The sequence below is a fragment of the Agrobacterium sp. ST15.13.013 genome (genome assembly GCF_027956525.1).
Classification (GTDB): Bacteria; Pseudomonadota; Alphaproteobacteria; order Rhizobiales; family Rhizobiaceae; genus Agrobacterium; species Agrobacterium salinitolerans.
On record NZ_JAQKGP010000006.1, the window covers coordinates 173,015 to 228,938 of the forward strand.

Sequence of the window (55,924 nt, forward strand, 5' to 3'; positions counted from 1 at the left end):
CGGCAAGCGTGGCGGCCGCCGCAACCGTGCGGAAGACGAGGCACTCGACGCCGCGGACGGCGAGGAAGGCGAAAGCGAAGAGGTTTCCGCCGAAGCATCAGTGAATGAAGAACCGACCGCCGCCGAAGTGGTGGAAGGTGTGGTTGCCGACGTCGTTGAGGTTGAAGCACCGAAAAAGCCGCGCCGCACCCGCAAGGCGAAAGTAAAGACTGAAACCGAAGAAGCACCGAAGGCAGAAGCCGTTGAAACGGTAGAGCCGGTGATCGTCAAGGAAACCGTTGTCGACGTCGCCATCGAAGAAGCAGGTGAAGCCTCGGCCGATCTCGCTCCGGAAGCGGAAGCAACGGCGAACGAAGAAAAGGTCCGCGCGAACCGAGGCAGTAATGTCTCGCATTCGGAGCCGGTGGTGACCTCTTCCGGCTCACCCGCAACGCCTGAAGGCGATGAACCAAAGCCGCGCAAGGGCGGCTGGTGGCAGCGCAAAGGCTTCTTCTGAGAGAAGCCACATCTTGGATAAAAGACGCCCGTAACGATGTTGCGGGCGTTTTCTTTTATCGGTGCAAAGAACTTTTTTCGAACCGCTCACAATTCCTGCGGCAGGCGCGGGATGAGGAATGGGAAAGGTCAGCCCGTCAAACGGACCGCGTCAACCCGCCATCAACGCGGATATTCTGACCGGTAATATATCCCGCCCCCTCAGAGGCAAGGAATGCCACGGTAGCGGCGATTTCCTCGCTCTTGCCGTAACGCTGCATTGGCACGCTCTCTCGGCGCTCCTCCGTTGCCGGCAGGCTGTCGATCCAGCCGGGCAGCACATTGTTCATGCGCACATTGTCGGCCGCATAGGTATCGGCGAAAATCTTGGTATAGGAGGCAAGGCCGGCGCGGAACACGGCGGATGTCGGGAACATGCTGCTCGGTTCGAAAGCCCAGGCAGTCGAAATGTTGACGATGGCGCCCGCTTTCTGTTTCACCATGATGGGGGCGACGATCCGTGTCGGGCGGATGACGTTCATCAGATAGACATCGAGACCCGTATGCCATTGCTCATCGGTGATATCGAGGATGGAGGCGCGCGGACCATGGCCGGCGCTGTTGACCAGCACATCGATGCGGCCGAATTTTTCGAGCGTCAAATCCGTTAGCCGCTGGAGATCGTCATTGGACTGGTTGGAGCCGGTGGCGCCGATGCCGCCCAGTTCCTGCGCCAGCGCCTCTCCCTTGCCGGAAGAGGACAGGATCGCGAGTTTGTAGCCATCCGCGGCCAGACGTTTCGCCACGGCAGCTCCCATGCCGCTGCCGCCTGCCGTTACAATCGCTACCTTCTCCGCCGACATCGCTTTTCTCCTTGTCCAATTCTAGGGGTGCCCCGCACCATATTGGCCCATCTATAACGGGTTTCAAAGGCGAGTTCGAACCAGAAAGCCTTGCAGCGGCATGCAGAAAAACTGATGCTGAAAAAGTCAGCCTAGCCATTTCCCCCTGCCGGATGGACTTCCCGGCTGTCGGCTGGCGCTTCCTCCCGTTCCTCCAGGCCGTAGTCGCGGATCACCTGCGCGATACGCAGCCGGTAATCGGAAAAAACGCCGGACCGGCCAAGCGACTGCGCGGCGCGATGCGGCAGGGTGTTGCGCCACGCCCTCACCGCCTCCTCATCCCGGAAGAAGGACAGAGAGAGCATCTTGTCCGGATTGCCGATACTTTGAAACCGCTCGACGGACAGAAAACCGTCGACGGTCTCCAGTTCAGCTCGCAGGCCTGCCGCTATGTCGAGATAATGCTGCTTCTCGCCTTCAGCCGGCCAGACCTCGAAAATAACGGCAATCATTGTCCGCCTCCGGCGTGCGGAGCGGAGGCGAGACGCAGGAAAAGCCGGTCCTCTCTGCGAATGAACTGTTCGCGGCGGGCGAATTCGTAGTTTTCCCGCCCCGCGGGATCGGCGGCGAGCCGTGCCCTGTAGGCTTCGTAGGCGGCCAGATTTTCGATGTTGTAGACACCGTAGGCAATGGTGCTCGATCCCTCCTTCGGCGCATAATAACCGATCAGATCGGCCCCGCAGCGCGGTATCGCCTCACCCCATGTGCGGGCATATCGCTCAAAAGCATCGACCTTGAAAGGATCGATCTCGTAGCGGATGAAACAGGTCAGCATCGTTTGTCTCCTCGTATTTTGCCTCTCTCTTTTACGCCATTGCTTTGCTTTAATGCTTCGGCTAGCATCGAAGCATGAAAGACGGCCCCCTGATCGCCAATGTCGCCGCGCTGATCGGCGACCCTGCCCGCGCCAACATCCTGACGGCGCTGATGGACGGACGTGCGCTCACCGCAAGCGAGCTTGCCGAAGCCGCCGGCGTGACCCTGCAGACCGCCAGCGGTCATCTGTCGAAGCTCTCCGAGGCGCAACTCTTGAAAGCGGAAAAACAGGGACGTCACCGCTATTTCCGTCTTTCCGACGAGGATGTGGCGCATGTTCTGGAAGCATTGATGGGTCTTGCCCAGCGCACGGGCGCAGTCCGCGTCCGCACGGGACCGAAGGACAAGGCGCTGCGGGAAGCGCGCATCTGCTACGATCATCTGGCCGGGGAAAGCGGCGTGGCGCTGCTAGCCGCCATCACCGCAAAGGGGCTCGTGACGTTAGGTGATGATCCTGCCTTAACGGAGAGCGGACGCGAGTTCTTCTCAAGCTTCGGCATAGACCTTTCACCGCTCGAGAAGGCCCGTCGCCCGGTCTGCCTGCATTGCCTGGACTGGAGTGAGCGCCGCCATCATCTCGGCGGTGGGCTCGGCGCATCGCTGCTTGAAGCCATGCAGCAACGGGACTGGCTGCGGCGCGGAAACGGAAGGGTACTGACCTTCACGACAAAGGGCGAAAAGGCTTTCAACAGCACCTTCAGCTGCACGCCCACCTGAGCACCACGAACGGATGATCCCGGCTTATTTCAACCAGCCGGCAATACGTCCAACGGCCTCGGCAATGTCAGATACGGAACCCGCATAGGAAATGCGCAGCGCCCTGTGGCCTTCCTCTGGATCAAAATCCATGCCTGGAGTCGTCGCCACATCGATTTCCGCCAGCATGCGCCTGGCGAAATCCATACTGTCGTTGGAAAAGCGGCTGGTATCGACATAGGCGTAAAAAGCGCCATCCATCGGGGACGCCAGCGGCAGGCCTATCTCCGGCAGGCGCGCCATCAGGAAATCGCGGTTGGTGCGATAGCTTTCCCGGTAGACATCCAGTTCCTCCGCCGCCGAAAAGGCTGCCGTCGCCGCAAGCTGCGACAGTTCAGGCGCGGAAATATAAAGGCTCTGGGCCAGACATTCGACGGGACGGACCAGATTCTCGGGCAGCACCATCCAACCGATGCGCCAGCCCGTCATGCAATAATATTTGGAGAAGGAGTTGATGATCACGGCATTGTCGGTGATTTCGAGCGCGCTCGTCTCTTCCCCGACAAAGGTGAGGCCGTGATAGATCTCGTCGGAAATGAAAGCCATGTCGCGGCTTTCGCAATAGCTGGCCAGCCGCTTCAAAGCCTCGCGGCCGGTCACCGTGCCGGTCGGATTGGCCGGACTTGCCAGAAGCACGCCCTTCAGCTTGCAGCCGGCCTTTGTCTCCGCCCGCTCCAGACTTGCCGGCGTCAGCGTATAACCCGTTTCGGCCGTGACCGGCACTTCCACGACGTTGAGGCCGAGAGCTTTCAAAATATTGCGATAGGCAGGATAGCCGGGCCTTGCGATAGCGACATAATCGCCCGCATCGAAAAGGCTGAGAAAAGCGAGATTGAAGGCCGCAGATGAGCCAGTGGTCACGGCGATGCGGGCGGGATCGATGGCGACCTGGTGGCGAAGGCGGTAATGACCGGCGATCGCTTCCCGCAACTCACGCAGGCCGAGCGCATCGGTATAACCGATCCGCCCATGCTTCAGCGCAGCCTCAGCCGCCGCAAGCGAGGCTTTCGGTGCAGGATGGGAGGGCTGACCGACCGCCATGGAAATGACGGGGCGGCCCGCCTGCCTGCGCCTGTTCGCTTCCGCCAGAATGTCCATGGCGTGAAAGGGTTCGACGGCGCTCCGCTTCGAGATCGTTATCAAGGGCATGCTCTTTCCTGAACCGTATTTCAGAGACTTGCCGCAGAATCACAATCTTCACAATCATGCGATCATAATGCGGACAAGTATTTTTGCCGTATGGCATTTGGCTTAAAGTAAGGTAATTGCCTTCATAAGATTTCAAGAGGCTCCGGCCGCACAGAATGAGGACCGATATGGCGCATTTTCTCCGTTCCACCCTTCTTGCCAGCGTGACGGCCCTTTCGACGGTATTCGCCTCCCTGCCCGCCCATGCGCTCGACGAGCAGCAGAAGAAGGAAATGGGCGAGTTCATCAAGCAATATCTGATCGAGAACCCGGAAATCATGCTCGAGGTTCAGGATGCGCTTGAGCGCAAACAATATGCGGCGCGCAACGCCAAGGCGGCGGAGGCCGTTGCCGACAACAAGAAGACCATCTTCGAATCAAAATACGATCTGGCGCTCGGCAACCCGGATGGCGATGTGACGCTGGTCGAGTTCTTCGACTATAATTGCGGTTACTGCAAACGCGCCATGGGCGATATGGACGCGATTTTGGAGGGCGACAAGAAGGTGCGCGTCGTCCTCAAGGAATTCCCGATCCTCGGACCGGAATCGGTTGCGGCCCACCGAGTCTCCAACGCTGTGAAGCTGCTTGCTCCGGCCAAATACGCAGAATTCCAGCGCACCCTGCTTGGTGGTCGCGGACGGGCGAATGAGGACAGCGCCATGGAAGTCGCGACCTCGCTCGGCCTCAAGGAAGCAGACATCCGCAAGTCGATGGCGGAAAACCCGAATGATGCGCAGGTGCAGGAAACCTACAAGCTGGCCAACAGCCTCGGCATCACCGGAACGCCGTCCTATATCGTCGGCGACGAGGCGGTTTTCGGTGCGGTCGGCGCCGACCCTCTGAAGGAAAAAATCGCCAATATGCGCAGCTGTGGAAAAGCCACCTGCTCCTGATTGCTAAAAAAGCCACTGCATTCCCTGTGAGATGCCTGCCCAGCGGCCGGTTTAGGGCTTGCGGGGGCTTTTCCTTGACGGCTGCGCAGTCTATAGGTGTCGCTGATTTTCTTATGGAAACGTGAATGAGCAACATCATCATCGTCATCAACGGCCCCAATCTCAACATGCTGGGAAAAAGGGAACCGGGTATCTATGGTGGCAAGACGCTGAAGGACATCGAAAATGATTGCCTTCAAGCCGGTGCCGATCTCGGTTTCGCAGTGGAATTCCGCCAGTCGAACCACGAAGGCGTGCTGGTGGACTGGTTGCAGGAGGCGGGTGAGCGGGCGGCTGGCGTCGTCATCAATCCCGGCGCCTACAGCCACACATCCATCGCGTTGCATGACGCCATTCGCGCGATTTCCACGCCCGTCGTGGAAGTGCACATTTCCAACATCCACGCCCGCGAAGAGTTCCGTCACAAATCGATGGTATCACCCGCGGCTAAGGGCATGGTCTGCGGTTTCGGACCATATGGATACATCATGGCGCTTCACGCGCTGAAAAACATCACGGCATAAAAAGAAACAAAGAATAGGGTTTGTCATGTCTGAAAAGAAACAGGGTATCGACAAGGAACTGATCCGCGAACTCGCGAATATCCTCAACGATACCGACCTTTCGGAAATCGAAGTGGAGCAGGACGACCTGCGCATCCGCGTTTCCCGCGCCGCTCCCGCCGCCACGGTCTATGCCGCAGCGCCTGCTCCTTATGCGCCCGCACCGGCGGCAGCCCCCCTTGCTGCGCCGGCCGCAGCCGCGCCGGCAGCCTCTGCGTCCTCCGCAGCACCTGCCCGAAACCCGGCCAACACCGTGTCCTCGCCGATGGTCGGCACGGTCTATCTTTCGCCTGCCCCGGGCGCACGTCCCTTCATCGAAGTGGGTGCAACGGTCAAGGAAGGCCAGACCATCCTCATCGTCGAAGCCATGAAGACCATGAACCAGATTCCGGCTCCCAAGTCCGGCAAGGTCGTGGAAATCATCGTCAACGACGCTCAGCCCGTGGAGTATGGCGAAGCCCTCGTGGTCATCGAATAAAGGCGGTTCAGCATGGTTTCGAAGATCCTCATAGCCAACCGCGGCGAGATTGCACTACGTGTCCTGCGCGCCGCCAAGGAGCTTGGCATTCCGACGGTGGCCGTGCATTCCACGGCCGACGCGGATGCCATGCATGTGCGCCTTGCCGACGAGAGCGTCTGCATCGGCCCGCCGCCTTCGCGTGACAGCTACCTCAACATCCACCAGATCGTTGCGGCCTGCGAAATCACCGGGGCGGACGCCGTTCATCCCGGTTACGGCTTCCTGTCGGAAAATGCAAAGTTCGCCGATATTCTCGACGCGCACGGCATCACCTTCATCGGACCGACCGCCGAACATATCCGCATCATGGGCGACAAGATCACCGCCAAGCAGACGGCGATGGAGCTTGGTATTCCCGTTGTTCCCGGCTCCGACGGCGAAGTGAAGCCTGAAAACGCGCTTGAGATCGCCCGCGAAATCGGCTTTCCCGTCCTCATCAAGGCGACGGCGGGCGGCGGCGGTCGCGGCATGAAGGTGGCGAAGACCGAAGCCGATCTGGAAGAGGCCGTTGCGACGGCCCGCTCCGAAGCGGCGGCAGCCTTCGGCAACGACGCGGTCTACATGGAAAAATACCTCGGCAAGCCGCGCCATATCGAAGTGCAGGTGTTCGGCGATGGCGAAGGCAATGCCGTTCACCTTGGCGAACGCGATTGCTCGTTGCAGCGCCGTCACCAGAAGGTGCTGGAAGAAGCCAATTCGCCGGCTCTGACCGTCGAACAGCGCATGAAGATCGGCGAAATTTGCGCGAGCGCCATGCGCAAGCTGAAATATCGCGGCGCCGGCACCATCGAGTTCCTGTATGAAAACGGCGAGTTCTATTTCATCGAAATGAATACCCGTCTGCAGGTGGAGCATCCGGTAACGGAAGCGATTACCGGCATGGATCTCGTGCAGGAACAGATCAGGGTCGCTTCAGGCCAGGGCCTGTCGGTCACGCAGGCGGATATCGAATTCCATGGCCACGCCATCGAATGCCGAATCAATGCCGAAGACCCGCGCACCTTCGTTCCCTCGCCGGGCACGCTGACCTATTTCCACACGCCGGGCGGTCTTGGTGTGCGCGTCGATTCCGGTGCATATCAGGGCTACAAGATCCCGCCCTATTACGACAGCATGATCGGCAAGCTCATCGTTCACGGCCGCGACCGTGACGAGTGCATTCGCCGCCTGCGTCGCGCGCTGGATGAGTTCGTCGTTGACGGCATCAAGACAACACTGCCGCTTTTCCAGGATCTTCTCCAGAACGAAGATATTCTGAACGGCGATTACGATATTCACTGGCTGGAAAAATATCTGGCCGGTGACGCGTCTCACTAAGACGATATGGCTGGGCGGCGCAGCAGAAATAACGACATAACGGTCGATATTCTGCTGCGCGCCTATTCAGCCGGCCTGTTTCCCATGGCCGATTCGGCCGATGATCCGGAACTGTTCTGGGTCGAGCCGGAAATTCGCGGCATCATTCCCCTCAATAGTTTTCACGTTTCCAAAAGCCTCGCCAAAGCGATGCGCAGGAAGCCGTTCGAGATTCGCTTTAACACCGCTTTCGAAGCGGTGATGGCTGGATGCGCGGCGGAAGCGCCGGACAGACCGAGCACCTGGATCAACGCCGTCATCCGCAGGCTCTATAGCGAGTTGCACCAGATCGGCCACGCCCATAGTGTCGAAGCGTGGGAAGGCGAGGAACTTGTCGGCGGGCTTTACGGCGTCTCGCTGGGCGCCGCCTTCTTCGGCGAGAGCATGTTTTCCCGCCGCACCAATGCATCGAAGATTTGCCTCGTGCATCTGGTGGAGCGCTTGCGACAGCAGGGTTTCACCCTGCTCGACACGCAATTTACGACAGAGCACCTCAAGACGTTCGGCGCGATTGACGTACCGAAGCAGGATTATACGAAAATGCTCGACCTTGCCGTCAACCGGCCCAGTCTGCAATTTTGAAGACTTTACGTAAGGTTATTTGCTTGCCGTAGAGGGAGCAGGAACGTCAGAATCCTGCTTGCAGCCCGTCAGCCACACGTCGTAGATCGGGTGTTCCACAGCGTTGAGGCCGGGACTGTCGGCGAACATCCAGCCCGTGAAAATTCGCTTGATCTTGCGGTCGAGCGTGATTTCATCGACCTCGACAAAAGCGTCGATCTTCTGGGCTTCCGTCTGGTCGCGGGAATAACAGACTTTCGGCGTCACCTGAAGCGCGCCGAACTGCACGGTCTCATCGATATAGACATCGAAAGACGTGATGCGGCCGGTGATCTTGTCGATGCCGGAAAACACCGCCACACGGTTTTCGAGACGGGCGGCGGAGACGGGTGATACGAGGAGAACAGCAGAGACCGCTGCAAACAGCGAGACTGTCAGCGCACGCAAAGAACGATCCCGCGTGATTTTCCTCATACGATATGTCTCCAAATATTTGCCTGTGTCGAACCGCCGACCGGATCAACGCCTAAGGGCGGAATGTGGCAAAAACCGGTGAGGGCGGATACAAGCGCGGTGTTTTGCACAACACCGCGCATCACAAGATGCTTAGTTGCCGGGGGTCCAGGCGTCGTAGTCGCCGGTTACGCGCGGGCGCTCGCCGGCCACAGCCAGCGACCCCTGCGGGCGATAGGCATTGGACGAACCGGTGAGGTTGGGCTGGTGCGGCTTTTGCCAGTCACGCGCAACGTAGCTTTCCTGACTCGGCGGCACGTCGGTGCGGTAATGCATCCAGCCATGCCAGCCGGGCGGAATGGCCGAGGCCTCAGCATAACCATTGTAGATCACCCAGCGGCGCGGCATGCCCCAGGATGTGGTGCCGCCTTCGTAATAGGTATTGCCCAACTCGTCCTGTCCTACCTTCTTGCCGAAACGCCAGGTGTGAAACCGCGTTCCGATCGTCTGGCCATTCCACCAGGTGAAGATTTGCGTCAGGAGAGTCTTCATTCTACGTTCCTCGGGCTTGAATGCGCCGCAGCGATTTTCCGTGCACGGCACAAGACATGCTTATGCCGCCCCTCACGGCAATTGTCCAGCATTTCGAGATATATCCGCGCTATTTCAGCTTCATCCTGAAGCCCAGATGCCGCTTCTCGAAACCGAGCCGCTCGTAAAAGCGATGCGCGTCTAGCCGGGCCATGTTGGAGGTGAGCTGCGCGGCTTTCAGACCCTGTCGGCGGGCTTCTTCCAGGCAAAAATTGATCATCACCGCACCGATGCCGCGACCGCGCATATCGGCCCGCGTCTGCACTGCCTCGATCACCATGGACTTCGCCCCTCGCCCGACGAGCTTGGTGAGGATCGCCGTCTGGAAGGTGCCGACCACCTCGCCATCCAGTTCAGCGACATAAAGCGTTTCGCTGGGCGACGCCTCGATGGCCCGGAAGGCGGCGAGGTAATCGGGCTGCGCCGATTCGTCTGCCGTATCGCCGTGGCCACCGATCTCGTCGGCGGCAAATATGGCGGCAAGCGCCGGCACATCGTTTTCGCTCGCCGTTCGAATTACAAGATTTTCCAAGGTCGCATTCATCGGGTCAGGCTCTTTTCCATAACGATGCCGGGCAGCCCCTCGATGCCAGCCATGCGCTCGATTCGGTCCACCTCGACAAATCCGACGCCTTCATAAAAGGCGATTGCGACAGTATTTTTAGGCTCGACTTCCAGCCGCATGATTTCCGCATCCGGAAAGCAGGTTTCAAGCTCCGCGAAGAGGTCGCGGCCGACACCCTGCCGCTGAAGATCGGGCGCCACGTAAAGCTGGTGCAGCAGGGCGGTCTTCGCCATTTTGGTGGACATCGAGCCATAGGCCATGCCGCCGATCCGCTTGCCGTCATCAGCCACCAGAAACTCGCCGCCCTTTTTCTCGACCCGGTCCTTCATGGCCTGCGGCGAATGCCATGCGGCAATCAGCTCGTTCACCTTGTCCGCGCCGTAGATCGCGTCATAGGTGGCGTGCCATGTCGTGGCCAGCAACGTGCGTAGGGGCTCGATATCTCGCAGACCTGCGGTGCGGATGAAAAACATGATTTGGCTCCGTCTCAGAATAGAAAAAGCCGGGCGTTGATCCCGGCAGCAAGATATGTCAGCCCCCAATCTCGACGTCATCCTCGGGCTTGTCCCGAGGATCCAATAACGTTTGATCTTGTGGGTCGTTAGATCCTCGGGACAAGCCCGAGGATGACGACGGAGAGGTCTACAGTCTCTCTCCACCTTTTTTGAGGCCACTCCGGCCCGCAGTTCCTATTCGTCCTCAATGCCAAGCTTGGCCTTGACCAGCGCCTGCACCGCCTGCGGGTTGGCCTTGCCGCCCGTCGCCTTCATGACCTGACCGACGAACCAGCCGGCGAGCGTTGGCTTCGCCTTGACCTTCTCGACCTGGTCCGGGTTGGCGGCGATGATTTCATCGACTGCCTTTTCGATGGCGCCGGTATCGGTCACCTGCTTCATGCCGCGGGCTTCGACGATCTCAGCCGGATTGCCGCCCTCGTTCCAGACGATCTCGAACAGGTCCTTGGCGATCTTGCCGGAAATGGTCTCGGCCTTGATGAGATCGATGATACCGCCGAGCTGTTCTGGCGAAACCGGGGTCGTCTCGATATCCTTGCCCGATTTGTTCAGTGCACCGAGCAGATCGTTGATGACCCAGTTGGCAGCGGCCTTCGCATCGCGACCGGCAGCAACCGCCTCGTAATAATCGGCAATTGCCTTTTCCGAAACGAGGATCGAGGCGTCATAGACCGACAGGCCGAGATCGGCCACGAAACGTGCCTTTTTGTCGTCAGGAAGCTCCGGCAGATCGACCTTCAGCGCCTCAACGAAAGCATCGTCGAATTCAAGCGGCAGAAGATCAGGGTCCGGGAAATAGCGATAATCATGCGCGTCTTCCTTGGAGCGCATGGACCGCGTCTCGCCCTTGCCGGGATCGAACAGGCGGGTTTCCTGATCGATCACGCCGCCATCTTCCAGAATGGCGATCTGGCGACGCGCCTCATATTCAATGGCCTGACCGACGAAGCGGATGGAGTTGACGTTCTTGATTTCGCAGCGCGTACCGAAACCTTCGCCCGGACGGCGCACGGAGACGTTGACGTCGGCGCGCATGGAGCCTTCATCCATGTTGCCGTCGCAGGTGCCGAGATAACGCACGATGGAGCGCAGCTTGGTGAGATAGGCCTTCGCCTCATCCGACGAGCGCATGTCCGGCTTGGAGACGATTTCCATCAGCGCCACGCCCGAACGGTTGAGGTCCACGAAGGACATGGTCGGGTGCTGGTCGTGCATGGACTTGCCGGCGTCCTGCTCCAGATGCAGGCGCTCGATGCCGATCTCGATGTCCTCGAAATTGCCCTGACGGTCTGGACCGAGCGAAATGGTGATGGTGCCTTCACCGACGATCGGGTCCTTGAACTGCGAAATCTGGTAGCCCTGCGGCAAATCCGGATAGAAGTAATTCTTGCGGTCGAAGATCGAACGGTTGTTGATCTTTGCCTTCAGGCCGAGACCGGTACGTACCGCCTGCTTGACGCACTCCTCGTTGATGACGGGCAGCATGCCGGGCATGGCGGCATCGACCAGCGACACGTTGGAGTTCGGCGCATTGCCGAAGGTGGTGGAGGCACCGGAGAACAGCTTGGAATTGGAGAGAACCTGCGCATGCACCTCCATGCCGATCACGATTTCCCAATCGCCGGTGGCGCCGGGAATGAAGCGTTTCGGGTCGGGGGTGCGCACGTCTACAAGGGTCATCTGAAGCTCACGATATACGGGTTCTTTGGCCTTGGTGGGTAGAACAAATGCAGCGCGGGCGCAAGACATGTTGCGCCCTCTCGCCACTGGCCTACGATTTTCGCCAATGCCGGACACGCCTTTTTTACGCTTGCCGGTTTCAAATCACGCTATGGACACGATGACCTTCTGCCTCATCGCCTATATCGGCTTCAATCTCTTCGTTTTCCTTGTCTATTGGTGGGACAAGGAAGCCGCAAGACAGGGCGGATGGCGTATCCGGGAAAGCACGCTGCTCCTGCTTGCTCTCGTCGGCGGCAGCCTGGGGGCCGTGTCGGCCCAACATCTGTTACGGCACAAAACACGCAAGGAGCCGTTCCGCAGTATCCTGCTGTCCATCGTGATATTGCAGAGTGGCCTTCTCGCATCGCTCGCCATCATGCCGGACTGGCCGGTGCGGTTGGCGGTTGCGCTGAAAACGCTGTTTCAGAACCCGGGTCCGTAAAGGCCACTCTCGATCTCGGCCAACTGTTTTTGCAGCCCCACCGATTGCACCTCGCGGTCCAGCTTCGGCGCATAAGAAACGGAAAGCCAGCGCACGCTATAGCCATGGTGGCGGAAAAAGGCGACTGCCGGTTCGTTCTGGGCATGTGTCTCAAGCCGGATGGTCTCGAAGCCCTTGTCCTCTATCAGTCTTTCAATATCTGCAAGCAGACGGCTGCCGACGCCCCTCCGTTGAAAATCGGGATCGATCCAGAAGTCGGAAATAACCTCGTCAAAATGCTCCCGCGCGGCCCACCCTGCAACCGAGCCTCCAAGTTCCGCGACGCGGATGGCAAGCCATGATGAGCGGGTGAAATTGGAAAAGGCGCTGGCCGCATTGTCGTAAAGCGTGGATGTGATTCCCAGCGCCGCGGTCGCCTGCCGCCACGCCCTGACGCCGATGGCCGCAAGGACTTCCGCTTCCCGCTCATGCGCATTGCGAATGACGATCAAACCGCGCCCTCCTTGGCCGTAAAAATTAAACCATTGCGAGTGTGATTCGGCCAGCGTGCTTTTGCTGGGCAAGCCACCGGCTTGACCCTGCTGGACTTGGCCGCTATCCAAAAGAAGCAAGAACGGAGTTTTTATGTTCGCTCAATCGGAGTCCCGGTAAAGGCCCTGCCCGCAAGTTTCTTGCGCGCCGGGCCAGATGAAACCGAGCCGGCTGTCTTAACGGCACCCGGGTTTGCTTTCACGCGTCCATGAGACGCCGACCGGACTTCCAAAAAATGGACATTTCCCGCGCCGAACAGCGCATTCTTCACCTGCTCGCCCAGGGCGGCAGAATTGAACTCGTTCGAGACGATGCCCGTAAAATCGAAAAAATCTCGCTCTTCACGCGCGAGGGCTGGATTTTCAGCGGCCTCGATCTCCTCACCTTCCGCAAGCTGAAACGGAAGAGAGCGATATCCTCCTCCGGCGGCAAGCCCTACCGCATCACCACGCGCGGGCTGGAGCTCGTGCGGGGTGAGTTGGACAATCGCTGAAAACAAAACGGGCGGCACTTGATGCCGCCCGTTCTTGTACAAAACTTGGTGGATGGATTCACCACCACTTGGCGGGGGTAAACTTGCCGGCAGCCTGCTCGATGGCATGGGCCGTCTTGAACAATGTTTCTTCCTCGAAAGGCTTGCCGATGAGTTGCAGGCCGAGCGGCAGGCCCTTGCCGTCGAGACCGGCAGGCACCGAGAGGCCCGGAAGGCCGGCCATGTTGACGGTGATGGTGAAAACGTCCTGCAGGTACATCTTCACCGGATCGGAGGCGAGTTCCTCGTCACCCACTGCGAAAGCAGAAGATGGGGTGATGGGCGCTAGGATCGCGTCAACGCCCTCATGGAAGACGTTTTCGAAGTCGCGCTTGATGAGCGTGCGGACCTTCTGCGCCTTCAGGTAATAGGCGTCGTAATAACCGGCCGACAGCACATAGGTGCCGACCATGATGCGGCGCTGCACTTCCTTGCCGAAACCGGCAGCGCGGCTTTTTTCGTACATGTCGGCAATGTCCTTGCCATCGACGCGCAGGCCGTAGCGGACACCGTCATAACGGGCAAGGTTGGACGAGGCTTCCGCCGGTGCGACGATGTAATAGGCGGGAAGCGCGTATTTGGTGTGCGGCAGCGAGATATCGACCACCTCGGCACCGGCATCACGCAGCCATTCCACGCCCTTGGCCCAGAGCTTTTCGATTTCGTCCGGCATGCCGTCAACACGGTATTCCCGGGGGATACCGATCTTCAGGCCCTTCAGCGATTGACCGATGGCCTTTTCGTAATCCGGCACAGGAAGGTCAACAGAAGTCGTGTCCTTGGCGTCAACGCTTGCCATGGTCTTGAGCAGGATTGCGGCGTCACGCACGTCACGGGCAATCGGTCCTGCCTGGTCGAGCGAGGAAGCATAAGCGACAATGCCGTAACGCGAGCAACGACCGTAAGTGGGCTTGATGCCGACGGTGCCGGTGAAGGCCGCTGGCTGGCGGATGGAGCCGCCGGTGTCGGTTGCGGTTGCGCCGGCGCACAGATGCGCGGCCACGGCTGCGGCGGAACCGCCAGAAGAGCCGCCGGGCACCAGCTTCTGCTCGGAGCCATTGGCGCGCCAGGGGTTGATGGCGGGGCCGTACCAGGAACTTTCGTTCGACGAGCCCATGGCGAATTCGTCCATGTTGAGCTTGCCGAGCATGACGGCGCCCTGATCCCAGAGGTTCTGGGTGACGGTGGATTCATACTTCGGCTTGAAGCCGTCGAGGATGTGCGAGCAGGCCTGCGTGTGAATGTCGCGCGTGGCAAAAAGGTCCTTCACGCCGAGCGGAATGCCTTCCAGTTCGCCCGCGGCACCGGAGGCGATACGGCCATCAGAGGCCTTTGCCATGTCGCGCGCCTTTTCCGGCGTCGTTGCCACATAGGTGTTCAGCGCGCCGTTGGCCGCATCGATGGCGGAGAGATAGGCGTCGGTCAGCTCTAGGGCGGAGAATTCTTTGCCTTTCAGCTTTGCGCGGGCTTCGGCAATGGTCAGGCTCGTCAGATCGGTCATGGTCGGCAACGGCTTTCGAAAATCTCGGAAAAATCAGGCGGCAAACGGCGGTCGGGTTATTCGACCACTTTCGGGACCATGAAGAAGTCCCGGTCGGTCGCGGGCGCATTGGCGACGATGTCTTCCGCCTTGTTGCCGTCGGTCACCACGTCGGCGCGCTTTTTCATCTCCACCGGGGTGACTGACGTCATCGGCTCGACGCCGTCGACATTCACTTCCGCAAGCTGCTCCACGAAACCGAGTATGCCGTTCAACTGGCCGAGCATATTCTGCGCTTCATCTTCGGTGACAGCGATACGGGCAAGGCGCGCAACGCGCTTTACGGTGGCGAGATCGACGGACATGGTTTTACTCCGGTAGGAATTTTCCTACCCGCTATAATCACCATGTCCGTCCTTCGCAACGGTAGAAAGCATGTCGTGTCGAACTGCAGAGCGGTTTTGCGGCAACGACATGCTCTCACGCAGCTTCAGAAGGACAGCGTATCGCCGGCCTTCGGCGTTTGGACACGCGCTTGCGCCCCTTCCATGCCGGCCACGAACTTTTCCGGTGTCTGGTCGATGATCGGGAAGGAACCGTAGTGGCAGGGAATGACATTGCCGAAATTGAAGAAGCGCTGGCAGGCGAGCGCCGCGACGGCTCCGCCCATGGTGAAGCGGTCACCGATTGGCACGAGGCCGATATCCGGCTGGTGCAGTTCGTTGATCAGTTTCATGTCGGAGAAGATGTCGGTATCACCCATGTGATAGACGGCCGGGCCGTCCTCGAAATGCAGCATCAGGCCATTGGCATTGCCGAGCGAATGGGACACGCCATCTTCGGTAATCTGGGCGGAGGAATGCAGTGCATTGGTGAAGGTGACGGAAAAGCCGTCGAAATGTACGGTCCCGCCGGTATTGCCCATATCGACCTTGGCGACGCCCTTGGCGGACAGCCAGGCGGCAAGATCGGCATTGGCCAGCACGGCCGCGCCCGTTTCGCGGGCAAGCTGCACGGTATCGCCGACATGGTCGCCATGGCCATGCGTGAGGAGAATATGGGTGATGCCTTCGGCCGCCGACTTCGCATCCTGCCCGGCAAAACCGGGATTGCCGGTGAAGAACGGATCGATGAGGATCTTCGCGCTGCCGTTTTCAAGGCGGAAGGCGGAATGGCCGAGCCAGGTGATTTTCATGGGAAGTTCTCCTTTGTATTGCCGGTATAGTATGACATAGGACGGCCTGAACAACCGCACTACCGATATTTCAGAGAGGCGACAATGGCCGCGGATAATGACGATTACGTGTATGACGAAGCGAGCGGCGAATGGCGACCCGCTTCCGAACTGGCTGCAGAAGCGGCGCGTGCGAATGAAGTACGCGATGCGGCGGGCAATGTGCTTGAAGATGGCGATTCCGTCACCCTGATCAAGGATTTGAAGGTCAAGGGCACCAGTACGGTCATCAAGCAGGGCACCGTCATCAAGTCGATCCGCCTGACCGACAATCCCGAAGAGATCGATTGCAGGCATGATGCGGTCAAGGGTCTGGTGCTGCGCACCGAATTCGTCCGGAAGCGGTAAGGACAGCGCGAGACATGGCGACACTCACCATCGAGGAACTGGCGCAGGTGCTTCAGCCCGGCCAGGCTATTGCCGGCCTAGACCTCGGTACGAAGACAATAGGGCTTGCCATGTCGGATCTGTCGCGGCGTTTCGCGACACCGCGTCCGGTGTTGAAGCGTGTAAAATTCACACAGGACGCCCAGGTGCTGCTGGCCTTCGCTGAAAAGGAAAAGGTCGCCGCCTTCATTATCGGCCTGCCGATGAACATGGACGGCTCCGCCGGACCCCGCGTGCAGGCAACCCGCGCCTTCGTGCGCACTATGGGAGAAAAAACCGACCTGCCCTTCATTTATTGGGATGAGCGGCTTTCAACCGTCGCCGCAGAACGCGCTTTGCTGGAAATGGATGTCTCTCGTGCCAAACGCGCCGAACGCATCGATTCAGCCGCCGCAAGCTTTATTCTTCAGGGCGCGCTGGACAGGCTTTCCGCACTCACCCGCGCCGCCGACTGACGGCCCTGCCACCAGGCAGCAATCTGCTTTCTTTTGCGAAATGCGAGAATTGCAAAAACGATCAGGCTGTCGACCGCGATGGCGCGCGCCACCAGCGGCGGCAGGCTTTCCGGCGGAAGACCGAGAATATTGCCGTAAATCTCGAACACAAGATCATGGGTCTGACGCGTCAGCATGTAGAAGCCGAAGCTCATGTCGTAATAGGAGAGCCAGTACCAGCTGCCCAGCAATGCGACGGGACCGGCCCATAGGATAAGAAACCACTTCATGCCGCCTGCCCCCGTACAAACATCGTATCGGGAAAGCCGGCAAGCACCGCCCAGCGCACCGCAGCCATCAGGCAGAGGTTCAGCGCCGGCGCGTCGATATCCAACGGCAGCATCACAAAAAACGTCATCATGACGCCTAAAGCTGTCCAGCGGCTCACTTGCGGCTCCCTTATGCGCAGTCATTGCGCATGGTTAACATTTCGTTAATCCACACTGGACCGGCAGCCAGGGCGAGGCAAATGAAAGCTGTTATTATGGTTAATGGCGGTCGGGCGAGTTGTGGAAAAGAATGTGTTCCTGTGAACGGACGGAAGCACCGGGCGGTTGCGCGCCCGGTGAAAACATGGCTGATTTTTCGTTAATTTCGGGCTTGCCTCGGCTGTTCCCATCAGCTCCGGCAACGCGTGTCAGCCGTAAACGCCGCGCACCAGTCTTTTGACGGCGGTGGTGATCTTGTCCCAGTCCCGGTCTGATTTGAGCGGCACGCCAGCGAACTGACCGCTGGTGGCAGCAGAAATGACGAGGTGCTGAATTGCGGCGAACAGGACAGCATTGACGGCGGCGGTATCCACACCCTTCGGCGCAGCGAGCGAGCCTCGCATGCGCTCCAGCCATTTGCCCAGCGACTTGGCGCGAGCTTCGGCCAGTTGACGCACCTGCGGTGACCCGTCAGACACTTCCCAGGCGATGATCTTGCAAACGAGAGGATCGCTGCGCAGCGCATCCATGAAATAAAGCGCCAGCTTTTCCATGAGATCGCCATAGGTCAGCAGAAACATGCCGCCAGTGTCTTCGGGAATGCGATCTTTTACCCAGGAACCGAGATCCTCGCCGATCGCCTCGATCAGACCATCAAGGCCGCCGAAATACCGATAGATGAGCTGCTTGTCGCAGCCGGCGCGGCGGGCAACGGCGTTGATGCCGAAGCCTTGAAACCCCTCTTCGGCAAGCAGCGACCGTGCCGCATTAAAAATCGCCTTCTCGGTCTGAGCGCGATCCTTGATGCGCTTTTCCGGTCTGTCGGCTGAAATCGCCTCTGCGGTCGCCAGCATGATTCCCTACCCGTTTTCTGAAAGGCCTCTTTCAACGGGTTAACAAAGCGTGTGCGGAAGAACAACGTGGCGGGATGGATGGTGAGAAGGTTCCTGTGGATGACGAGTCCGCCATACCGTTTTCGGCACAGGACAGGGACGCCTCCAGACATTCTTAGGAGGTATCACCATAGTCGGCCGGAAGATGACGTTCGATTTCCATCGAATCATGAAGAACGCGACCGACGCCCACCAAACCGGGTCGTAGTGCACGATAAAGTAACAAATGTCTCGGGGTTTTAACGAGACCTGTTTCGCTTTTTGCCCGCTCACGACTATAACGAAGGTGATAACAGCGCACGTCATCACCAAGTTCAGCGCGAATAGTCGTGCCGGCACGCAGGGGATCGCGAGCAACATCACGCAACGCAGTTGCTAGCAACTTTTCGTAGCGTTTTCTCGCTGCAACTCCAAATGTCGCGTGGGTCCATCCAAGGATTTCGATGATGTCCGATTGTGCGGCGTCGGACAGACGATATGTCGTCATCCGTCGTCGGACTTGCCGAGCTGCACTTCAGCCTCGCGCCCAAAAGCGGAAATGAAATCGTCAAGGTCATCATCCGAAACATCAGTATAACGTCCCTGGTCAAGGTCGGCGAATCCCTGTTGCGCCGCTACCTTCAAGGCCTCCACTCTGGCTGCCTCGAGGCGCTCCCGCCTCTCAATTAACCGCAAGCCTTCACGTAGCACTTCACTGGCGTTTTGATAGCGGCCGGATTTGACGAGCTCGTCTATAATCTCTTCGTGATGCTGTGTCAGGACGACGTTACGCGTTGGCATCGGAGACTCCACCGGACTTCATTTATGCCTATCCATACCATCGATTGGCATAATCTGCCAATCTCACTCCAGCGCCATCCCAAACCAGACACTACCCGGCGTTTCGTGGCTTTCGAGGCGTTTGAACCCACGGGTTTCCCAGAAGCGCATGCCCGCATGGTTGCGTTCGCTGGCGCCGAGGTGGATGCCGTAGACGTTGTTCTGTCTAGCCATATCGAGCCAGCGCGACAGAAGCCGGGTGCCGCCGCCCTTGCCCTGTGTACGCGGCAGGAGGTTCATGTGGATATGCGCCGGAAACGGATCGGTGAGCCAGGCGGGCGTGCGGCGCGGATGGTGGATGAACTGGGCGCGACGCTGGTCGGCGTCCCATGTCCGCTGGTCACCGCCGGGATCGGGGTAAAGGCTGCGCAGATGCGGCCACCATTCCCGCTCCAGCCGCTCTTCGTGCATCGCCGTATCGAGTGCGCCGACGATATAACCGCACACACCTTCCTCATCCTCCGCCACGAAAACGGCATCGGGCCAGAGATGCAGATAGGGCACGGAATAGATATGCCCGACCATGCGGCCATCCTTGTAAAGGGCGGCGGCGTCCTGCCCGGCATCGCCGGTGGCGAGGCTTATGGCGTAGAGCGCGTCTTCATCCTCGGCGCGGGCGGAACGGAAGGTCAGCATTGGCAGCCGCCTTCCCTTGCCGCGCATCGACGCGCGAGGACATCATGACAGATAAGAACACGCCTCACGCCATTGCTATTTTTCAAATCCGAGACCCCTCCCGCCGGGACTGCAAAACCTTCATCCGCATGCATCGGTCAAGATGCAGGCGGATAAAGAAGATCGATTATATAATTCGGATCGAAGCGGGAATCGAGCATGCCGTAAGTGTGCCGCCAGCCGCCAGCCAGGCGGGTCTCGAGGAAGGCATCGGCGATCTTGCCGGCGCCAAGGCGGCAAAGCTCGGCGGCAGCCGCCGCGAGTGCAAACTGCTCCACCAGCAGGCGGGCCGCACCCTCGTCACGCTCGGCAAGGGCGATCGCGGCGCGCAGCACGTCGGTGGTCTTCTTGCCGGCCGCTCCAAGATCGCGCTCCAGCGTCTGGAAGACGAGATCGAACAGGTCCTTGCCGCGCTGGAGAACCCGCAGCACATCCAGCGCCATGACGTTGCCGGAACCTTCCCAGATGGCGTTGACGGGCGCTTCGCGGTAGTGGCGGGCAATCGGCCGCTCTTCCACGTAACCATTGCCGCCAAGGCACTCCATGGCCTCATAGATAAGCGCCGGCGCGATCTTGCAGCACCAGTATTTCACGATGGGCGTCATCACCCGCGCATAGGCGGCCTCAGCCGGATTGTTACGGGCGGCGTCGAATGCCGTCGCCAGCCTGAAGGAGAGAGCAGTGGCCGCCGCCACATCCAGCGCCATGTCGGCGAGAACGCGCGTCATGATCGGTTGCGTGACCAGCATCTTGCCGAAAACAGAACGGCCGCGGGCATAGTGCACGGCTTCGGCAAGCGAGGCGCGCATCATGCCGGCCGATGCGAGCGCGCAGTCGAGCCGCGTCAGCGTCACCATGTCGAGAATGGTGCGAATACCACTGCCGGGATCGCCCAGCAGATAACCGAAGGCATCGGTGAATTCGACTTCGGCGGAGGCGTTGGAGCGGTTGCCGAGCTTGTCCTTCAGGCGCTGGAAATGCAGGCCGTTCTTCGAACCGTCTTCGAGATAACGCGGCACGAGGAAGCAGCCCATGCCGTCGCCCATCTGGGCGAGCATGACGAAACCGTCGCTCATCGGCGCAGAAAGGAACCATTTGTGACCGGACAGGCGATAGATTCCCTCGCCCACTCGCTCCGCCGTGGTGCGGTTGGCGCGCACATCCGTGCCGCCCTGCTTTTCCGTCATGCCCATGCCAATGGTGACGGCGGTTTTCTGCAGGGCCGGCTTCTGCGAGCTGTCATATTTGCGCGAGAGTATCTTCGGCGCCCATTCCTTCTGCACGCGCGGCGAGGCCATGATGGCGGCGACGGAAGCGCTGGTCATGGTCAGCGGGCAGAGATGCCCCGCCTCCAGCTGCGAGGTCAGATAGAATTTCGTGGCGCGGGCCTTGTGCTCATTGCCGCGCGTATCGGGAGAATTTTCCCAGACGCTGGAATGCAGGCCGGACGACATGGAACGGCGCATCAGCGCGTGCCAGGCGGGGTGGAATTCCACCTGATCCAGACGCTCGCCGCGCGGACCGTGTGTATGCAGCTGCGGCACGCCCTGATTGGCCATGCGCGCCAGTTCCTGCGCCTCATGCGACGTGACATAGCGGCCGAGCTGGTCGTACTCGTCCCTCAGATTGCGCGACAGGCCGGAGGTGAGGTCGACGATCAGCGGATCGGAACGATAGGCGTTGATACCGGACCAGAGGTTTGGCTGGTTCAGTTCGGCGAGCGTTTCTTCTATCCGGGAATTCTGGGTCATCCGCTGCTTCTAGCTGTTTTGTACTGGCGTTGCATAGTGGGGTGATATTGCATAATTCCACCCGCAGGAAGCGATTGGGACGATTAAACCGCCGCTATCAGCAATTTTCGGGAATGACCCTGATCTAGGTATCCGACCCGACGAATGCCAGACACGTTTCCGGCAAGACCGGCGGCAACGTCCGAAACAGCCCTGAGCGGCGGCGCGCAGAAATTGCGGCCACGACTGACGTGGCATGACAGATAAAGCATTCCCCAAAATCCGCAGCCAGATGTGGAACCCACGACGGGCTTTTTCGGTTGGCGACTTGATGAACGGCTGCACAGGGAGGGAACCATGGAGGCCAGCGCAAGAAAGCTTTTCGAGCGATATGAGCGATTTTTCAACAAGTCTCTTGAGGGTGACATGGATGTGGAGGAGATAGCCGAGCTCTACGCCTCCGACTTCATCGCCGCATCCCCCGCCGGGGTGATGACCGGAAAGAACGATGACCACTTAAAGCAGGTCATGATGAAGGGTTACGAGCGCTATCGGATGATCGGAACGAAGGAGATGCGGATACGCAATCTCCGTATCTCGCCCATCGATGAACATCATTGTGTGGCACATGTCGCCTGGACTGCGACCTTTGCCCGTAAGCGGCAACCGGATGTCGCAATCGATTTCGATGTTCACTACTTCGTCCAGAGGCTGGATGGAACACCGAAGGTTTTCGGTTGGGCGTCAGGCGACGAACAGGCTCTTTTGAAAAAACACGGCATCGTCTGATGTCTGTTCCTTCCGTCTTAGGACCCTTTGCCCTCGAGGATTGGGGAAACATCGCCATGTTTTCATTTCAGGAGTTGCGGGCGCTTGCCCCGCGACCATGCAGTCTCTATAGAGCGCAGGACCGAATTCCGCCGCACTCCTGAGGCGTGTTCACAGCGAAGGGGGGCGCGCGGATCAGCATTCGGGCGTTCCGGGCATTTTCACGGGAAAATGCAACGCCCGTCAGGAGGCAAACCGCATGGTCTTCTTCCCCCATCGCCATCTCCTCGGCATCAAGGGGCTTTCCCATCAGGATATCACCCTGCTTCTCGACAAGGCCGACGAGGCGGTAAAAATCAGCCGCCAGCGCGAGAAAAAGACCTCGACGCTTCGGGGCCTGACGCAGATCAACCTCTTCTTCGAAGCCTCGACGCGCACGCAATCCTCCTTCGAGCTGGCCGGAAAGCGCCTCGGCGCCGATGTGATGAACATGTCGGTCGGCAATTCCTCGGTAAAGAAGGGCGAAACGCTGATCGATACGGCGATGACGCTGAATGCGATGCGCCCGGATGTGCTGGTCGTGCGCCATTCGTCGGCCGGTGCGGCCGCGCTTCTCGCGCAAAAGGTCGCCTGCTCCGTGGTCAATGCCGGAGACGGCCAGCATGAGCACCCGACACAGGCCTTGCTCGACGCGCTGACCATTCGCCGCGCCAAGGGCGAGCTTTCGGGAATTACCGTCGCAATCTGCGGTGATGTGCTGCATTCGCGCGTTGCCCGCTCCAACATCATCCTGCTCAACCAGATGGGTGCGCGGGTGCGCGTCGTCGCTCCCGCCACGCTTCTTCCCTCCGGTATTCGCGACATGAGCGTGGAGGTTTTCCACGACATGAAGGAAGGATTGAAGGACGCCGATGTGGTGATGATGCTGCGCCTTCAGCGTGAGCGTATGTCCGGCTCCTTCGTGCCTTCGGTGCGCGAATATTTCCATTATTACGGTCTCGACGCCGAAAAGCTGAAGGCGGCGAAGGAAGATGCGCTGGTCATGCATCCCGGCCCGATGAACCGTGGCGTGGAAATCGCCTCCGACGTGGCAGACGGTCCGCAGAGCGTCATCGAAAGCCAGGTGGAAATGGGGGTTGCCGTGCGCATGGCCGTCATGGAAACCCTGCTTCTCTCGCAAAACCAGGGTGAGCGCGTATGAGTGCCGTTACCGTTCTCAAGAACCTCCGCATCGTCGATCCTTCCCGCAATCTCGACGAGACCGGCAGCATCGTCATCGGCGCCGATGGCACCATTCTGGCGGCTGGCAAGGACGCACATAATCAGGGCGCTCCGGAAGGGGCGACGGTTCGCGACTACAAGGGTATGCTGGCCGTTCCCGGTTTGGTGGATGCCCGCGTCTTTGTCGGCGAACCCGGCGCCGAGCACCGCGAAACCATCGAATCCGCCTCACGCGCGGCAGCGGCCGGCGGCGTCACCAGCATCATCATGATGCCGGATACCGATCCTGTGATCGATGACATCGCGCTTGTCGAATATGTGAAGAAGACGGCGCGCGACAAGGCAATCGTCAATGTCCATCCCGCAGCCGCTTTGACCAAGGGCCTGCGGGGCGAGGAAATGACCGAGTTCGGCATGTTGAAGGAAGCCGGTGCGGTGGCCTTCACCAATGGCCGCAAGGCGCTTTCCGACACGCTGGTGCTGCGCCGCGCCATGACCTATGCCCGTGAACTCGGCGCGGTGATCGCGCTCGAGACGCGCGACAAATATATCGGTGGCGGCGACATGAACGAGGGGCTTTTCGCGAGCTGGCTCGGCCTGTCAGGCGTTCCCAAGGAAGCCGAGATCATTCCGCTGGAGCGCGACCTGCGCATTGCTGGACTGACGCAGGCGATCTACCACGCCGCCAAGATTTCCGTTCCGGAATCGGCAGAAGCGATCCGCGTTGCGCGGCAGCGGGGCGTGAAGGCCACCTGCGGCATCTCGATCAATCACCTCACGCTCAATGAGAACGATATCGGCGAATACCGCACCTTCTTCAAGCTCTCGCCACCGCTGCGCGCTGAAGACGACCGCAAGGCGATGGTGGAAGCGCTGAAGGACGGCACGATCGATATCATCGTCTCATCGCATGATCCGCAGGATGTCGACACCAAGCGTCTGCCGTTTTCGGATGCGGCGAGCGGCGCGGTGGGGCTCGAAACCATGCTGGCGGCGGCGTTGCGCCTCCATCACAGTGGCGACGTTCCGCTGATGCGGCTGATCGATGCGCTCTCCACCCGCCCAGCCAAGATTTTCGGACTGGATGCAGGAACGCTCAAAGCCGGTGCGAAGGCAGATATCACGCTGATCGACCTCGATGAGCCGTGGCTCGTGGCGAAGGAACAGCTGGTCTCGAAATCCAAGAACACGCCGTTCGAGGATGCCCGTTTCAGCGGCCGCGCTGTCGCCACTTATGTGGCTGGCAAAGCCGTTCATTCCTTGGCATAAGATCACGAACAGAGATCACGCTGACGGCGGGACAGAGGGGACATTGGAATGAGTGCTTTGACTGAGTGGCAGACCGCGCCTGCCCTTCTCGCGCTGGCGGCGCTGCTCGGCTATCTATTGGGCTCCATTCCGTTCGGCCTCCTTCTTACCCGCATGGCCGGTCTGGGCGACGTGCGCAAGATCGGCTCCGGCAATATCGGCGCCACCAACGTGCTGCGTACCGGCAACAAGAAGCTCGCCGCCGCAACCCTTTTGCTCGACGCGCTGAAGGGCACGGCGGCGGTTCTGGTCGCCAATGCGCTCTGGGGTTACGAAGCCTCGCTGGTCGCCGGTTTCTTCGCATTTCTCGGCCACCTGTTTCCCGTGTGGCTGGGCTTCAAGGGCGGCAAGGGTGTGGCCACCTATATTGGTGTTCTTCTAGGCGCGGCTCCCCTCATGATGCTTGCCTTTGCGCTCATCTGGATCGCGACCGCCTTTATCACCCGTTATTCGTCGCTCTCGGCGCTGGTGGCAATGGTGATCATCCCCGTAGCGCTTTGGGTGCTCGGACCCGAGAAGACGGCGCTTCTCGTGACGCTGCTCAGTGTGATTTCCTGGTTGAAACACCACGAAAATATCAGACGTCTGATTGCGGGCACGGAAAGCAGGATCGGACAGAAGAGCTAAGGTTCACCTTGGGGACATGTCATGCCGAATACGGAAACTACACGGCAGGGCATAGAGCTTTCCGCGCGGCAGCGGGTGGCGTGGCTACGATTGATCCGCAGCGATAATATCGGTCCCGTGACCTTTCGCGAACTTATCAATCATTTCGGCAGTGCTGAAAAGGCGCTCGATGCCCTGCCCGAACTGTCGCGCCGTGGCGGTTCTTCGCGCAGTCCGCGCATTGCCACCCAGGCGGAAGCGGAAGGCGAGATCGAAACCGCCGATAAATTCGGCGCGCGTTTCGTCGGCATTGGCGAACCGGATTATCCGCCAGCCCTGCGGCAGATGGATGGGGCGCCGCCGCTGATCGCCATGAAGGGATCGGCGGATGCGGCGAGAAGAGCCTGCGTCGGCATCGTCGGTTCACGCAACGCCTCCATCAACGGCGCGAAATTCGCCGCCATGCTGGCACGCGACTGTGGGCGGGCCGGTTATACGATTGCATCGGGACTGGCGCGGGGCATTGATGCGGCCGCGCACAGGGCAAGTCTTGCAACCGGCACAGTGGCTATGCTGGCCGGCGGTCTCGACCGCCCCTACCCGCAGGAAAATTTCGGACTTTTGCAGGAAATATACGATCAGGGCGGCGCGACTATCAGCGAAATGCCGTTTGGCTGGGAGCCTCGCGCGCGGGATTTCCCGCGCCGCAATCGGCTGATCGCGGGCGTCTCGCTCGGCGTCGTCATCGTGGAAGCGGCGGAACGTTCGGGTTCATTGATTACGGCGCGGCTTGCAGGTGAAGCCGGACGACTGGTGTTTGCCGTGCCCGGCTCGCCGCTCGACGCGCGCTGTGAAGGCACCAACCGGCTGATCAAGGAAGGCGCCATGCTAACCACGGGTGCAACCGATATCCTCGACGCACTGCGACCGCTGATGGAGCCGCAATTGCCCTATGACCGCAAGATCGAGGAACCGAGATCCGACACCGAGATGTCACCACCAGGGGACGACGAGCGTAGCATCATCGCCGCCGCTCTCGGTCCCTCGCCTGTGGAAACGGACGATATCATCCGTCACACGGGTTTCTCCGCTGCCACCGTTCACCTGGTGCTGCTGGAGCTTGATATTGCCGGACGTCTAAACCGGCATGCCGGGGGGCGTGTTTCGCTCTTCATCGCGGATTGACAGTTTGCGCCGCCCGCTCTGGATATCGCCGACTTCGACATAGGCCATCTCGATCAGATAACACAGCATGTCGGCGCCTTCCCGGTGCGCTACCTGCCGCAGTTCCGCCAGCATCTGGCGGATGTATGCCAAGCTCTCTCTGGTCCCTTCATTTTCGGCATTATTGTTTGTCGCGTTCGGGACCATATATTTATCCTGGAAATTCAGCCTGAAACGGGAAGCATTAAGTCTGTTCAAATGATGTTGCCCATCATAACCAATTTACCAAAGATTGCAATACAACAATAGATTATCCATAGGTTGCACTCATCTTGAAGCGAGAAAATCGGGCTTGCCTCTTGACCAGCGGGCATTACCTGTCCATGTCGAATTATAAAGAAGGCCAATTGCGGCACCACGCTGCAACCGGGGCCACGTTAACGGACCAGTTCCAGAGAAGAACAATATGAATGTCGTCGTCGTAGAATCTCCTGCCAAAGCCAAGACGATCAATAAGTATCTTGGCTCGGGCTATAAGGTTCTTGCATCCTTTGGCCACGTCAGAGACCTTCCTGCCAAGGACGGATCGGTGCTGCCCGATCAGGATTTCGAAATGTCCTGGGAGGTCGATAGCGCGTCCGCCAAGCGCATGAAGGATATTGCCGATGCGGTAAAATCCTCCGACGGCCTTTTTCTCGCAACCGACCCGGATCGCGAAGGCGAAGCCATTTCCTGGCACGTTCTCGATCTCCTGAAGAAGAAGCGTGTGCTTGGCGACAAGCCGGTGAAGCGCGTGGTCTTCAACGCCATCACCAAGAAGGCGGTTCTGGACGCCATGGCCAACCCGCGCGACATCGATGTGCCGCTGGTCGACGCCTATCTCGCCCGCCGTGCGCTGGATTATCTCGTCGGTTTCAACCTCTCCCCGGTCCTGTGGCGCAAGCTGCCCGGCGCGCGTTCCGCCGGCCGCGTCCAGTCGGTGGCGCTGCGCCTCGTCTGCGACCGCGAATCCGAGATTGAGCGTTTCATTTCCGAAGAATACTGGAACATCAGCGCGCTTCTGAAGACACCGCGCGGTGACGAGTTCGAAGCCAAGCTGGTTTCGGCCGATGGCAAGCGCCTGCAAAACCGCTCGATCAAGACCGGAGACGATGCGAACCGGCTGAAGGCGCTGCTGGAAGGCGCGACCTATGTCGTGGATACGGTCGAGGCGAAGCCGGTCAAGCGTAATCCCGGCCCGCCCTTCACCACCTCGACGCTGCAGCAGGCCGCGTCTTCGCGCATGGGCTTTGGCGCCTCGCGCACCATGCAGGTGGCGCAGAAGCTTTATGAAGGTATCGATATCGGCGGCGAGACCGTCGGTCTGATCACCTATATGCGTACCGACGGCGTACAGATGGCCCCGGAAGCGATCGATGCCGCCCGAAAGGCCATTGGCGAGCAGTTCGGCGACCGTTATGTGCCGGAAAAGGCGCGCTTTTACTCTACCAAGGCAAAAAACGCCCAGGAAGCGCACGAAGCAATCCGCCCGACCGATTTCAACCGCACGCCAGATCAGGTGAAGCGTTACCTCGATGCCGATCAGTTGCGTCTTTACGATCTGATCTGGAAGCGCGGTATCGCCAGCCAGATGGCGTCGGCAGAAATCGAGCGTACCACAGTGGAAATCCTTGCCACCAATGGCGGCGAGAAGGCTGGCCTGCGCGCCGTTGGCTCTGTCATCCGCTTCGACGGCTTTATCGCCGCCTATACCGACCAGAAGGAAGATGGCGAGCAGAGCGACGATGGTGACGATGAAGGCCGTCTGCCGCCGATCAATGAGCGCGAGAACCTCGCCAAGCAGAAGATCAACGCCAGCCAGCACTTCACCGAACCGCCGCCGCGTTATTCGGAAGCCTCGCTTATCAAGAAGATGGAAGAACTTGGCATCGGCCGTCCTTCCACCTATGCGGCAACGCTGAAGACGCTGAGCGACCGCGAATATATCGTCGTCGACAAGCGCAAGCTGATCCCGCATTCGCGCGGCCGGCTTGTGACGGCTTTCCTCGAGAGCTTCTTTACCAAATACGTCGAATATGATTTCACCGCCGCCCTTGAAGAAAAGCTCGACCGCATCTCCGCCGGCGAGTTGGACTGGAAGCAGGTTCTGCGTGATTTCTGGAAGGATTTCTTCGCCCAGATCGAAGACACCAAGGAACTGCGTGTCACCAACGTTCTGGATGCGCTGAACGAGGTTCTGGCGCCGCTGGTGTTCCCCAAGCGCGAGGATGGCTCCGATCCGCGCATCTGTCAGGTTTGCGGCACCGGCAATCTTTCGCTGAAGCTCGGCAAATACGGCGCTTTCGTCGGTTGCTCCAATTATCCGGAGTGCAACTTTACCCGCCAGCTCACCTCCGATGGCTCGGAAGCCGAAGCTTCCGTGTCCAACGAGCCGAAAGCACTCGGTGCCGATCCGATGACCGGCGAAGAGCTGACGCTTCGGTCTGGCCGTTTCGGACCCTATATCCAGCGCGGCGACGGCAAGGAAGCCAAGCGCTCGTCGCTGCCCAAGGGCTGGAAGCCTGAAGATATCGACCACGAAAAGGCCTTGGCGCTCATCAATCTGCCCCGCGATATCGGCAAGCACCCGGAGACGGCCAAGATGATCTCCGCCGGGCTTGGCCGCTATGGGCCGTTCCTGCTGCATGATGGTTCCTATGCGAACCTTGAAAGCATCGAGGACGTGTTCTCGATCGGTCTCAACCGAGCCGTGACCGTTATTGCCGAAAAGCAGAGCAAGGGACCAGGACGCGGCCGCAGCGGCACGCCGGCTGCTCTCAAGGAACTGGGCGACCATCCCGATGGCGGCGCCATCACCGTTCGCGACGGACGTTATGGCGCTTACGTCAACTGGGGCAAGGTCAACGCCACCATTCCGAAGGGGCAGGATCCGGCTTCCGTGACGCTGGACGAGGCGCTGGTGCTGATTGCCGAGCGCATTGCCAAGACCGGCACCGGCGGCAAGCCTGCCAAGGCGAAGAAAACCACCGCCAAGAAGGCCGATGGTGAGGCAGCGGCAAAGCCGAAAACCACCAAGGCCAAGGCGGCAACCAAGAGCAAGGCGGCCGCCAAGCCGAAGGCAGCGGCCAAACCCAAGAAGGCAGCAGAGTGAGCAAGGCGCCACGTCAGAGACAGGGTTCCGCCAGTGACGGTTTCGGACGCACCGGGCGCGGCAAGCGGGTGAGCGAAGGTGAAGGCATCATCCATGGCGAGGTGCCTTCCCGCGAAGTGCTGCTGAAATTCATCGCGGACCATCCGCAGCAGGCCTCCAAACGCGAAATCGCCAAGGCTTTCGGGCTGAAGGGCGAAAACCGCATCGTTCTGAAAGCCCTGCTGAAGGAACTCGAAGTCGATGGCATGGTGCACAAGAGCCGCAAGTCGCTGACGCGGCCGGGCGGCCTGCCGCCCGTCACGGTTCTCGACATCACCACCCGCGACAAGGACGGCGAATTGATCGGCCGCCCGGCGGAATGGCCCGAGGATCTGGGCGCAGCGCCGGCCGTGCTCATCCGCCAGTCCTCGCAGGACCGCGGCAAGAAGGCCCCGGCAGCCGGTCTCGGTGACCGTATTCTGGCGAAAATCTTCCCCTCCAAGGAAAACTCCGGCCCGGCCTATACGGCCCGCGTCGTGAAGCTCATCGACCGTCGCCAGAACGCGCTGCTCGGCGTCTTCAAGGAAGCGCCCGGTGGCGGTGGACGGCTGATGCCGATCGATCGCCGCGGCGAAGAAATGGTGATCGATCCCGATGGCGTCGGCGATGCCAAGGATGGCGATCTGATCGAGGTTGAAACCTCGCGCAACAGCGGCCGTTATGGCCTGACCCGCGCCAAGGTGCTGTCGGTCATCGGCTCGGTGGCCTCGGAAAAGGCGATCTCGATGATCGCGATCCATGCGCACGGCATCCCGCATATCTTCCCGCCGAATGTTCTGGCGGAAGCGGATGCGGCCAAGGCAGCGACCATGTCGCACCGCGAGGACTGGCGCGACCTGCCGCTCATCACCATCGATCCGGCCGACGCCAAGGACCATGACGACGCAGTTTATGCCGAACCTGACCACTCGCCCGACAATCCTGACGGTGTCATCGTCACCGTCGCCATTGCCGATGTCTCCTGGTATGTGCGGCCCGGCGCGCCACTCGACCGCGAGGCGCTGAAGCGCGGCAACTCCGTCTATTTCCCCGACCGTGTCGTGCCGATGCTGCCGGAGCGCATTTCCAACGATCTCTGCTCGCTGAAGGAAGGCGTCGATCGCCCTGCCCTTGCGGTGCGCATGACGTTTTCAAAGGAAGGCCGCAAGGCGAGCCACACTTTCCATCGCATCATGATGAAAAGTGCCGCCAAGCTGTCTTACCAGCAGGCGCAAGCCGCAATCGACGGTACGCCTGACGACAAGACCGGCCCGCTGCTGGAACCGATCCTGAAGCCGCTGTGGCACGCCTATGAGGTGATGAAGCGCGGGCGCGACCGCCGCCAACCGCTGGAACTCGATATGCCAGAGCGCAAGATCCAGCTCAGGCCCGACGGCACGGTAGACAAGGTCGTCATTCCCGAACGCCTCGATGCGCACAAGCTGATCGAGGAAATGATGATCCAGGCGAATGTCGCCGCCGCCGAGACGCTCGAAAAGAAGAAGCAGCCGCTGGTCTATCGCGTCCACGATGCGCCCACACTTTCCAAGCAGGAAGTGCTGCGCGAATTCCTCGGCACCATCGGCATTTCCATGGCCAAGGGTGCGGCCATGCGCGCCAATTCCTTCAACGGCATTCTGGCGCGCGCCATCGATACGCCGCACCAGATCATGGTCAACGAGATGGTGCTGCGCAGCCAGAGCCAGGCGATCTACAGCCCCGAAAATATCGGCCATTTCGGCCTCAACCTGATGAAATACGCCCATTTCACCTCACCGATCCGCCGTTATGCCGACCTCATCGTGCATCGCGCGCTGGTGGGCTCGCTTGGCCTCGGTGAAGGCGGCATCACGCCGCAGGAAGAGGCGACGCTGGACGATATCGCCGCCGAAATCTCGACCTTCGAGCGCCGCGCCATGGCGGCGGAGCGAGACACGGTCAATCGCCTCATCGCGCATCACCTTTCCGAAAGGGTCGGCGAGGAATTCGAGGGCCGGGTCGGCGGTGTCACCAAGGCGGGACTATTTGTCGCGCTTCCGCAATTTGGCGCTGATGGATTCGTTCCTATATCTACGCTTGGAACCGATTATTTCCTGTACGACGAAGCCCATCAGGCCCTCACGGGGGAAAAGACCGGTCTCGGTTATCAGCTTGGTGACACGGTGCAGGTGAGGCTCGCGGAAGCGGTGCCGCTGGCGGGTGCGCTGAGATTCGATATGCTGAGTCCGGGGCGCAAGATGCCGATGGGCGTACGCTCGTTCCATAAGGCCGGACGGCGGACAGCACGGGCTGCCGCCAAGCCCGGAACACGGCCGCCGAGAAGGCGACGATAACAAGGCCGCCTCGGCGGTTGAACGGACGGGAAGGACTTAAGGATGAGTGCACATCGGGGCTCGGAGACCGTTACCTTCGGAGACGACAGCGCCGAACGGCCGCTTGGCCGGTCCATCATGCGCGGCATGGCAAACCGTTGCCCGGCCTGTGGCAGCGGTCGCCTCTTCCGTGCCTGGCTAAAGCCGGTGGATACCTGCGCGGCCTGCGGCGAGGAAATGCACCATCACCGCTCGGACGACCTGCCACCCTATATCTCCATCGTCATCATCGGCCATATCGCGGTCGGCGGCTTCATGATGACCGACATGGTCCTCAACATTCCCATGTGGGCCCATTTCGCCATCTGGGTGCCGATCACCATTCTGGCAGCACTTCTGACGCTGCAACCGATCAAGGGCGGTGTCATCGGCTTGCAATGGGCGCTGAAGATGCACGGATTCGACCGAAAACAACAGAAAGTGCAGATCGACGGCTCTTCTCACTGACGGCGGACGGGACCTTGCACGTGCCTCCGCCTCCCCGGCGCGCCGAAACGACGAACACGCCCATGCGGCCGCGCGACGCCGCCTCCATGATTTTGTTCGACCGGTCCGGCTCGCAACTCAGGGTGTTGATGGGCCGGCGCAGCAGCGCCCATGTCTTCATGCCGGGCGCTTATGTGTTTCCAGGCGGCAAACGCGATCCGCGCGACCATGCGCTGCCCTTTTCGAGCGATCTGCATCCCACCGTTCTCCACAGTCTCACTGCCTCCGCGGCACGGCGGCTCAGCGCCGCCGGCGCAAGAGCGCTGGCGCTTGCCGCAGCGCGCGAGCTTTTCGAGGAAACTGGCGTGGATCTTGGCTTGAACACCAAGGGTCCCGATCTTTCCCGTTTCCGATATGTGGCCCGTGCCATCACCCCGCCCGGCAATGTGCGGCGCTACGACACGCGATTCTTCTGCTGTTATGCAGATGAACTGCACCTCGATATTAGCCTCACACGCGATTCCGACGAACTCTCCGACGTGCAATGGCTTGACATGACAGACCTTTCCAGTCTGAACATGCCGAAAATCACGCGCACGGTTCTCGAAGATGTCACAAAGCTCATGATAGGTGATCCCTCATTGCCCTTTGAAAGCCCCGCGCGGCTCTATGTCACGCGCCACGGCCGGTTCATTCGAGACTTTGTATAAAGGCCGTCATGTCACAAATGAAATGCGAAGAAGCGGACGCCATCCACTGGCCCTCACTGATCGCCGCCATTTCCGCCATCAGTGCGGTCGGCGTCGCCATCGGCCTCGGCCTTCCGCTCCTGTCGATCATCCTTGAGAAGCGCGGCATCTCGTCCACCATGATCGGGGTGAATTCGGCTATGGCCGGCGTCGCGGCGATGATGGCGGCCCCCGTGACCACCAAGATCGCCCATGATTTCGGCGTGGCGCGAACCATGCTGTTCGCAGTCGTCGTTTCGGCACTGAGCGCGCTCGGTTTTTATTTCGCCGAAGCCTTCTGGATGTGGTTTCCGCTGCGAATCGTTTTCCACGGCGCCACCACCACGCTGTTCATTCTTTCCGAATACTGGATCAACATGACGGCGCCGCCCAGGAAGCGCGGCATGGTTCTCGGCATCTACGCCACCGGCCTTGCGGTCGGATTCGCGGTTGGTCCGCTGCTGTTTTCCGTGGTGGGCAGCGAAGGCATATTGCCGTTTCTGGTCGGCGCGGCGATCATCCTGCTCGCCGCGATCCCGATCTTTATGGCGCGCGGCGAAAGCCCGGAGCTGGACGAGCGGCCCAACCACCATTTCGTCCGTTATGTCTGGCTGGTGCCCATGGCGTCCGCGGCGGCCTTCGTCTTCGGTTCGGTGCAGGCCGGCGGCCTTTCGCTGTTTCCGATCTATGCAACGCGGGAAGGCTTCAACGAATCGCAGGCAGCGCTTCTCCTTACCGTGATGGGCATCGGCAATATGGTCTTCCAGATACCGATCGGCCTGCTTTCGGACCGGATGAAGGACCGGCGGACGATGCTGGGGCTGATGGCCTTTGCCGGCGTCTGCGGCACGCTGGCGCTACCTTTCCTGGTGGAAAACTGGCTTCTGGTGGCGGCCCTGTTGCTGTTCTGGGGCGGCCTGGTCTCGGGAATGTATACTGTCGGCCTCACCCATCTCGGATCGCGCCTGAAAGGCGCCGATCTGGTCGCCGCCAATGCCGCCTTCATCTTCTGTTACGCCATCGGCACGATTGCGGGGCCGCAGGCCGTGGGCATTTCCATGGACATTGCCGGAACCGACGGGTTTGCCTGGTCGCTGGCGGTATTTTTCGGGCTTTACGTGGTGCTTTATATCGTCCGTTTTGTTTTCCGGGCGAAACAGGCTTGACTTTTCGGGCGCGATACGTAGTTTCGCGCCAGATTTAGCCGAGGTCAGAAGCGCCTGCGGCTTCTCTTTTGTTTAAAGGCAGGACGACCATGGCGAAAGCTACAACAATCAAGATCAAGCTGCTGTCGACAGCCGACACCGGTACTTTCTACGTCACCACCAAGAACAGCCGTACGTTCACGGACAAGATGACGAAGACGAAGTACGACCCGGTTGTACGCAAGCACGTTGAATTCAAGGAAACCAAGATCAAGTAATTTCTTGATCTGTCTCCGACAAAAGCGCGCCCAACGGGCGCGTTTTTTGTTTGCGCCGAAGGGAAGATGCTGCCGCCAGCCTCTTCGCGCCCAGACGCCTTCCAAGGGGCAAGCAAGGCCCGTCTCCCCTGCTGTCCGGGGAATTGTAGCCGTCAATAACAAAGCACGAGAGCAGCCATGGGTAAGTCCGACCACATGGTTTGATGCCCCGGCCGATGCAGCAATCATTCAGGTGCTCGGAAGACACATCCCCAAGGCTCCGTCCGCCCCTGCCCCGTATCGCGGCTTCGCACGCGACGTTAACAATGACGGATTGCATGCGTCGCGAAGCCGCGACGCGCACACCACGAAACGGCAATTTTCAGGAAGAAGGCGGTCGGCCAACGATGTGACTACGGCACGAGGAACCGATTCGAACATCGTCAGCCGACCGACCCCACGATTCAGGAGATGCGGCGGACCTGAGCATCATGGGGCATTCAAACTACGCAATACCAGCCCCTGAAGAACGAAATCGCGACGGCTAAAGCCGCTATCATTCATCATCAAAAGACGGATAAGCCGCCGGAAGAACTGTTACTCTCAATAAGGAGTGTGCGCAGAAGTGAAATAAAAATCAACAAATTCTTAAGCCAGGGACACATCACCTGGGAAACATGGTTAAGTATACGAAGCTGACACACTATAGTTGCCGGAGAGATTGAATTCAACGTATTTTTCAACTTGAACTCTATTTATATCGTCGATCTGCATCTATTCATTGCAAAGTGATAAAATACATACAAGGTCAATGGTTTGCAGCCTTACGACGATCAACTTGCTTGGCGAATAATTACTTCGCCGGAACACGACGGCAAGATTGCCGCAATATTTTAGTTAATCGGCCGTTAGGGTTCAGGCAGCGGCAGCGACGACGCGGTTGCGTCCGGCGTGTTTCGCCTCGTAGAGCGCTTTGTCCGCCTGCTTCAGGATTTCGTCCGGAGCGCCGAAGGCGCCGCTGCTGGTGGCAATGCCGAGGGAGGCGGTAATGCTCAATTCCCGGTCGATGGAACGAACATAAAAAGGCTTGTCTTCCATGATCGCCCGCAGGCGCTCGGCGACGCTTGCCGCAAGCTCCATCGGCGTATCGGGCATGACCACCACGAACTCCTCCCCGCCATAACGGCAGGCGAGATCGGCACCGCGCACGGTGCTGCGGATGCGCGCTGCAAATTCCCGCAGCACCTCATCGCCCACATCGTGGCCATAGGTATCGTTGACCAGCTTGAAGCGGTCTATATCGGTCATGCAGATGGAGATCGGGCGGCCACGAACGGCGGCGCGGTCGAAGAGTATCTTCAGGTGGCTGTCGAGGTAACGGCGATTGTTGAGGCCGGTCAGCCCGTCGACAATGGCAAGTTCCATCGTGTGCTGGAGATTGAGCCGCAGATGCTCGTTATAGCGCTTGCGCCTGATCTGCGTCAGCGTCCGGGCGACGAGTTCGTTCGGATCGATCGGACGGAGAATGTAATCATTCACGCCAAGATCGAGCGCCCGCGCCACCATATCGTCCGCCCCCTGCTCCGCCACCAGAAGCAGCGGCAGGAAACGGGTGCGTTCCAGCGAGCGAAGCTGTGAACACAGCCGCAGCGGATCGTAATCCTCGAAATTGGAATTGACGATGACGAGCTCGAAAGGATTGCTCGCGGCCTTGAGCAGCGCCGCCTGCGGTTCCGTGACGGCGTCGACCTCGGCAACCGGCTTCAGCGCCCGCACAATACGTTCCTGCGAGCTGGCGCGGCCATCCGCAACCAGCACGCGGCCCGGCGTCTGCATCAGCCCGTCGCTGCGCAGCATCTCCTCGATGCCGATCTGACGTGCGGTTTCGGCGCGCAGCCGCAATTCATCGCTAACGGCCTTGAGCCGCACGAGGCTTTTGACGCGGGCGATGAGTTGAAGGTCGTTGACCGGCTTGGTGAGAAAATCGTCAGCGCCGGCCTTGAGGCCACGCACGCGGTCAGACGGTTGATCGAGTGCGGTGACCATGACCACCGGAATATGGGCGGTATTCGGATTGGCCTTCAGCCTTTCGCAGACCTCGAAACCGTCCATGCCCGGCATCATGATATCGAGCAGGATGATATCGACCTGCTCCTTGTCGCAGATCGCCAGCGCCTTGAAACCATCCTCGGCGGTGACGACATCGAAATATTCCGCCAGAAGACGGGCTTCGAGAAGCTTCACATTGGCCGGAATATCGTCAACAACCAGAACTCTCGCCGTCATAACCGTTCCCCAGTCGCCTCAAGCATCGCCCAGATAAGTCTTGATGACTTCGATGAATTTTGGAACGGAAATCGGCTTAGACACATAGGCCTCGCATCCGCCCTGGCGAATGCGTTCCTCGTCGCCCTTCATGGCGAAAGCCGTGACCGCGATGACCGGAATGACATGCAGCTCGTCATCTTCCTTCAGCCACTTCGTCACCTCAAGCCCTGAAACTTCCGGCAGCTGGATATCCATGAGGATGAGGTCCGGGCGGTGCTTGCGGGCAAGATCGAGCGCTTCCATACCGTTGCGCGTCTGGATCGTCGTATAACCAGACGCCTCGATCAAGTCGCGAAAGAGCTTCATGTTCAGCTCGTTGTCTTCGACTATCATGACCTGCTTGGGCATGGTGAGCAGTCCCCGTTTCGCTTTGAAACCTTCACCCAGACATATAAGTTGTCAGAGAGCCGATTCCATCGTCCATTTGTTGCGCAAGGCTAGAGGGATTTGGTTTCAAAATAGGTAACTTCGGGGAAGAAATGCTGCGCGATACAAAAAACAAAGGCAATGTCGGTCAGGATCCGCAAGAAACGGCGGCCGCCATACTTGGCTGGCTCGCAAACGAACCGGACATGCTGGCGCGTTTTCTGGCGCTGAGTGGGCTGCAGGCCAACATGCTGCGCCAGGCTGTCAACGATCCCGGCTTTCTGGCAGGGCTGACGGATTTCCTGATGAGTCACGAGCCGGACCTGATGGCCTTCTGTGCCGCCACCGATACATCCCCCGAAACCGTGGCCGCTGCCTGGAACCATTTTTCCGGACCGGGGCTGGATTCAGGTGTGTATTGACGAGACGCCCCTTGAGTGGCCATCGCAGCCGGAGTATGGTCGGCAACGTTCTGGTTTTGTTTTCGCCCCATGTCCACGTCGCACCGCTATGATCCCGGTTTTTGCCGTGACTGTCTGGCCGGCCAGCCAGAAGGGCTGAGGCGTTGCCGCGCCTGCGGCAGCCCGCGTCTTCTCTATCATTCCGAACTCTATGATCTGAGCATTGCCCATATCGATTGTGACGCCTTTTACGCCTCGGTCGAAAAGCGCGACAATCCGGAACTGGCCGACAAACCAGTGATCGTGGGCGGCGGCAAGCGCGGGGTGGTTTCCACCGCCTGTTATATCGCCCGCATTCACGGGGTGCGTTCCGCCATGCCCATGTTCAAGGCGCTGGAAGCCTGTCCCGATGCTGTCGTCATCAAGCCGGATATGGAAAAATACAGCCGTGTCGGGCGCGAGATCCGCGCGATGATGCAGGAACTGACGCCGCTCGTGCAGCCGATTTCCATAGACGAAGCGTTTCTCGATCTTTCCGGCACCGAGAGGCTGCATCACGATCCACCGGCTCGTGTGCTGGCGAAATTCGCCCGGCGGGTGGAAAAGGAAGTGGGGGTGACTGTTTCCGCCGGGCTTTCCTATTGCAAGTTTCTCGCCAAGGTCGCGTCCGACCTGCAAAAACCGCGCGGTTTTTCAGTTGTCGGTGAAGCAGAGGCGCTGTCCTTTCTGGCAGCAAGGCCCGTCACCACCATCTGGGGCGTCGGCAAGGCCTTTGCGGCGACGCTGGAGGCGGACGGTATCCGCATGATCGCGCAGCTGCAAGAGATGGAGGAAAGCGAGCTGATGCGCCGCTATGGCGTGATGGGGCAACGCCTCTTCCGGCTTTCGCGCGGCATTGATGAGAGGCATGTGCACAATAACGACCCCGTCAAAAGCGTGTCTTCCGAAACCACCTTCTTCAACGATATTTCCCGCCATGAAGATCTCGTACCGATCCTGCGCTCGCTTTCCGAAAAGGTTGCCTGGCGGTTGAAGAAGAGCGGCATCGCCGGCCAGACGGTGGTGCTGAAGATGAAGACAGCAGACTTCAAGCTCCGCACCCGCAACCGCAAGCTGGACGATCCGACGCAGCTCGCCGACCGGATTTTCCGCACCGGCCTTTCGCTGCTGGAAAAAGAAACGGACGGCACCAGGTTCCGTCTCATCGGCATCGGCGTCAGCGATTTGCACGATGCGGGGCTGGCCGATCCTCCCGATCTCGTTGACAGAGAGGCCGGCCGTCGGGCCGCGGCGGAAGCGGCGATGGACAAGCTGCGCGACAAGTTCGGCAAGGGCAGCGTCGAGACCGGCTATACGTTCGGAACACGCAAATAACAGTGGCGGGATTGTGCGACAGGTCGCAATCCTATCCTAGCCGCCTCGCTCCGGATATATTTTAGATTTTACACAAATTAGTGATGTTGCGAAGGAGCGGTCCTTAAGCTTCATTAAACTTCGCATGATTGAGTGAGGCAAGTTTTGTACATGTGGTGTATTGCGTCATGTCCCTTCGCCTCCGTCTTATGGCCGGCATGCTGTCGGTCAGCATTCTTGCCTTTCCGGCGCTTGCCGCTGACAGCAGGTCTCTGCAGATACTGGTATCGAAAAGCGATCAGTCGCTCTCGCTTTATGAGAACGGCGAAATCGTCGCCACCTCGAAAGTCTCCACCGGCAAGGCCGGACATGAGACACCGAGCGGCATATTCTCAATTCTGGAAAAGCGGAAATACCACGAGTCGAATATCTACTCGGCCGCACCCATGCCCTTCATGCAGCGGCTGACCTGGTCCGGCATCGCGCTGCACGAAGGCAAGGTGCCGAACTATCCGGCCTCGCATGGCTGCGTGCGCTTGCCGTCCAAATTCGCCAAGTCCCTTTTCGGCGACACCCGGACCGGCGTGCATGTCATCATCACCGACCAGCCGGTCTCGCTGCGCTTTGTGCAGCATCCGGCGTTGTTTCAGCCGCGCGACGATGCCGATGACGGCAAGCTTCTTCTGTCGGATGTGGAATTGCGCCCGGCAACGTTCGATGCAGCCTTGGGGACGGTCGAAGTTGCCGTCAATGAAAAGACCCAGGCGCTCAAGCCGGCGGTAAAGACCAGGGAGCCCTCGCCCCTGCGCATTCTCATCACCCGGCGCGGCGAACGGGAAAAGGTGATGGATATCCAGACCATGCTGAGCCGCCTCGGTTTCGAAGCGGGTGCAGCCGATGGTTATGCCGGGGAGATGACGATCAGCGCCATCAATGGTTTCAAGCGCTGGAAGGGGCTGAAAACCACCGGGCCGCTTCTGACCGACGCCTTCGTGACGGCGCTTTATGCCTCCGCTGGTGAAGACCACCCACTGAGCGGCCAGATCATGGTGCGGCAGGATTTCAAGCCGCTGTTTGAAGCAGCCATCGACATCAAGGACCCGGAAGTGGCGCTCGGAACCCATTTCTTCGAAGCCGTGTCCGTGGATCGCGCCGCCGGAAACGCCGAATGGAACGGTGTGACGCTGGAAAACCATCTGCCGGCGGCTGCCCGCAAGCGGCTTGGCATCTCCGTTACCGAACCGCCGGGCGGTTTCGATCAACTGAGCGCCGTGCTCGGCCGCCTCGAAATTCCCGCGGAAATACGCAGCCGGATCGAGCAGGAGCTTTCAAGCGGCAGCTCGATCACCGTTTCGGATATCAGTCACCAGCTGGAGACAGGCACTGGAACGGACTTCATCACCGTGACCAAAGAAGGGCCGGTATGAGCGACGTGTGAGGCCTCAAGCCTCACACCAGTTCCACATCGACGACACCGGGCGCGGACCGCAGCGCAGCGGCGATTTCCGGGGAAATGCGGTATTTCTCCGTCAGCTCCACCTCGATCTCACGGCTGCCCTCATCCTTGATGACGATGAAATAGACCGAGCCATCACCCTTTGTGTTGAGGTGGCGGGCAACGGTCTTCAGCGGGCCGGAATCGCGCACATAAACACGCAACGCCTTCTGCATCTGCACGGATTTTTCTTCCAGCGACTGCGCCGTCTGGATACGCAGGCCGATACCTTCGGGGCGTTCTTCTGCCTGCACGGTGATGACCAGCGATTTGCCGACTTCGAGCAGATCGCGGAACTGGCCGAGTCCTTCGGAAAACAGCACCGCCTCATATTGGCCCGACGCGTCCGAGAAGGTGACGATGCCCATCTTGTTGCCGGTGCGGGTTTTGCGCTCCTGCTTGCCGGTCACGGTGCCGGCCAGACGCCCGGCAGTCGCGCCCTGTTTCACCGCGGCGGAAAAATCGGCGAAATTCTGCACCCGCAGCTTTTCCAGCACGGGGCGATAGGTATCGAGCGGATGGGCGGTGAGGTAAAAACCGAGCACCTGATACTCGCGCAGCAGCTTTTCGGAGGCAAGCCAGGGCTGGAAGGCCGGAAGAACCAGTTTTTCCGGCCCGCTTCCGCTACCGGAGCCGAACATGTCCGATTGTCCAATGGTGCGGTTATTCTGTGCCATCTGCGCATAACCGATAATGCGGTCCAGCCCGCCGATCAGTTCGGCGCGGTCGCGGCCGAAACAATCGAAGGCGCCCGCATTAATCAGGCTTTCCAGCACACGCCGGTTGATCTGCTTGGGATCGATGCGCAGGCAGAAATCCTCAAGGCTCGTGAACGGCTTGCCGTCGCGTACCTGGACGATGTGCTCCACCGCCCCCTCGCCCACGCCCTTGATGGCGGCGAGCGAATAATAGATGCGGTTCTCACCCGTTTCGAATTGCCGGAACGACGTCTGCACCGAAGGCGCCACGACCTCGATGCCAAGGCGGCCCGCATCCTGACGGAAATCGTTGAGCTTTTCCGTGTTCGCCATATCGAGCGTCATGGAGGCCGCCAGGAACTCCACCGGATAATGCGCCTTCATATAGGCGGTCTGGTAGGACACGATCGCGTAGGCCGCGGCGTGGCTCTTGTTGAAGCCGTAATTGGCGAATTTTGCCAGCAGGTCGAAGATGGTGTTGGCCTGCGGCTTAGAGACGCCGTTCTTGATGGCTCCGTCGACGAAACGCTCGCGCTGCTTGTCCATCTCCTCCTTGATCTTCTTGCCCATGGCGCGGCGCAGAAGATCGGCTTCGCCGAGCGAATAACCGGAGAGGACCTGAGCGATCTGCATCACCTGTTCCTGATAGACGATAACGCCCTGCGTTTCCTTGAGCAGATGGTCGATGGTCGGGTGGATCGATTCCAGCTCCTCCTCGCCATGTTTGCGGGCGTTGTAGACCGGGATGTTTTCCATCGGTCCGGGGCGATAAAGCGCCACCAGCGCGATGATGTCCTCGATGCAGTCCGGTCGCATGCCGATCAGCGCTTTGCGCATGCCCGCACTTTCCACCTGGAACACGCCGATGGTTTCGCCCCGCGACAACATCTCGTAGGTTTTGGCGTCGTCCAGCGGAATGGCCGCGAGATCGACCTCGATGCCGCGCTTGGCGACAAAATCGACGGCGACCTTCAGCACGGTCAGCGTCTTCAAGCCGAGAAAGTCGAATTTGACGAGGCCCGCGCTTTCCACCCATTTCATGTTGAACTGCGTAACCGGCATATCGGATCGCGGATCGCGATACATCGGCACCAGCTTGGAGAGCGGTCGGTCACCGATGACGATACCGGCGGCATGGGTGGAGGCGTGACGGTAAAGTCCTTCGATCTTCTGGGCGATATCCAGGAGGCGGGCGACGACCGGCTCCTTGTCCGCCTCCTCCTGCAGGCGCGGCTCTTCCTCGATCGCTTTCGACAGGGGTGTCGGATTGGCCGGGTTGTTGGGCACCAGCTTGCAAATCTTGTCCACCTGCCCATAGGGCATTTCCAGCACGCGGCCAACGTCGCGCAGGGCCGCGCGCGCCTGCAACGAACCGAAGGTGATGATCTGCGCCACCTGCTCCCGGCCATATTTGGCCTGCACGTAGCGGATCACCTCTTCGCGGCGATCCTGGCAAAAGTCGATATCGAAGTCGGGCATCGAAACACGTTCGGGATTGAGAAAGCGTTCGAACAGCAACGAGAAGCGCAGCGGATCGACATCGGTAATGGTCAGCGCATAAGCGACGAGCGAGCCCGCACCCGAACCGCGGCCCGGCCCAACTGGAATATCATGCTGCTTGGCCCATTTGATGAAGTCGGCAACAATCAGGAAGTAACCGGGGAACTTCATGCGCGAGATGACGCCGAGTTCGAAATCCAGTCTGTCGCGATACTCCTGTTCCGTATAACCGGGCGCCATGCCGAGCGCGGCAAGCCGCTGATCCAGCCCCTCCACCGCCTGTCGGCGCAGTTCCTCGGTTTCGGCCAGCTCGGCCGCTTCCGGATCGTCGCTGGCGCCGGTGAAACGCGGCAGGATCGGCCCGCGCTTTTTCAGCACATAGGAGCATCGGAGCGCGATCTCGACGGTGTTCTCCAGCGCCTCGGGAAGATCGGCAAACAGCGCCGTCATCTCGTCACGGCTTTTGAGGTAGTGATCGGGTGTCAGGCGGAACCGGCTGTCATCGGACACGATGGCGTTATGCGCCACTGCCATCAACGCATCATGCGCCTCGTAGTCGGCCTTGGAGGGGAAGAACGCCTCGTTGGTGGCAACGAGTGGAATATCGTGTTCGTAAGCCAGACCAATCAGGCGCCGCTCATGGGAACGGTCGTAACCGGACTGGCGCTGCAATTCGATATAAAGCCTATCACCAAAGAGTGACTTCAGCGTCAGCAGCCGCTCTTTCGCCTGCGCGGCGTGGCCTTCCTTCAACGCCATATCGACAGGGCCACCGGTTGCGCCGGTGAGCGCTATGAGGCCGGCATTGGAGGCCTCCTCCAGCCATGCGCGGGTAATATGCACGGAATGGCTGCCGCCCTCACCGTCCAGATAGGCGCGGCTGACGAGATCCACCAGCCGCTCATAGCCTTCCGCATTGGCGGCAAGGAGAACGATGGCGGGAAGTTTCTGAAGATGGCTGTTGTGGTTGCGGCGATCCTCCGCCGCATCCTGCATGTCGATGGACAGCTGGCAGCCAATGATCGGCTGCAGACCCTCGTCCCGCGCCTTTTCGGAAAATTCCAGCGCGACGAAAAGATTGTTGGTATCGGTAATGGCAATGGCCGGTTGATCGTCCGCGACGGCCTTGGACATGATTTTCTTGAGGGGCAAGGCCCCCTCAAGCAGGGAATAAGCGGAATGAACCCGCAGATGGACAAAACCGGGCGTCTTCAACGTTTCGCCAGAGATCTCTCCACGCATAACCGCATCGCCCATATCATCATCCTGTCACTCTGAATCACGAGGGCGATTTTCCGATTTCCGGCGCTTAATGTCCACCGCTTTGCGGCGTCCATACAGGCTTCTGCGCCGGTGTCTTCTTCACAGGGCGGTGAGGATCACCGAAAAGCTGGCAACAAAGACAGCGATGGAAGCGAAAGCAGCAACGTCACGGATGAAATCAGTCATTGGTCTCTCCTTACTCGTTATGTTCCAATTTTGTTCTCATTTTGTTCGATTGTCAACAGGGTTCTGGCGATATTCCTCTTGCCAATGCGGCAGAATCGCCTTCGGTTCCCGCGTGGGGAACAGCAAGCCACTGACTCCAAAACGAAAAAACCCGGAGGTAAAACACCGCCGGGTTCGGAAAAAATTCAAATGGGGAGAACCGGTGTTCTCTGGGAAGCACCGGATGGATCGGTTTGCCAGTTCAGAAATCGACGATCTTGCCGTCGGCCAGCGTCACGCGTCTGTCCATGCGGGCGGCAAGTTCATGATTGTGGGTGGCAATCAGCGCTGCGAGGCCGGATTGTCGCACCAGTGCCTCCAGCGCGTCGAATACGTAATGCGCGGTTTCCGGATCTAGATTGCCGGTCGGCTCGTCGGCGAGCAGCAGGAGAGGCGCGTTGGCGACAGCGCGGGCAATGGCGACACGCTGCTGTTCACCGCCCGAGAGTTCGGCTGGACGGTGTTCGCCGCGATGCCCCACGCGCATATAGTCTAGCAGCGCGCTTGCACGCTTGCGGGCCTCCGCCTGCGTGAGACCGGCAATGAGCTGCGGCATCATCACATTTTCCACTGCCGAGAATTCCGGCAGGAGGTGATGGAACTGATAGACGAAACCGATATCGCTGCGGCGGATCGCGGTGCGCGTTTCATCCGGCAGGCCGTTGCAGGGCGCGCCGTTAATATAGACCTCGCCTGCATCGGGATGTTCCAGCAACCCTGCCAGATGCAGCAGCGTCGATTTGCCAGTGCCCGAAGGGGCGACCAACGCCACCATCTCACCGCTTTTCAATTCAAAATCGGCCTTGCGCAGAATGGAAAGCGACGTCTCGCCCTGACCATAGGTTCTCTCGACGCCGGTGAGCCGCAGCACTGTTTTTTTTGCCATATTGCGAAGCGGTCCTTATTCGTAACGCAGGGCCTGCACCGGATCGAGCTTGGAAGCCCGCCAGGCTGGAAAGATCGTTGCCAGGAAAGAAAGGGTCAGCGCCATGATGACGACGGTGATGGTCTCGCTCAAATCCATTTCGGCCGGTAGCTGGCTCAGGAAATAAAGCTGCGGGTCAAACAGCACTGTGCCCGATACCCATGAGAAGAACTGCCGGATCGATTCCACGTTCAGGCAGACGATGACACCGAGCGCCACGCCGGCAAAGGTGCCGACCGTGCCGATGGCAGCCCCCGTCATGAAGAAGATGCGCATCACGGAGCCGGAGCTTGCGCCCATGGTACGCAGAATGGCGATATCGCTGCCCTTGTCCTTCACCAGCATGATGAGGCCGGAGATGATGTTCAGCGCCGCCACCAGAACGATGAGCGTGAGAATCATGAACATCACGTTTCTTTCCACCTGCAGGGCGGAGAAGAAGGTCTGGTTCCGCTGCCTCCAGTCGGTAATGTAGACCTGCCTTTCGGCCGCCTGCTCCACCAGCGGCCGGATGCCATCGACATCATCCGGGCGGCTCACATAAAGCTCGATAGACTGCACGAGGCCTTCGGCATTGAAATAAAGCTGGGCTTCGGACAGAGGCATATAGATCATCGACGCGTCATATTCCGACATGCCGATCTCGAAGACGCCTGATATCTTGTAAGATTTGACGCGCGGATTGACGCCCATCGGGGTCACGTCACCCTCCGGTGATATGAGGGTGATATCGTCACCCGCCGTAACACCCAGCTGGGCGGCGAGCCTGGAGCCGACGAGAACGCCGTCACCCGCCATGAAGCCGACGAGGTCGCCGGTCTTGATGTTGGTGGCGACTTCCTTGACCTTGTCGATATCCTCCTGGCGCACACCGCGCACCAGAGCGCCGGAACCCGCACCGCCGCGCCCGGAGGCCAACGTCTGGCCCTCCACCAGCGGCAGAGCCATGGTGACGCCCGGAACGGCTGCGAATTTCTTCGCCAGCTCATCATAATTATTGAAGGGCTGGTCGATCGGCTGAACGATCATATGTCCGTTGATGCCGAGAATGCGGGAAATCAGCTCCGTGCGGAACCCGTTCATGACGGCCATGACGATGATCAGCGTCGCCACACCCAGCATAATGCCGACGAAAGAGAAACCGGCGATGACGGAGATGAAGGCTTCCTTGCGCCGCGACCGCAGATAACGCCATGCCACCATACGTTCAAAAGCAGAAAACGGCCGAGCAGTCTTTGCCCCGGCTGAAACAGCCGCACCCTTGTCAGCCTCGGCTTGTGCCATGTCGTCTCCCTGATCTCAAACTATAAGGCCGGTCTTTTCCGAAAACCGGCCTACATTTCCACGGCATCTGTCTTACGAAAACCGGAGCGGACTTCGCGTGAAGCCGCTCCGTCTTCCGCTCGCTTTTAGCCGAGCACCCTGTTCATCGCCGCCTCGATCGTCACGGTTTCCCGCTCGCCGGTCTTGCGATCCTTGACTTCGACTTCGCCATTCGCGACCGAACGCGGCCCGACGATGATCTGCAAAGGCACGCCAATCAGATCGGCAGTCGCGAATTTCTGGCCAGCACGGTCGTCCGTATCGTCGTAGAGAACATCCTTGCCGGCGTTGGAGAGCTGATAATACAGCTTTTCACAAGCCGCATCGCAGGCCGCATCTCCAGCCTTCATATTGATGATCACGACGTCGAAAGGAGCGACCGAGGCCGGCCAGATGATTCCATTCTCGTCATGCGATGCTTCAATGATGGCGGGAACAAGGCGTGTCGGTCCGATACCATAAGAACCCATGTGGACAGGGTGTTCCTTGCCATCCTTACCCTGCACTTTCGCGCCCATCGGCTCGGAATATTTGGTGCCGAAATAGAAGATGTGGCCAACTTCAATGCCGCGCGCAGAAAGGCGCTCGCCTTCGGGAATGGCGTTATATGCCGCTTCGTCATGCATTTCGGACGTGGCGGCATAATCGGCCGTCCACTCGTCGAATACGCCCTGCAAGGCTGTGACATCGTCGAAATTGGTGTTTTCAGCGGGAATCGCGCGGTCGAGGAAGCTCTTGTGGCAGAAGACTTCGGATTCGCCGGTATCGGCCAGAATGATGAATTCATGGCTGTGGTTGCCGCCGATCGGGCCGGTATCGGCGCGCATGGGAATAGCGCGAAGGCCAAGGCGCTCGAAGGTGCGCAGGTAAGCCACGAACATCTTGTTATAGGAATGGATCGCGTCTTCCTTGGTAAGGTCGAAGGAATAGGCGTCCTTCATCAGGAACTCGCGCGAACGCATGGTGCCGAAACGCGGACGCACCTCGTCGCGGAACTTCAGCTGGATATGATAGAGGTTCAGCGGCAGGTTCTTGTAGGACTTCACATAGGAACGAAAGATGTCGGTGATCATCTCCTCATTGGTGGGGCCATAGAGCATCTGGCGGTCCTGGCGGTCCTTGATGCGCAGCATTTCCTTGCCGTAGTCATCGTAACGACCGCTCTCCTGCCAGAGCTCGGCGGTCTGCAGCGTCGGCATCAGAAGCTCGATGGCGCCGGAACGATCCTGCTCCTGGCGGATGATCCTGTTCACCTTGTCCAGCACACGCTTACCGAGCGGCAGCCAGGAATAGATGCCAGCCGATTGCTGCCGGATCATGCCGGCGCGCAGCATAAGGCGGTGAGAAACGATCTCCGCTTCCTTGGGATTTTCCTTCAGGATGGGCAAAAAGTAACGGCTGAGACGCATGACGGCTTCCATTGATGCGGACGACAGCGCCACAGGCGCGGGAATCGCCCCGAATAGAGGGATATTGGCGCCGGATATAGCCGTTTCCGGCCCAGATGAAAACCCGCCATGAAAAGAGCGATAAAGGCCATTTCAAGGTATTTTCGCGATAGCTAATTCGCGTCAAAACGCTTTGATCGGAATAATATTCTTGATCCGGTGCGACAAATTGCACCACAGAGAATTTTTTGCCGACTGTAACAAATATGCAAAAAATGAGATGACAAGCATGGGGGTTTGAGCTAGCCTTAGCTTACAAAAGAGGCAGGAAGTTTAAATTCTTGTCATTTTCGCGGTCAGTCTTGGGAGGATCAGATCTTAGGCGCGCTCGTTCGCAGCCCCGGCAACGGTTACAGATCACGCGAAACCTGGAAAACAAGGCTGAAAGGCCTTGTTTTTTTTTGCTTCTGCACAAAGAAGCACGCTCATAGCGATATTCCGGTAAAATTATGGCGTTGAATCAGGCACCGGAATGTTCCTGCTGTGTGCACGACGGATATGACATCCATATGACAGAACATCGGTCATATCCGCGGCAAATCGCCGTCAGTCTGAGCGTACGGATGCGCGCGGAATGGCGATTGTCTGTGCAACTTTTCAATCGAAAACAGGAATAATTCTCGGAAGATCGTCAAGACTGACGCCGAACCACCAGGTCCCACCGTACCAGAGCCCACAGATCAGGGCCGAGATCAGGGTGGTCCACAAAACGATCCGCCCACCTCTGAACCTTGAAGGCGCACTGGCGACCGTGCCCAGCGCCACATCGCCCTCCTCATCCTGAGTACGTAGGCCAATCGGCAGCACGATGAAGAGCACCGTCCACCAGACGATGAAATAAACGGCGAAGACCGAAAGAAGCGGCATGTGATCCTCCTGCACAATGGGGTTCTTGTAACGCATTCATCCGCAGATCGGAATCACTTCTCCGCAAGAAAGCCGAAAGAAAAAAGAAGAGCCGCGCTTTGCGGCGCGGCCCAGAAATCGATGGAGAAGAGGCAGACGCCCAGGCCGATTGCCGGGAAGCTACCCGCTCAGACCTTGGTCACGAAAACCGTCACGATCGGCTTTTTGCCCCAGCTCTGATTGGCAGCGGCGCGCACGGCGCGGCGCACCGATTCGCGCAGCAGTGCGAGGTCCTTGCGCCGGGCGCGCGGAATGCTCTCGACGGCGCCGAGTACAGCATCATAAAGCGTGTCTTCCATCGCCTCATCCTCGTCGTCGAATTCCGGCAGGCCGAAAGGCACGACGTCGGGATCGCCGAGGAAGTCGTAACGGCTATCCAGCACGACGTTGACGGCGACATGGCCGGCAAAGGACAGCTTGCGGCGGTTGCTGATGCCCATTTCGTCCATGTCACCGACGAGATTGCCGTCCTTGAAGACGCGGCCGTGCGGGACGTCATTGATGACTTCCGCAGGACCCGGCGCAAGGCGCAGAACGTTGCCGTTGCGCACCTTCGGCACCTGCGAAATACCGGCTTGTTCGGCCAGTTCCTTCTGCGCCACCAGATGCGCCGCCTCGCCATGGACGGGCACGACGATCTGCGGCTTCGTCCATTCATACATCCGCAGAAGCTCGTTGCGGCGCGGATGGCCGGACACATGCACCAACGCCTCATTGTCCGTGACAATGTGCACGCCCTGTTCGATCAGGCCGTTCTTGATCTCGATGATCGCCTTTTCGTTGCCGGGAATGGCGCGTGAGGAAAAGACGACAGTATCTCCCGACGCGAGCGCCACATTGCGCATCTCGTCGCGGGAAAGCTTGGCGAGCGCTGCACGCGGTTCGCCCTGCGAACCGGTCAGGATCAGCACCACACGATCACGCGGAATATAGCCGAATTCATCTTCAGCGAGGAACGGCTTGATGCCTTCCATAATGCCGAGATCCTGCGAGACGTTGACGACGCGCTTCAGTGACGAGCCGAGCAGCAGCACCTCGCGGCCGGCAGCTTCCGCAGCCTGCGCAATCGAGCGGATGCGCCCGACGTTCGAGGAGAAGGTGGTAACGGCAACGCGGCCTTCAGCATTTTCGATGATCTGACGCAGGCCTTCGGACACCTCGTGTTCGGAGGGCGACACGCCATCGCGCAGTGAATTGGTGCTGTCGCACATCAGTGCCAACACGCCCTCTTCACCGATGGCGCGGAAGCGGGCTTCATCCGTCAACGGCCCAAGCGACGGCGCTTCGTCGATCTTCCAGTCACCGGTGTGGATGACATTGCCGAGCGGTGTGCGGATGACCAGCGACATCGGCTCCGGTATAGAATGGTTGACGCCAACGGCTTCGATTTCAAAGGGGCCAACGTTGATCCGGTCACCAGCCTTGAAGATCGTCACCGGAATTTCAGCGCGCGTGCCCTCATAGGCGCGCTTCGCCTCCAGCATGCCGGCCGTGAATGGCGAGGCATAGACCGGCACATTGAGGCCGGGCCACAGATCGTTCAGCGCGCCATAATGATCCTCATGGGCATGGGTGATGATGATGCCCTTGAGGTTCTTTTTCTGCTCGGCGATGTAACTGATATCGGGCAGCACGAGATCGACACCAGGAAGATCGAGACCGGCAAAGGTCACGCCGCAATCCACCATGATCCATTCGCGCTTGCTTGCCGGCCCGTAGCCGTAAAGCGCCAGATTCATCCCGATTTCACCCACGCCGCCGAGCGGCACAAAGACCAGTTCGTCCTGTTTAGCCATTGTTTTTCTTATCCATTCACGAAAGCGCGCAGGCAACGGCAATTGGCCGTGCCCGCCGCTCTCTCAAGCATCGGACCTGTTGAACCATCTGATCGACCGGGCCGATGCGGAACCGGTTTGTCACCCTGCATTTCATGAGCCGCAGGAAAGCTCCAACCTCTGGGACAGGGTTCGGCGCGGCCTTTCAGCCATCACCGTTCACCTCATCCGAAAAACACATCGCCGGCGGCGATCGAGCGTCTTGCGCCCTCGTCCTCATCCAGCAGCAGATAACCATTATCATCAATGCCGACAAAACGCCCGCCAATCGAACGGTCAGGGAAATTGACGGTGATATGTTCACCAATACCGCAGGCCGCTGCCCGCCAGCTGGCAATGATGCCAGATACGCCCCTGCCCTCATCCCATTCGCGCAGAACCTCGGCCGTCTCACGGAAGAGATGTGCAAACAGTTCATCGGGCGAGCAAGACGCACCATGTTCTGACAGCATCGTAACGGGATAAAGCGGGTTATCCGGCTTATGGGCGATATTGATACCAATGCCGATGACGATGGCGCGCCGGCCGTCAGGCAAAAGCTCCGCTTCCATCAGAATGCCGCAGGTCTTGCGGCGGCCGATCAGCACATCGTTCGGCCATTTGATTTCAAGCGCTTCACCACCCGGCGGCAGCACCGCGCGAATGGCGCGATAGACAGCCAGCGCAAAAGCGAGCGGCAGGGAGCCGATGCGTTCCATCGGTGCGGGATCGATCAGAAGAAGCGAAGCGTAAAGATTTCCGGGTTCCGAAACCCAGGGCCTGCCACGGCGGCCGCGGCCGCCGGTCTGGCGGATGGCGGTAACCCACAGGTTGCCGCCATCACCCGCCCGCGCCCGAGCGAAACATTCCAGATTGGTCGATGGCGTTTCCGCCATCGCCTCGTGCCTGATATCATCGATGGACATCCGGCCCGTATTCCTTCGTGTATTGCTCAAAAGAAGGTCTTCGCCGCAGCAGTGACGGCGTTGCCAAGCGCACCGCCGAAGACGATGAAGGCGACGGTGAAGAGAGCCGAAAGCGCGTAAACCACCTTCAATTCACCCGACGGACGCTCAAATTTGTCCTTGGCCTCATCGAACCACATGACCTTGACGACGCGGATATAATAATAAGCGCCGACGACCGAGCCGATCACACCGATGATGGCGAGCGGATAGAGCTTCGCTTCGATGGCGGCCAGGAAGACGTAGTACTTGCCGAAGAAGCCGGCGAGCGGCGGAATACCGGCAAGCGAGAACATCAGGATGGTCAGAACAACCGCCATGAAGGGGTTGGAGGACGACAGACCGGCCAAATCCTCGACGGTTTCGACATTGCCGATCTCCTTGCGGCGCATGGAGAGAATGCAGGCGAAGGTGCCGAGCGTCATGACCATGTAGATGGTCATGTAGAGAATGACGCCAGCAACACCGGCTTCAGTGCCCGCAGCAAGACCGACCAGCGCATAACCCATGTGACCGATCGAAGAATAAGCCATCAGGCGCTTGATGTTCTTCTGACCGATCGCGGCAAAAGAGCCGAGCAACATGGAGGCGATGGAGATGAACACGACGATCTGCTGCCAGTCGGCGAAGACCGGCTGGAACGCCTCGATGACAATGCGAACGAGGATCGCCATGGCGCCGATCTTCGGTGCAGCCGACAGGAAGGCCGTTACCGGGGTCGGTGCGCCTTCATAAACATCCGGCGTCCACATATGGAACGGCACAGCGGAAATCTTAAACGCCAGACCGGCGAGAACGAAGACCAGACCGAAGACGAGGCCGAGCGAACGGGTTTCCGATGCCAGAACCTGCGCGATTTCGGTGAATCCGGTATTGCCGGTGAAACCATAGACCAGCGACATGCCGTAAAGCAGCATGCCGGAAGACAGCGCGCCGAGCACGAAATACTTCAGGCCTGCTTCCGTGGAGCGCAGGCTCTCACGGTTGATGGCGCAGACGACGTAAAGCGCCAGCGACTGCAGTTCCAGCGCCATGTAGAGCGAGATCAGGTTATTGGCCGAGATCATCAGCAGGATGCCGAGCGTCGCGAGCACCAGCAGCACCGGATATTCGAAACGGCCGATGGGTTCGAAACGGCCCTGGCCGACGGCCAGGATCATGGCGGTGATGGAGCCGATCAGCGCCAGCACCTTCATGAAATTACCGAAGGCATCGGCGATGTAGACACCGCCGAAGGCCACGCCCGAAGCGGGGGCAAAGATGATCCAGAGACCGACGACGAGCAGGAGGGCAACGGCAAGGCCGGTGACCGTCGTTGTCGACTTGTCGCCCGAGAAGACGCCAATCATGAGCAGCGCCAGCGCGCCGACCGCAAGGATCAGCTCGGGCGTCGCAATGTGCAGACTGGCAAAAAGGATTTCAGCGGTCATGTCCAACGGGTCCTGTCGTCAATTCATAGAGAGCGCAACATTTTGCGCCGCCTGCAGTGCAGCCGAATAGTTGTTTACCAGAAGATCGACCGATGCGGCTGTCGCATCGAACACCGGTGCCGGATAGACACCGAAGAAGATCGTCAGCACGACCAGCGGATAAAGGATGACCTTCTCGCGGGTCGACAGATCGAGCAGGCTCTTCAGGCTTTCCTTTTCCAGCGCACCGAAGATCACGCGGCGATAGAGCCACAGCGCATAAGCGGCCGAGAGGATAACACCGGTGGCGGCAAAGAGTGCGACCAGCGTGTTGGCGCGGAAGACACCGATCAACGTCAGGAATTCACCGATGAAGCCGGACGTGCCGGGCAGACCGACATTGGCCATGGTGAAGATCATGAAGGCCACGGCATATTTCGGCATGTTGTTGACGAGGCCGCCATAGGCCGCGATCTCGCGGGTATGGAGACGGTCATAAACAACGCCGACGCAGAGGAAGAGTGCGCCCGACACGATACCGTGCGACAGCATCTGGAAGATCGCGCCCTGCACGCCCTGAACGTTGGCGGCAAAGATGCCCATGGTCACATAACCCATGTGGGCAACGGAGGAATAGGCGATCAACTTCTTGATGTCGTCCTGCATCATCGCCACCAGCGAGGTGTAGATGATGGCAAGAACCGACAGCGTGAAGACGAAGGGTGCGAAATAGTCCGACGCTAAGGGGAACATCGACAGCGAGAAGCGGATGAAACCGTAACCGCCGAGCTTCAGCATGACGCCGGCCAGAATGACCGAACCCGCGGTCGGAGCCTGAACGTGGGCATCCGGCAGCCAGGTGTGCACCGGCCACATCGGCATCTTGACCGAGAAGGCGGCGAAACAGGCAAGCCACAGCCAGGTCTGCATTCCCGCCGGGAAGCCGTATTTCAGCAGTTCCGTCATATCGGTCGTGCCGGCCTGCCAATACATGGCCATGATGGCGAGCATGGTCAGAACCGAGCCAAGCAGCGTGTAGAGGAAGAACTTGTAGGAGGCGTAAACGCGATCCTTGCCGCCCCACACGCCGATGATGATGAACATCGGGATCAGCGTCGCTTCGAAGAAGACGTAGAAGAGAACGGTATCCAGCGCGACAAAGACGCCGATCATGACGACTTCCAGAAGCAGGAAGGCGATCATGTATTCCTTGATGCGCTTCCCGATCGAATCCCAGCTTGCCAGCACGCAGAACGGCATGAGGAAGGTGGTGAGGATGACGAAGAGCATGGAGATGCCGTCGACGCCCAGATGATAGGCGGCGATGTTGCCGAACCACTGATGCTTTTCGACCATCTGGAAACCGGGGTTCGAATTGTCGAAACCGATCCAGATGAACAGCGACACGATGAAGGTGAAAACGGTCGTCAGCAGCGAGACGTTGAGAATGTTGCGGCGACCATAGGGGCCGTTCTCATTCGTCAGAAGCAAGAGCACCACGCCGACGAGCGGCAGAAAGGTGACCGTTGAAAGAATGGGCCAATCGGTCATCAGAGGGCACTCCCGAGCATCATCCAGGTGACAAGCGCCGCGATGCCGATCAGCATCGCAAAGGCATAGTGATAGAGGTAACCGGATTGCAGGCGGACCATGCGGTTGGTCACGTCAACCACACGCGCTGCAATGCCGTTCGGTCCGTAATGGTCGATGACGGCGACGTCGCCCTTCTTCCACAGGAAGCGGCCGAGCGCCTTTGCGGAACGAACGAAGAGGAAGTCATAGAGTTCGTCGAAATACCACTTGTTCAGAAGGAACTGGTAGAGGCCACGATGGGTCGCTGCCAGACGCTTCGGCGTCTCGGGCGACTTGATGTACATGTACCAGGCGGTCACGAAACCAAGCGTCATTGCGACGAACGGACTCCACTTCACCCACAGCGGAACGTGGTGGAACTCTTCGAGGATCTCGTTTTCCGGAAGTGTGAACAGAGCGCCCTTCCAGAACTCGGCATATTCGTGGCCGAAGAAATAACCTTCGAAGGCAACACCGGCAAAGATCGCGCCGACGGTGAGGATGAAGAGCGGGATCAGCATGACCATCGGCGATTCGTGCACATGGTGCATGACGTCGGCAGAAGCGCGTGGCTTGCCGAAGAAGGTCATGAAGGCCAGACGCCAGGAATAGAAGCTGGTGAACAGCGCGGCGATGACCAGCAGCGTGAAGGCGAAGCCCGACAGAACCGAGTGCGACGCATAAGCGGATTCGATGATGACGTCCTTCGAGAAGAAGCCGGCAAAACCGATCATCGTGCCCGGAATACCAACGCCGGTCAGCGCCAGAGTGCCGACAGTCATGGTCCAGAAGGTGATGGGGATATGCTTGCGCAGGCCGCCCATGTAACGCATGTCCTGCTCGCCATCGACGGCATGGATGACCGAGCCGGCGCACAGGAACAAGAGCGCCTTGAAGAAGGCGTGCGTGAAGAGGTGGAACACGGCAGCGCCATAAGCACCGACGCCGAGCGCCACGAACATGTAACCGAGCTGCGAGCAGGTCGAGTAGGCAATCACGCGCTTGATGTCGTTCTGCACGAGGCCGACGGTTGCCGCAAAGAAGGCGGTGATCGCGCCAATCAGCGTCACGACGGTCAAGGCATCGTGCGACAGTTCGAACAGCGGCGACATGCGAGCGACGAGGAAGACACCGGCGGTGACCATGGTTGCGGCGTGAATGAGGGCAGACACCGGGGTCGGGCCTTCCATCGCGTCCGGAAGCCAGG

Annotated in this window: 58 protein-coding genes (2 of these 58 cut by a window edge); 25 read left to right on the forward strand and 33 right to left on the reverse strand. The window is 59.5% G+C overall.

The features are described from left to right. On the forward strand, positions 1-496 hold the 3' portion of the coding sequence (locus tag PL597_RS08740; protein ID WP_269833237.1) for an Rne/Rng family ribonuclease. 2,384 nt of this gene lie to the left of the window's left edge; only the last 496 of its 2,880 coding nucleotides appear in the window; its start codon lies beyond the left edge, outside the window; its stop codon occupies positions 494-496. Between the two features lie 136 nt (positions 497-632). On the opposite strand, the gene PL597_RS08745 is transcribed toward PL597_RS08740, so the two are convergent. The 3 genes from PL597_RS08745 to PL597_RS08755 form a co-directional block, all read right to left on the reverse strand. Beyond that, complete coding sequence (locus tag PL597_RS08745) at positions 633-1,337, reverse strand: SDR family oxidoreductase (RefSeq protein ID WP_271364976.1); 705 nt, start codon at positions 1,335-1,337, stop codon at positions 633-635. A gap of 131 nt (positions 1,338-1,468) precedes the next feature. Beyond that, positions 1,469-1,828, reverse strand: coding sequence for an antibiotic biosynthesis monooxygenase family protein (locus tag PL597_RS08750; RefSeq protein WP_077982404.1), 360 nt, complete (start codon positions 1,826-1,828; stop codon positions 1,469-1,471). Further along, on the reverse strand, positions 1,825-2,151 hold the full coding sequence (locus PL597_RS08755) for an NIPSNAP family protein (protein WP_003521451.1): 327 nt from the start codon (positions 2,149-2,151) through the stop codon (positions 1,825-1,827). Before PL597_RS08755 ends, PL597_RS08750 begins: the two co-directional genes overlap by 4 nt. Positions 2,152-2,225: 74 nt before the next feature. Between PL597_RS08755 and PL597_RS08760 the strand changes: the two genes are divergently transcribed. Further along, positions 2,226-2,909, forward strand: coding sequence for an ArsR/SmtB family transcription factor (locus PL597_RS08760; RefSeq protein ID WP_137410222.1), 684 nt, complete (start codon positions 2,226-2,228; stop codon positions 2,907-2,909). 24 nt (positions 2,910-2,933) lie between these two features. Here PL597_RS08760 and PL597_RS08765 read toward each other — a convergent pair whose 3' ends face one another. Then, positions 2,934-4,091: a pyridoxal phosphate-dependent aminotransferase gene (locus PL597_RS08765; protein ID WP_191217661.1), complete on the reverse strand. Its 1,158-nt coding sequence runs from the start codon at positions 4,089-4,091 to the stop codon at positions 2,934-2,936. A 173-nt stretch (positions 4,092-4,264) separates the two neighbouring features. Here PL597_RS08765 and PL597_RS08770 point away from each other — a divergent pair, with 173 nt between their 5' ends. The 5 genes from PL597_RS08770 (at position 4,265) to aat (ending at position 8,092) form a co-directional block, all read left to right on the forward strand. Then, the gene (locus PL597_RS08770; protein ID WP_077982407.1) at positions 4,265-5,032 is read left to right on the forward strand and encodes a DsbA family protein; all 768 of its coding nucleotides are present in this window, start codon (positions 4,265-4,267) and stop codon (positions 5,030-5,032) included. A gap of 125 nt (positions 5,033-5,157) precedes the next feature. Further along, positions 5,158-5,595: a type II 3-dehydroquinate dehydratase gene (gene aroQ / locus PL597_RS08775; protein ID WP_077982408.1), complete on the forward strand. Its 438-nt coding sequence runs from the start codon at positions 5,158-5,160 to the stop codon at positions 5,593-5,595. A gap of 25 nt (positions 5,596-5,620) precedes the next feature. Continuing rightward, positions 5,621-6,112: an acetyl-CoA carboxylase biotin carboxyl carrier protein gene (gene accB / locus PL597_RS08780; protein ID WP_269824007.1), complete on the forward strand. Its 492-nt coding sequence runs from the start codon at positions 5,621-5,623 to the stop codon at positions 6,110-6,112. Positions 6,113-6,124: 12 nt separating this feature from the next. Beyond that, on the forward strand, positions 6,125-7,471 hold the full coding sequence (gene accC, locus PL597_RS08785; protein ID WP_077982410.1) for an acetyl-CoA carboxylase biotin carboxylase subunit: 1,347 nt from the start codon (positions 6,125-6,127) through the stop codon (positions 7,469-7,471). A gap of 6 nt (positions 7,472-7,477) precedes the next feature. Beyond that, positions 7,478-8,092 (forward strand): leucyl/phenylalanyl-tRNA--protein transferase, encoded by a 615-nt coding sequence (gene aat / locus PL597_RS08790; protein WP_077982411.1) that lies wholly within the window; start codon positions 7,478-7,480, stop codon positions 8,090-8,092. Between the two features lie 15 nt (positions 8,093-8,107). Here aat and PL597_RS08795 read toward each other — a convergent pair whose 3' ends face one another. From PL597_RS08795 to gatB, 5 genes are all read right to left on the reverse strand, one after another. After that, complete coding sequence (locus PL597_RS08795; protein WP_077982412.1) at positions 8,108-8,545, reverse strand: DUF2155 domain-containing protein; 438 nt, start codon at positions 8,543-8,545, stop codon at positions 8,108-8,110. A gap of 132 nt (positions 8,546-8,677) precedes the next feature. Then, positions 8,678-9,076 (reverse strand): NADH:ubiquinone oxidoreductase subunit NDUFA12, encoded by a 399-nt coding sequence (locus PL597_RS08800; RefSeq protein ID WP_077982413.1) that lies wholly within the window; start codon positions 9,074-9,076, stop codon positions 8,678-8,680. A gap of 109 nt (positions 9,077-9,185) precedes the next feature. Then, positions 9,186-9,659 (reverse strand): GNAT family N-acetyltransferase, encoded by a 474-nt coding sequence (locus PL597_RS08805; protein ID WP_269834469.1) that lies wholly within the window; start codon positions 9,657-9,659, stop codon positions 9,186-9,188. Continuing rightward, positions 9,656-10,153, reverse strand: coding sequence for a GNAT family N-acetyltransferase (locus PL597_RS08810; protein WP_142912144.1), 498 nt, complete (start codon positions 10,151-10,153; stop codon positions 9,656-9,658). The genes PL597_RS08805 and PL597_RS08810 overlap by 4 nt, the downstream gene beginning before the upstream one ends. A gap of 216 nt (positions 10,154-10,369) precedes the next feature. After that, positions 10,370-11,875: an Asp-tRNA(Asn)/Glu-tRNA(Gln) amidotransferase subunit GatB gene (gene gatB, locus PL597_RS08815; RefSeq protein ID WP_077982416.1), complete on the reverse strand. Its 1,506-nt coding sequence runs from the start codon at positions 11,873-11,875 to the stop codon at positions 10,370-10,372. Positions 11,876-12,026: 151 nt separating this feature from the next. On the opposite strand from gatB, the gene PL597_RS08820 reads away from it, so the two are divergent. Next, on the forward strand, positions 12,027-12,359 hold the full coding sequence (locus PL597_RS08820) for a DUF1294 domain-containing protein (protein WP_077982417.1): 333 nt from the start codon (positions 12,027-12,029) through the stop codon (positions 12,357-12,359). Here the strand turns inward: PL597_RS08820 and PL597_RS08825 are convergent. Then, entirely contained in the window at positions 12,341-12,850 is a 510-nt protein-coding gene (locus PL597_RS08825; protein ID WP_173988957.1) for a GNAT family N-acetyltransferase, read from the reverse strand. The two genes, PL597_RS08820 and PL597_RS08825, sit on opposite strands and share 19 nt — an antisense overlap. A 275-nt stretch (positions 12,851-13,125) precedes the next feature. Between PL597_RS08825 and PL597_RS08830 the strand changes: the two genes are divergently transcribed. Continuing rightward, a complete protein-coding gene (locus PL597_RS08830) occupies positions 13,126-13,383 on the forward strand; it encodes a YjhX family toxin (RefSeq protein ID WP_271364977.1) in 258 nt (85 codons plus the stop codon). A 58-nt stretch (positions 13,384-13,441) separates the two neighbouring features. Here PL597_RS08830 and gatA read toward each other — a convergent pair whose 3' ends face one another. From gatA to PL597_RS08845, 3 genes are all read right to left on the reverse strand, one after another. Beyond that, positions 13,442-14,923, reverse strand: coding sequence for an Asp-tRNA(Asn)/Glu-tRNA(Gln) amidotransferase subunit GatA (gene gatA / locus PL597_RS08835; protein WP_271364978.1), 1,482 nt, complete (start codon positions 14,921-14,923; stop codon positions 13,442-13,444). 56 nt (positions 14,924-14,979) lie between these two features. Continuing rightward, a complete protein-coding gene (gene gatC, locus PL597_RS08840) occupies positions 14,980-15,267 on the reverse strand; it encodes an Asp-tRNA(Asn)/Glu-tRNA(Gln) amidotransferase subunit GatC (protein WP_271364979.1) in 288 nt (95 codons plus the stop codon). Positions 15,268-15,392: 125 nt separating this feature from the next. Beyond that, entirely contained in the window at positions 15,393-16,097 is a 705-nt protein-coding gene (locus PL597_RS08845) for a metal-dependent hydrolase (protein ID WP_271364980.1), read from the reverse strand. Positions 16,098-16,181: 84 nt separating this feature from the next. Between PL597_RS08845 and PL597_RS08850 the strand changes: the two genes are divergently transcribed. Together PL597_RS08850 and ruvX are read left to right on the forward strand one after the other, a co-directional pair. Further along, positions 16,182-16,484 (forward strand): alkylphosphonate utilization protein, encoded by a 303-nt coding sequence (locus PL597_RS08850; RefSeq protein WP_165691157.1) that lies wholly within the window; start codon positions 16,182-16,184, stop codon positions 16,482-16,484. A gap of 14 nt (positions 16,485-16,498) precedes the next feature. Beyond that, positions 16,499-16,978 carry a Holliday junction resolvase RuvX gene (gene ruvX / locus PL597_RS08855; RefSeq protein ID WP_271364981.1) on the forward strand — a complete coding sequence of 160 codons (480 nt, stop codon included), beginning with the start codon at positions 16,499-16,501 and terminating at the stop codon, positions 16,976-16,978. Here the strand turns inward: ruvX and PL597_RS08860 are convergent. From PL597_RS08860 to PL597_RS08890, 7 genes are all read right to left on the reverse strand, one after another. Beyond that, positions 16,930-17,247 (reverse strand): DUF6105 family protein, encoded by a 318-nt coding sequence (locus PL597_RS08860; protein WP_003521478.1) that lies wholly within the window; start codon positions 17,245-17,247, stop codon positions 16,930-16,932. The two genes, ruvX and PL597_RS08860, sit on opposite strands and share 49 nt — an antisense overlap. Then, positions 17,244-17,378: a hypothetical protein gene (locus tag PL597_RS08865; protein WP_269834464.1), complete on the reverse strand. Its 135-nt coding sequence runs from the start codon at positions 17,376-17,378 to the stop codon at positions 17,244-17,246. Before PL597_RS08865 ends, PL597_RS08860 begins: the two co-directional genes overlap by 4 nt. 276 nt (positions 17,379-17,654) lie before the next feature. Then, positions 17,655-18,299 carry a TetR/AcrR family transcriptional regulator gene (locus tag PL597_RS08870; protein WP_020012359.1) on the reverse strand — a complete coding sequence of 215 codons (645 nt, stop codon included), beginning with the start codon at positions 18,297-18,299 and terminating at the stop codon, positions 17,655-17,657. Positions 18,300-18,453: 154 nt separating this feature from the next. Further along, a complete protein-coding gene (locus PL597_RS08875; RefSeq protein ID WP_269824015.1) occupies positions 18,454-18,825 on the reverse strand; it encodes a type II toxin-antitoxin system RelE/ParE family toxin in 372 nt (123 codons plus the stop codon). Further along, positions 18,822-19,118, reverse strand: a complete 297-nt coding sequence (locus PL597_RS08880; protein WP_137410213.1) for a type II toxin-antitoxin system ParD family antitoxin — start codon at positions 19,116-19,118, stop codon at positions 18,822-18,824. The genes PL597_RS08875 and PL597_RS08880 overlap by 4 nt, the downstream gene beginning before the upstream one ends. Before the next feature lie 63 nt (positions 19,119-19,181). Continuing rightward, the gene (locus PL597_RS08885; protein ID WP_269824016.1) at positions 19,182-19,793 is read right to left on the reverse strand and encodes a GNAT family N-acetyltransferase; all 612 of its coding nucleotides are present in this window, start codon (positions 19,791-19,793) and stop codon (positions 19,182-19,184) included. Positions 19,794-19,930: 137 nt separating this feature from the next. Continuing rightward, complete coding sequence (locus PL597_RS08890; RefSeq protein ID WP_077982425.1) at positions 19,931-21,583, reverse strand: acyl-CoA dehydrogenase family protein; 1,653 nt, start codon at positions 21,581-21,583, stop codon at positions 19,931-19,933. Positions 21,584-21,919: 336 nt separating this feature from the next. On the opposite strand from PL597_RS08890, the gene PL597_RS08895 reads away from it, so the two are divergent. The 5 genes from PL597_RS08895 (at position 21,920) to dprA (ending at position 26,650) form a co-directional block, all read left to right on the forward strand. Further along, the gene (locus tag PL597_RS08895; protein ID WP_137410211.1) at positions 21,920-22,351 is read left to right on the forward strand and encodes a DUF4440 domain-containing protein; all 432 of its coding nucleotides are present in this window, start codon (positions 21,920-21,922) and stop codon (positions 22,349-22,351) included. Positions 22,352-22,589: 238 nt separating this feature from the next. After that, positions 22,590-23,531 (forward strand): aspartate carbamoyltransferase catalytic subunit, encoded by a 942-nt coding sequence (locus PL597_RS08900; protein ID WP_137410210.1) that lies wholly within the window; start codon positions 22,590-22,592, stop codon positions 23,529-23,531. Continuing rightward, positions 23,528-24,820 carry a dihydroorotase gene (locus tag PL597_RS08905; RefSeq protein WP_137410209.1) on the forward strand — a complete coding sequence of 431 codons (1,293 nt, stop codon included), beginning with the start codon at positions 23,528-23,530 and terminating at the stop codon, positions 24,818-24,820. Before PL597_RS08900 ends, PL597_RS08905 begins: the two co-directional genes overlap by 4 nt. 48 nt (positions 24,821-24,868) lie before the next feature. After that, positions 24,869-25,486: a glycerol-3-phosphate 1-O-acyltransferase PlsY gene (gene plsY, locus PL597_RS08910; RefSeq protein ID WP_271364982.1), complete on the forward strand. Its 618-nt coding sequence runs from the start codon at positions 24,869-24,871 to the stop codon at positions 25,484-25,486. Positions 25,487-25,507: 21 nt separating this feature from the next. Beyond that, positions 25,508-26,650 carry a DNA-processing protein DprA gene (gene dprA, locus PL597_RS08915; RefSeq protein ID WP_271364983.1) on the forward strand — a complete coding sequence of 381 codons (1,143 nt, stop codon included), beginning with the start codon at positions 25,508-25,510 and terminating at the stop codon, positions 26,648-26,650. Here dprA and PL597_RS08920 read toward each other — a convergent pair. Further along, positions 26,603-26,836, reverse strand: a complete 234-nt coding sequence (locus tag PL597_RS08920) for a hypothetical protein (protein WP_142912129.1) — start codon at positions 26,834-26,836, stop codon at positions 26,603-26,605. The genes dprA and PL597_RS08920 overlap by 48 nt on opposite strands. Before the next feature lie 259 nt (positions 26,837-27,095). Between PL597_RS08920 and topA the strand changes: the two genes are divergently transcribed. The 6 genes from topA to rpmG all read left to right on the forward strand — a co-directional run bounded on the left by topA (position 27,096) and on the right by rpmG (position 34,747). After that, positions 27,096-29,780, forward strand: a complete 2,685-nt coding sequence (topA, locus tag PL597_RS08925; protein WP_269824019.1) for a type I DNA topoisomerase — start codon at positions 27,096-27,098, stop codon at positions 29,778-29,780. Continuing rightward, positions 29,777-32,131, forward strand: a complete 2,355-nt coding sequence (gene rnr, locus PL597_RS08930) for a ribonuclease R (RefSeq protein WP_269824020.1) — start codon at positions 29,777-29,779, stop codon at positions 32,129-32,131. Before topA ends, rnr begins: the two co-directional genes overlap by 4 nt. 42 nt (positions 32,132-32,173) lie before the next feature. Beyond that, positions 32,174-32,617, forward strand: coding sequence for a DUF983 domain-containing protein (locus tag PL597_RS08935; RefSeq protein ID WP_269824021.1), 444 nt, complete (start codon positions 32,174-32,176; stop codon positions 32,615-32,617). A gap of 62 nt (positions 32,618-32,679) precedes the next feature. After that, positions 32,680-33,306 carry an NUDIX hydrolase gene (locus tag PL597_RS08940; protein WP_191217653.1) on the forward strand — a complete coding sequence of 209 codons (627 nt, stop codon included), beginning with the start codon at positions 32,680-32,682 and terminating at the stop codon, positions 33,304-33,306. 17 nt (positions 33,307-33,323) lie between these two features. Then, on the forward strand, positions 33,324-34,490 hold the full coding sequence (locus PL597_RS08945; protein ID WP_162520391.1) for an MFS transporter: 1,167 nt from the start codon (positions 33,324-33,326) through the stop codon (positions 34,488-34,490). An 89-nt stretch (positions 34,491-34,579) separates the two neighbouring features. After that, complete coding sequence (rpmG, locus tag PL597_RS08950) at positions 34,580-34,747, forward strand: 50S ribosomal protein L33 (RefSeq protein WP_003496403.1); 168 nt, start codon at positions 34,580-34,582, stop codon at positions 34,745-34,747. Between the two features lie 894 nt (positions 34,748-35,641). On the opposite strand, the gene PL597_RS08955 is transcribed toward rpmG, so the two are convergent. Continuing rightward, complete coding sequence (locus tag PL597_RS08955) at positions 35,642-37,012, reverse strand: PleD family two-component system response regulator (protein WP_271364984.1); 1,371 nt, start codon at positions 37,010-37,012, stop codon at positions 35,642-35,644. Between the two features lie 18 nt (positions 37,013-37,030). Then, complete coding sequence (locus tag PL597_RS08960; RefSeq protein ID WP_003521498.1) at positions 37,031-37,402, reverse strand: response regulator; 372 nt, start codon at positions 37,400-37,402, stop codon at positions 37,031-37,033. Between the two features lie 131 nt (positions 37,403-37,533). Here PL597_RS08960 and PL597_RS08965 point away from each other — a divergent pair, with 131 nt between their 5' ends. The 3 genes from PL597_RS08965 (at position 37,534) to PL597_RS08975 (ending at position 40,601) form a co-directional block, all read left to right on the forward strand. Further along, entirely contained in the window at positions 37,534-37,842 is a 309-nt protein-coding gene (locus PL597_RS08965; RefSeq protein WP_077982437.1) for a DUF3572 domain-containing protein, read from the forward strand. Positions 37,843-37,911: 69 nt separating this feature from the next. Continuing rightward, positions 37,912-39,195: a DNA polymerase IV gene (locus tag PL597_RS08970; RefSeq protein WP_142912123.1), complete on the forward strand. Its 1,284-nt coding sequence runs from the start codon at positions 37,912-37,914 to the stop codon at positions 39,193-39,195. 167 nt (positions 39,196-39,362) lie between these two features. Next, positions 39,363-40,601: a L,D-transpeptidase family protein gene (locus PL597_RS08975; RefSeq protein WP_271364985.1), complete on the forward strand. Its 1,239-nt coding sequence runs from the start codon at positions 39,363-39,365 to the stop codon at positions 40,599-40,601. A gap of 22 nt (positions 40,602-40,623) precedes the next feature. Here PL597_RS08975 and dnaE read toward each other — a convergent pair whose 3' ends face one another. From dnaE to nuoL, 10 genes are all read right to left on the reverse strand, one after another. Then, positions 40,624-44,124, reverse strand: a complete 3,501-nt coding sequence (gene dnaE / locus PL597_RS08980; RefSeq protein WP_271364986.1) for a DNA polymerase III subunit alpha — start codon at positions 44,122-44,124, stop codon at positions 40,624-40,626. A 433-nt stretch (positions 44,125-44,557) separates the two neighbouring features. After that, positions 44,558-45,241 (reverse strand): ABC transporter ATP-binding protein, encoded by a 684-nt coding sequence (locus PL597_RS08985; RefSeq protein ID WP_020012339.1) that lies wholly within the window; start codon positions 45,239-45,241, stop codon positions 44,558-44,560. Between the two features lie 15 nt (positions 45,242-45,256). Then, positions 45,257-46,564 (reverse strand): lipoprotein-releasing ABC transporter permease subunit, encoded by a 1,308-nt coding sequence (locus PL597_RS08990; RefSeq protein ID WP_142912121.1) that lies wholly within the window; start codon positions 46,562-46,564, stop codon positions 45,257-45,259. 125 nt (positions 46,565-46,689) lie between these two features. Next, a complete protein-coding gene (gene proS, locus PL597_RS08995) occupies positions 46,690-48,012 on the reverse strand; it encodes a proline--tRNA ligase (RefSeq protein ID WP_137410197.1) in 1,323 nt (440 codons plus the stop codon). Positions 48,013-48,648: 636 nt separating this feature from the next. Then, positions 48,649-48,954 carry a DUF1467 family protein gene (locus PL597_RS09000; RefSeq protein ID WP_162520361.1) on the reverse strand — a complete coding sequence of 102 codons (306 nt, stop codon included), beginning with the start codon at positions 48,952-48,954 and terminating at the stop codon, positions 48,649-48,651. A 131-nt stretch (positions 48,955-49,085) separates the two neighbouring features. Continuing rightward, complete coding sequence (locus tag PL597_RS09005) at positions 49,086-50,753, reverse strand: ribonuclease J (protein ID WP_271364987.1); 1,668 nt, start codon at positions 50,751-50,753, stop codon at positions 49,086-49,088. A 203-nt stretch (positions 50,754-50,956) separates the two neighbouring features. Further along, on the reverse strand, positions 50,957-51,697 hold the full coding sequence (locus PL597_RS09010) for a biotin--[acetyl-CoA-carboxylase] ligase (RefSeq protein ID WP_165691158.1): 741 nt from the start codon (positions 51,695-51,697) through the stop codon (positions 50,957-50,959). A gap of 26 nt (positions 51,698-51,723) precedes the next feature. Further along, positions 51,724-53,166, reverse strand: a complete 1,443-nt coding sequence (gene nuoN / locus PL597_RS09015; RefSeq protein WP_142912117.1) for an NADH-quinone oxidoreductase subunit NuoN — start codon at positions 53,164-53,166, stop codon at positions 51,724-51,726. A gap of 18 nt (positions 53,167-53,184) precedes the next feature. Next, positions 53,185-54,696, reverse strand: a complete 1,512-nt coding sequence (locus tag PL597_RS09020; protein ID WP_271364988.1) for an NADH-quinone oxidoreductase subunit M — start codon at positions 54,694-54,696, stop codon at positions 53,185-53,187. Next, positions 54,696-55,924, reverse strand: the 3' portion of a protein-coding gene (gene nuoL, locus PL597_RS09025; RefSeq protein ID WP_077982446.1) for an NADH-quinone oxidoreductase subunit L. It continues 769 nt past the right edge of the window; the window shows 1,229 of its 1,998 coding nt (coding positions 770-1,998); the start codon falls outside the window, past its right edge; the stop codon is at positions 54,696-54,698. The genes PL597_RS09020 and nuoL overlap by 1 nt, the downstream gene beginning before the upstream one ends.

Excerpts from the sequence above, each read along its gene's own strand:
- topA (WP_269824019.1), top strand. The coding sequence starts at position 27,096 with ATGAATGTCGTCGTCGTAGAATCTCCTGCCAAAGCCAAGACGATCAAT.
- PL597_RS08760 (WP_137410222.1), top strand. The coding sequence starts at position 2,226 with ATGAAAGACGGCCCCCTGATCGCCAATGTCGCCGCGCTGATCGGCGAC.
- PL597_RS08830 (WP_271364977.1), top strand. The coding sequence starts at position 13,126 with ATGGACATTTCCCGCGCCGAACAGCGCATTCTTCACCTGCTCGCCCAG.
- gatA (WP_271364978.1), bottom strand. The coding sequence starts at position 14,923 with ATGACCGATCTGACGAGCCTGACCATTGCCGAAGCCCGCGCAAAGCTG.
- PL597_RS09020 (WP_271364988.1), bottom strand. The coding sequence starts at position 54,696 with ATGACCGATTGGCCCATTCTTTCAACGGTCACCTTTCTGCCGCTCGTC.
- PL597_RS08755 (WP_003521451.1), bottom strand. The coding sequence starts at position 2,151 with ATGCTGACCTGTTTCATCCGCTACGAGATCGATCCTTTCAAGGTCGAT.
- PL597_RS08745 (WP_271364976.1), bottom strand. The coding sequence starts at position 1,337 with ATGTCGGCGGAGAAGGTAGCGATTGTAACGGCAGGCGGCAGCGGCATG.
- aat (WP_077982411.1), top strand. The coding sequence starts at position 7,478 with ATGGCTGGGCGGCGCAGCAGAAATAACGACATAACGGTCGATATTCTG.
- PL597_RS08800 (WP_077982413.1), bottom strand. The coding sequence starts at position 9,076 with ATGAAGACTCTCCTGACGCAAATCTTCACCTGGTGGAATGGCCAGACG.
- PL597_RS08880 (WP_137410213.1), bottom strand. The coding sequence starts at position 19,118 with ATGCCAACGCGTAACGTCGTCCTGACACAGCATCACGAAGAGATTATA.
- PL597_RS08865 (WP_269834464.1), bottom strand. The coding sequence starts at position 17,378 with ATGATGACGTTTTTTGTGATGCTGCCGTTGGATATCGACGCGCCGGCG.
- gatB (WP_077982416.1), bottom strand. The coding sequence starts at position 11,875 with ATGACCCTTGTAGACGTGCGCACCCCCGACCCGAAACGCTTCATTCCC.
- PL597_RS08935 (WP_269824021.1), top strand. The coding sequence starts at position 32,174 with ATGAGTGCACATCGGGGCTCGGAGACCGTTACCTTCGGAGACGACAGC.
- PL597_RS08795 (WP_077982412.1), bottom strand. The coding sequence starts at position 8,545 with ATGAGGAAAATCACGCGGGATCGTTCTTTGCGTGCGCTGACAGTCTCG.
- PL597_RS08850 (WP_165691157.1), top strand. The coding sequence starts at position 16,182 with ATGGCCGCGGATAATGACGATTACGTGTATGACGAAGCGAGCGGCGAA.
- PL597_RS08975 (WP_271364985.1), top strand. The coding sequence starts at position 39,363 with ATGTCCCTTCGCCTCCGTCTTATGGCCGGCATGCTGTCGGTCAGCATT.
- PL597_RS08970 (WP_142912123.1), top strand. The coding sequence starts at position 37,912 with ATGTCCACGTCGCACCGCTATGATCCCGGTTTTTGCCGTGACTGTCTG.
- PL597_RS08920 (WP_142912129.1), bottom strand. The coding sequence starts at position 26,836 with ATGGTCCCGAACGCGACAAACAATAATGCCGAAAATGAAGGGACCAGA.
- PL597_RS08895 (WP_137410211.1), top strand. The coding sequence starts at position 21,920 with ATGGAGGCCAGCGCAAGAAAGCTTTTCGAGCGATATGAGCGATTTTTC.
- nuoN (WP_142912117.1), bottom strand. The coding sequence starts at position 53,166 with ATGACCGCTGAAATCCTTTTTGCCAGTCTGCACATTGCGACGCCCGAG.
- PL597_RS08900 (WP_137410210.1), top strand. The coding sequence starts at position 22,590 with ATGGTCTTCTTCCCCCATCGCCATCTCCTCGGCATCAAGGGGCTTTCC.
- PL597_RS08990 (WP_142912121.1), bottom strand. The coding sequence starts at position 46,564 with ATGGCACAAGCCGAGGCTGACAAGGGTGCGGCTGTTTCAGCCGGGGCA.
- PL597_RS08955 (WP_271364984.1), bottom strand. The coding sequence starts at position 37,012 with ATGACGGCGAGAGTTCTGGTTGTTGACGATATTCCGGCCAATGTGAAG.
- PL597_RS08945 (WP_162520391.1), top strand. The coding sequence starts at position 33,324 with ATGAAATGCGAAGAAGCGGACGCCATCCACTGGCCCTCACTGATCGCC.
- PL597_RS08940 (WP_191217653.1), top strand. The coding sequence starts at position 32,680 with ATGCGGCCGCGCGACGCCGCCTCCATGATTTTGTTCGACCGGTCCGGC.
- rpmG (WP_003496403.1), top strand. The coding sequence starts at position 34,580 with ATGGCGAAAGCTACAACAATCAAGATCAAGCTGCTGTCGACAGCCGAC.
- PL597_RS08820 (WP_077982417.1), top strand. The coding sequence starts at position 12,027 with ATGGACACGATGACCTTCTGCCTCATCGCCTATATCGGCTTCAATCTC.
- PL597_RS08875 (WP_269824015.1), bottom strand. The coding sequence starts at position 18,825 with ATGACGACATATCGTCTGTCCGACGCCGCACAATCGGACATCATCGAA.
- PL597_RS08810 (WP_142912144.1), bottom strand. The coding sequence starts at position 10,153 with ATGTTTTTCATCCGCACCGCAGGTCTGCGAGATATCGAGCCCCTACGC.
- PL597_RS08870 (WP_020012359.1), bottom strand. The coding sequence starts at position 18,299 with ATGCTGGCGACCGCAGAGGCGATTTCAGCCGACAGACCGGAAAAGCGC.
- accB (WP_269824007.1), top strand. The coding sequence starts at position 5,621 with ATGTCTGAAAAGAAACAGGGTATCGACAAGGAACTGATCCGCGAACTC.
- PL597_RS08770 (WP_077982407.1), top strand. The coding sequence starts at position 4,265 with ATGGCGCATTTTCTCCGTTCCACCCTTCTTGCCAGCGTGACGGCCCTT.
- PL597_RS08750 (WP_077982404.1), bottom strand. The coding sequence starts at position 1,828 with ATGATTGCCGTTATTTTCGAGGTCTGGCCGGCTGAAGGCGAGAAGCAG.
- PL597_RS08845 (WP_271364980.1), bottom strand. The coding sequence starts at position 16,097 with ATGAAAATCACCTGGCTCGGCCATTCCGCCTTCCGCCTTGAAAACGGC.
- PL597_RS09010 (WP_165691158.1), bottom strand. The coding sequence starts at position 51,697 with ATGTCCATCGATGATATCAGGCACGAGGCGATGGCGGAAACGCCATCG.
- PL597_RS08905 (WP_137410209.1), top strand. The coding sequence starts at position 23,528 with ATGAGTGCCGTTACCGTTCTCAAGAACCTCCGCATCGTCGATCCTTCC.
- PL597_RS09000 (WP_162520361.1), bottom strand. The coding sequence starts at position 48,954 with ATGCGTTACAAGAACCCCATTGTGCAGGAGGATCACATGCCGCTTCTT.
- accC (WP_077982410.1), top strand. The coding sequence starts at position 6,125 with ATGGTTTCGAAGATCCTCATAGCCAACCGCGGCGAGATTGCACTACGT.
- ruvX (WP_271364981.1), top strand. The coding sequence starts at position 16,499 with ATGGCGACACTCACCATCGAGGAACTGGCGCAGGTGCTTCAGCCCGGC.
- dprA (WP_271364983.1), top strand. The coding sequence starts at position 25,508 with ATGCCGAATACGGAAACTACACGGCAGGGCATAGAGCTTTCCGCGCGG.
- gatC (WP_271364979.1), bottom strand. The coding sequence starts at position 15,267 with ATGTCCGTCGATCTCGCCACCGTAAAGCGCGTTGCGCGCCTTGCCCGT.
- proS (WP_137410197.1), bottom strand. The coding sequence starts at position 48,012 with ATGCGTCTCAGCCGTTACTTTTTGCCCATCCTGAAGGAAAATCCCAAG.
- dnaE (WP_271364986.1), bottom strand. The coding sequence starts at position 44,124 with ATGGGCGATGCGGTTATGCGTGGAGAGATCTCTGGCGAAACGTTGAAG.
- PL597_RS08890 (WP_077982425.1), bottom strand. The coding sequence starts at position 21,583 with ATGACCCAGAATTCCCGGATAGAAGAAACGCTCGCCGAACTGAACCAG.
- PL597_RS08960 (WP_003521498.1), bottom strand. The coding sequence starts at position 37,402 with ATGCCCAAGCAGGTCATGATAGTCGAAGACAACGAGCTGAACATGAAG.
- PL597_RS08985 (WP_020012339.1), bottom strand. The coding sequence starts at position 45,241 with ATGGCAAAAAAAACAGTGCTGCGGCTCACCGGCGTCGAGAGAACCTAT.
- PL597_RS08860 (WP_003521478.1), bottom strand. The coding sequence starts at position 17,247 with ATGAAGTGGTTTCTTATCCTATGGGCCGGTCCCGTCGCATTGCTGGGC.
- PL597_RS08885 (WP_269824016.1), bottom strand. The coding sequence starts at position 19,793 with ATGCTGACCTTCCGTTCCGCCCGCGCCGAGGATGAAGACGCGCTCTAC.
- aroQ (WP_077982408.1), top strand. The coding sequence starts at position 5,158 with ATGAGCAACATCATCATCGTCATCAACGGCCCCAATCTCAACATGCTG.
- plsY (WP_271364982.1), top strand. The coding sequence starts at position 24,869 with ATGAGTGCTTTGACTGAGTGGCAGACCGCGCCTGCCCTTCTCGCGCTG.
- PL597_RS08805 (WP_269834469.1), bottom strand. The coding sequence starts at position 9,659 with ATGAATGCGACCTTGGAAAATCTTGTAATTCGAACGGCGAGCGAAAAC.
- PL597_RS09005 (WP_271364987.1), bottom strand. The coding sequence starts at position 50,753 with ATGGCTAAACAGGACGAACTGGTCTTTGTGCCGCTCGGCGGCGTGGGT.
- PL597_RS08965 (WP_077982437.1), top strand. The coding sequence starts at position 37,534 with ATGCTGCGCGATACAAAAAACAAAGGCAATGTCGGTCAGGATCCGCAA.